General features: G+C 61.9%; 48 protein-coding genes and 2 pseudogenes (1 of these 50 running past the window's edge). 31 read left to right on the top strand and 19 right to left on the bottom strand.

Features of this window, described 5'->3' with window-relative positions; translation table 11 throughout:
• The 19 genes from HDG32_RS14795 to HDG32_RS14705 all read left to right on the top strand — a co-directional run.
• Nucleotides 1-203, top strand: partial view of a hypothetical protein gene (locus tag HDG32_RS14795; RefSeq protein WP_184068192.1) — the 3' portion only. Its footprint begins 94 nt before the window's first position; only the last 203 of its 297 coding nucleotides appear in the window; its start codon lies beyond the left edge, outside the window; it ends in the stop codon at nucleotides 201-203.
• Nucleotides 200-457, top strand: coding sequence for a hypothetical protein (locus HDG32_RS14790; RefSeq protein WP_184068189.1), 258 nt, complete (start codon nucleotides 200-202; stop codon nucleotides 455-457). Before HDG32_RS14795 ends, HDG32_RS14790 begins: the two co-directional genes overlap by 4 nt.
• Nucleotides 458-1,182: 725 nt before the next feature.
• The gene (locus HDG32_RS14785; RefSeq protein ID WP_184023628.1) at nucleotides 1,183-1,833 is read left to right on the top strand and encodes a response regulator transcription factor; all 651 of its coding nucleotides are present in this window, start codon (nucleotides 1,183-1,185) and stop codon (nucleotides 1,831-1,833) included.
• A gap of 254 nt (nucleotides 1,834-2,087) precedes the next feature.
• Nucleotides 2,088-2,636, top strand: a complete 549-nt coding sequence (locus tag HDG32_RS14780; protein WP_184068186.1) for a fimbrial protein — start codon at nucleotides 2,088-2,090, stop codon at nucleotides 2,634-2,636.
• 99 nt (nucleotides 2,637-2,735) lie between these two features.
• A complete protein-coding gene (locus HDG32_RS14775; protein WP_260330353.1) occupies nucleotides 2,736-3,500 on the top strand; it encodes a fimbria/pilus periplasmic chaperone in 765 nt (254 codons plus the stop codon).
• Nucleotides 3,501-3,698: 198 nt separating this feature from the next.
• Entirely contained in the window at nucleotides 3,699-6,350 is a 2,652-nt protein-coding gene (locus tag HDG32_RS14770; protein WP_260336471.1) for a fimbria/pilus outer membrane usher protein, read from the top strand.
• A gap of 40 nt (nucleotides 6,351-6,390) precedes the next feature.
• On the top strand, nucleotides 6,391-6,984 hold the full coding sequence (locus HDG32_RS14765) for a fimbrial protein (RefSeq protein WP_260336470.1): 594 nt from the start codon (nucleotides 6,391-6,393) through the stop codon (nucleotides 6,982-6,984).
• A complete protein-coding gene (locus tag HDG32_RS14760; protein ID WP_260336469.1) occupies nucleotides 6,965-7,720 on the top strand; it encodes a DotU family type IV/VI secretion system protein in 756 nt (251 codons plus the stop codon). The genes HDG32_RS14765 and HDG32_RS14760 overlap by 20 nt, the downstream gene beginning before the upstream one ends.
• Nucleotides 7,717-9,396, top strand: coding sequence for an OmpA family protein (locus HDG32_RS14755; RefSeq protein ID WP_184068180.1), 1,680 nt, complete (start codon nucleotides 7,717-7,719; stop codon nucleotides 9,394-9,396). Before HDG32_RS14760 ends, HDG32_RS14755 begins: the two co-directional genes overlap by 4 nt.
• Before the next feature lie 205 nt (nucleotides 9,397-9,601).
• A complete protein-coding gene (tssB, locus tag HDG32_RS14750) occupies nucleotides 9,602-10,135 on the top strand; it encodes a type VI secretion system contractile sheath small subunit (RefSeq protein ID WP_184068521.1) in 534 nt (177 codons plus the stop codon).
• Between the two features lie 46 nt (nucleotides 10,136-10,181).
• Nucleotides 10,182-11,684 (top strand): type VI secretion system contractile sheath large subunit, encoded by a 1,503-nt coding sequence (gene tssC / locus HDG32_RS14745; RefSeq protein ID WP_184068177.1) that lies wholly within the window; start codon nucleotides 10,182-10,184, stop codon nucleotides 11,682-11,684.
• A gap of 109 nt (nucleotides 11,685-11,793) precedes the next feature.
• Nucleotides 11,794-12,276, top strand: coding sequence for a type VI secretion system tube protein Hcp (locus HDG32_RS14740; RefSeq protein ID WP_184023663.1), 483 nt, complete (start codon nucleotides 11,794-11,796; stop codon nucleotides 12,274-12,276).
• A 140-nt stretch (nucleotides 12,277-12,416) separates the two neighbouring features.
• Complete coding sequence (gene tssJ, locus HDG32_RS14735) at nucleotides 12,417-12,962, top strand: type VI secretion system lipoprotein TssJ (RefSeq protein ID WP_184068174.1); 546 nt, start codon at nucleotides 12,417-12,419, stop codon at nucleotides 12,960-12,962.
• Nucleotides 12,963-12,967: 5 nt separating this feature from the next.
• Nucleotides 12,968-14,317 carry a type VI secretion system baseplate subunit TssK gene (gene tssK, locus HDG32_RS14730; RefSeq protein ID WP_184068171.1) on the top strand — a complete coding sequence of 450 codons (1,350 nt, stop codon included), beginning with the start codon at nucleotides 12,968-12,970 and terminating at the stop codon, nucleotides 14,315-14,317.
• Nucleotides 14,314-15,648, top strand: a complete 1,335-nt coding sequence (gene tssL, locus HDG32_RS14725; protein WP_184068168.1) for a type VI secretion system protein TssL, long form — start codon at nucleotides 14,314-14,316, stop codon at nucleotides 15,646-15,648. The genes tssK and tssL overlap by 4 nt, the downstream gene beginning before the upstream one ends.
• Before the next feature lie 13 nt (nucleotides 15,649-15,661).
• Nucleotides 15,662-19,627: a type VI secretion system membrane subunit TssM gene (gene tssM / locus HDG32_RS14720; RefSeq protein ID WP_184068165.1), complete on the top strand. Its 3,966-nt coding sequence runs from the start codon at nucleotides 15,662-15,664 to the stop codon at nucleotides 19,625-19,627.
• A gap of 33 nt (nucleotides 19,628-19,660) precedes the next feature.
• Nucleotides 19,661-22,012 (top strand): type VI secretion system Vgr family protein, encoded by a 2,352-nt coding sequence (locus HDG32_RS14715; protein ID WP_260336468.1) that lies wholly within the window; start codon nucleotides 19,661-19,663, stop codon nucleotides 22,010-22,012.
• Nucleotides 22,013-22,101: 89 nt separating this feature from the next.
• Nucleotides 22,102-22,368, top strand: a complete 267-nt coding sequence (locus tag HDG32_RS14710; RefSeq protein WP_090810707.1) for a PAAR domain-containing protein — start codon at nucleotides 22,102-22,104, stop codon at nucleotides 22,366-22,368.
• 16 nt (nucleotides 22,369-22,384) lie between these two features.
• The gene (locus HDG32_RS14705) at nucleotides 22,385-25,819 is read left to right on the top strand and encodes an RHS repeat-associated core domain-containing protein (RefSeq protein WP_184068161.1); all 3,435 of its coding nucleotides are present in this window, start codon (nucleotides 22,385-22,387) and stop codon (nucleotides 25,817-25,819) included.
• On the opposite strand, the gene HDG32_RS14700 is transcribed toward HDG32_RS14705, so the two are convergent.
• The 8 genes from HDG32_RS14700 to HDG32_RS14665 all read right to left on the bottom strand — a co-directional run bounded on the left by HDG32_RS14700 (nucleotide 25,724) and on the right by HDG32_RS14665 (nucleotide 34,196).
• Nucleotides 25,724-27,127, bottom strand: a complete 1,404-nt coding sequence (locus tag HDG32_RS14700; RefSeq protein ID WP_184068158.1) for a GlcNAc-transferase family protein — start codon at nucleotides 27,125-27,127, stop codon at nucleotides 25,724-25,726. The two genes, HDG32_RS14705 and HDG32_RS14700, sit on opposite strands and share 96 nt — an antisense overlap.
• A gap of 41 nt (nucleotides 27,128-27,168) precedes the next feature.
• The gene (locus HDG32_RS14695; protein WP_184068155.1) at nucleotides 27,169-28,185 is read right to left on the bottom strand and encodes a fimbrial protein; all 1,017 of its coding nucleotides are present in this window, start codon (nucleotides 28,183-28,185) and stop codon (nucleotides 27,169-27,171) included.
• A gap of 72 nt (nucleotides 28,186-28,257) precedes the next feature.
• On the bottom strand, nucleotides 28,258-29,331 hold the full coding sequence (locus HDG32_RS14690; protein ID WP_184068152.1) for an ImpA family type VI secretion system protein: 1,074 nt from the start codon (nucleotides 29,329-29,331) through the stop codon (nucleotides 28,258-28,260).
• The gene (tssG, locus tag HDG32_RS14685; RefSeq protein WP_090811834.1) at nucleotides 29,328-30,395 is read right to left on the bottom strand and encodes a type VI secretion system baseplate subunit TssG; all 1,068 of its coding nucleotides are present in this window, start codon (nucleotides 30,393-30,395) and stop codon (nucleotides 29,328-29,330) included. The genes HDG32_RS14690 and tssG overlap by 4 nt, the downstream gene beginning before the upstream one ends.
• Before the next feature lie 2 nt (nucleotides 30,396-30,397).
• The gene (gene tssF, locus HDG32_RS14680) at nucleotides 30,398-32,278 is read right to left on the bottom strand and encodes a type VI secretion system baseplate subunit TssF (protein ID WP_184068149.1); all 1,881 of its coding nucleotides are present in this window, start codon (nucleotides 32,276-32,278) and stop codon (nucleotides 30,398-30,400) included.
• Between the two features lies 1 nt (nucleotide 32,279).
• Complete coding sequence (gene tssE / locus HDG32_RS14675) at nucleotides 32,280-32,798, bottom strand: type VI secretion system baseplate subunit TssE (protein WP_184068146.1); 519 nt, start codon at nucleotides 32,796-32,798, stop codon at nucleotides 32,280-32,282.
• A complete protein-coding gene (locus tag HDG32_RS14670) occupies nucleotides 32,795-33,631 on the bottom strand; it encodes a type VI secretion system accessory protein TagJ (protein ID WP_184068143.1) in 837 nt (278 codons plus the stop codon). The genes tssE and HDG32_RS14670 overlap by 4 nt, the downstream gene beginning before the upstream one ends.
• Nucleotides 33,615-34,196 carry a TagK domain-containing protein gene (locus HDG32_RS14665; RefSeq protein WP_260336467.1) on the bottom strand — a complete coding sequence of 194 codons (582 nt, stop codon included), beginning with the start codon at nucleotides 34,194-34,196 and terminating at the stop codon, nucleotides 33,615-33,617. Before HDG32_RS14665 ends, HDG32_RS14670 begins: the two co-directional genes overlap by 17 nt.
• Before the next feature lie 650 nt (nucleotides 34,197-34,846).
• Between HDG32_RS14665 and tssH the strand changes: the two genes are divergently transcribed.
• The gene (gene tssH, locus HDG32_RS14660; protein ID WP_184068137.1) at nucleotides 34,847-37,540 is read left to right on the top strand and encodes a type VI secretion system ATPase TssH; all 2,694 of its coding nucleotides are present in this window, start codon (nucleotides 34,847-34,849) and stop codon (nucleotides 37,538-37,540) included.
• A gap of 82 nt (nucleotides 37,541-37,622) precedes the next feature.
• On the opposite strand, the gene HDG32_RS14655 is transcribed toward tssH, so the two are convergent.
• The gene (locus tag HDG32_RS14655; RefSeq protein WP_184068134.1) at nucleotides 37,623-37,838 is read right to left on the bottom strand and encodes a hypothetical protein; all 216 of its coding nucleotides are present in this window, start codon (nucleotides 37,836-37,838) and stop codon (nucleotides 37,623-37,625) included.
• A gap of 246 nt (nucleotides 37,839-38,084) precedes the next feature.
• Between HDG32_RS14655 and HDG32_RS14650 the strand changes: the two genes are divergently transcribed.
• Together HDG32_RS14650 and HDG32_RS14645 are read left to right on the top strand one after the other, a co-directional pair.
• The gene (locus HDG32_RS14650; RefSeq protein ID WP_090810728.1) at nucleotides 38,085-38,468 is read left to right on the top strand and encodes an SHOCT domain-containing protein; all 384 of its coding nucleotides are present in this window, start codon (nucleotides 38,085-38,087) and stop codon (nucleotides 38,466-38,468) included.
• A gap of 106 nt (nucleotides 38,469-38,574) precedes the next feature.
• Nucleotides 38,575-39,129 carry a hypothetical protein gene (locus HDG32_RS14645; RefSeq protein WP_409259948.1) on the top strand — a complete coding sequence of 185 codons (555 nt, stop codon included), beginning with the start codon at nucleotides 38,575-38,577 and terminating at the stop codon, nucleotides 39,127-39,129.
• Between the two features lie 8 nt (nucleotides 39,130-39,137).
• Here the strand turns inward: HDG32_RS14645 and HDG32_RS14640 are convergent, their stop codons facing one another.
• Nucleotides 39,138-40,724 (bottom strand): phospholipase D family protein, encoded by a 1,587-nt coding sequence (locus tag HDG32_RS14640; protein WP_184068131.1) that lies wholly within the window; start codon nucleotides 40,722-40,724, stop codon nucleotides 39,138-39,140.
• A 380-nt stretch (nucleotides 40,725-41,104) separates the two neighbouring features.
• Between HDG32_RS14640 and HDG32_RS14635 the strand changes: the two genes are divergently transcribed.
• On the top strand, nucleotides 41,105-41,893 hold the full coding sequence (locus tag HDG32_RS14635) for a hypothetical protein (protein ID WP_184068128.1): 789 nt from the start codon (nucleotides 41,105-41,107) through the stop codon (nucleotides 41,891-41,893).
• A 39-nt stretch (nucleotides 41,894-41,932) separates the two neighbouring features.
• Here the strand turns inward: HDG32_RS14635 and HDG32_RS14630 are convergent, their stop codons facing one another.
• Nucleotides 41,933-43,210: a hypothetical protein gene (locus HDG32_RS14630; RefSeq protein WP_184068125.1), complete on the bottom strand. Its 1,278-nt coding sequence runs from the start codon at nucleotides 43,208-43,210 to the stop codon at nucleotides 41,933-41,935.
• A 467-nt stretch (nucleotides 43,211-43,677) separates the two neighbouring features.
• Here HDG32_RS14630 and HDG32_RS14625 point away from each other — a divergent pair, with 467 nt between their 5' ends.
• Nucleotides 43,678-44,751 carry an AI-2E family transporter gene (locus HDG32_RS14625; protein ID WP_184061789.1) on the top strand — a complete coding sequence of 358 codons (1,074 nt, stop codon included), beginning with the start codon at nucleotides 43,678-43,680 and terminating at the stop codon, nucleotides 44,749-44,751.
• 148 nt (nucleotides 44,752-44,899) lie between these two features.
• Here the strand turns inward: HDG32_RS14625 and HDG32_RS36390 are convergent, their stop codons facing one another.
• Nucleotides 44,900-45,031, bottom strand: a complete 132-nt coding sequence (locus HDG32_RS36390; RefSeq protein WP_260336466.1) for a hypothetical protein — start codon at nucleotides 45,029-45,031, stop codon at nucleotides 44,900-44,902.
• 246 nt (nucleotides 45,032-45,277) lie between these two features.
• Here HDG32_RS36390 and HDG32_RS14620 point away from each other — a divergent pair, with 246 nt between their 5' ends.
• The 4 genes and pseudogenes from HDG32_RS14620 to HDG32_RS14605 all read left to right on the top strand — a co-directional run bounded on the left by HDG32_RS14620 (nucleotide 45,278) and on the right by HDG32_RS14605 (nucleotide 47,603).
• On the top strand, nucleotides 45,278-45,811 hold the full coding sequence (locus HDG32_RS14620; protein ID WP_184068123.1) for a helix-turn-helix transcriptional regulator: 534 nt from the start codon (nucleotides 45,278-45,280) through the stop codon (nucleotides 45,809-45,811).
• Between the two features lie 368 nt (nucleotides 45,812-46,179).
• Nucleotides 46,180-46,809: an MFS transporter gene (locus tag HDG32_RS14615; RefSeq protein WP_260336465.1), complete on the top strand. Its 630-nt coding sequence runs from the start codon at nucleotides 46,180-46,182 to the stop codon at nucleotides 46,807-46,809.
• A gap of 2 nt (nucleotides 46,810-46,811) precedes the next feature.
• Nucleotides 46,812-47,078 (top strand): annotated as a pseudogene (locus tag HDG32_RS14610) (amidohydrolase family protein); the annotation flags it as partial.
• Between the two features lie 111 nt (nucleotides 47,079-47,189).
• Nucleotides 47,190-47,603 (top strand): VOC family protein, encoded by a 414-nt coding sequence (locus HDG32_RS14605; RefSeq protein ID WP_184068518.1) that lies wholly within the window; start codon nucleotides 47,190-47,192, stop codon nucleotides 47,601-47,603.
• A 115-nt stretch (nucleotides 47,604-47,718) separates the two neighbouring features.
• On the opposite strand, the gene HDG32_RS14600 is transcribed toward HDG32_RS14605, so the two are convergent.
• Together HDG32_RS14600 and HDG32_RS14595 are read right to left on the bottom strand one after the other, a co-directional pair.
• The gene (locus HDG32_RS14600) at nucleotides 47,719-48,117 is read right to left on the bottom strand and encodes a 2-oxoglutarate dehydrogenase (RefSeq protein ID WP_184068121.1); all 399 of its coding nucleotides are present in this window, start codon (nucleotides 48,115-48,117) and stop codon (nucleotides 47,719-47,721) included.
• A gap of 51 nt (nucleotides 48,118-48,168) precedes the next feature.
• The gene (locus tag HDG32_RS14595) at nucleotides 48,169-50,004 is read right to left on the bottom strand and encodes a S10 family serine carboxypeptidase-like protein (RefSeq protein WP_184068118.1); all 1,836 of its coding nucleotides are present in this window, start codon (nucleotides 50,002-50,004) and stop codon (nucleotides 48,169-48,171) included.
• Between the two features lie 714 nt (nucleotides 50,005-50,718).
• On the opposite strand from HDG32_RS14595, the gene HDG32_RS14590 reads away from it, so the two are divergent.
• Nucleotides 50,719-51,156, top strand: coding sequence for a lipocalin-like domain-containing protein (locus HDG32_RS14590; RefSeq protein WP_184068115.1), 438 nt, complete (start codon nucleotides 50,719-50,721; stop codon nucleotides 51,154-51,156).
• A gap of 160 nt (nucleotides 51,157-51,316) precedes the next feature.
• Here the strand turns inward: HDG32_RS14590 and HDG32_RS14585 are convergent, their stop codons facing one another.
• From HDG32_RS14585 to HDG32_RS14570, 4 genes are all read right to left on the bottom strand, one after another.
• Entirely contained in the window at nucleotides 51,317-51,685 is a 369-nt protein-coding gene (locus HDG32_RS14585; protein ID WP_184068112.1) for a DUF2784 domain-containing protein, read from the bottom strand.
• Between the two features lie 206 nt (nucleotides 51,686-51,891).
• The gene (treA, locus tag HDG32_RS14580; RefSeq protein WP_184068109.1) at nucleotides 51,892-53,565 is read right to left on the bottom strand and encodes an alpha,alpha-trehalase TreA; all 1,674 of its coding nucleotides are present in this window, start codon (nucleotides 53,563-53,565) and stop codon (nucleotides 51,892-51,894) included.
• Between the two features lie 318 nt (nucleotides 53,566-53,883).
• The gene (locus HDG32_RS14575; protein ID WP_184068106.1) at nucleotides 53,884-54,684 is read right to left on the bottom strand and encodes a transporter substrate-binding domain-containing protein; all 801 of its coding nucleotides are present in this window, start codon (nucleotides 54,682-54,684) and stop codon (nucleotides 53,884-53,886) included.
• Nucleotides 54,685-55,082: 398 nt separating this feature from the next.
• A complete protein-coding gene (locus HDG32_RS14570) occupies nucleotides 55,083-55,838 on the bottom strand; it encodes a DeoR/GlpR family DNA-binding transcription regulator (RefSeq protein ID WP_184068102.1) in 756 nt (251 codons plus the stop codon).
• A gap of 79 nt (nucleotides 55,839-55,917) precedes the next feature.
• Here HDG32_RS14570 and HDG32_RS14565 point away from each other — a divergent pair, with 79 nt between their 5' ends.
• Nucleotides 55,918-56,517: an NUDIX domain-containing protein gene (locus tag HDG32_RS14565; RefSeq protein ID WP_184068098.1), complete on the top strand. Its 600-nt coding sequence runs from the start codon at nucleotides 55,918-55,920 to the stop codon at nucleotides 56,515-56,517.
• Here the strand turns inward: HDG32_RS14565 and HDG32_RS14560 are convergent.
• On the bottom strand, nucleotides 56,500-57,234 hold the full coding sequence (locus HDG32_RS14560) for a haloacid dehalogenase type II (RefSeq protein ID WP_184068095.1): 735 nt from the start codon (nucleotides 57,232-57,234) through the stop codon (nucleotides 56,500-56,502). The two genes, HDG32_RS14565 and HDG32_RS14560, sit on opposite strands and share 18 nt — an antisense overlap.
• Before the next feature lie 200 nt (nucleotides 57,235-57,434).
• Between HDG32_RS14560 and HDG32_RS14555 the strand changes: the two are divergent.
• A pseudogene (locus HDG32_RS14555) lies at nucleotides 57,435-57,671 on the top strand (IS110 family transposase); the annotation flags it as partial.

The following is a 57,671-nucleotide window of genomic DNA, read 5'->3' as shown; positions in this document are numbered from 1 at the left end:
TGACGTTGTTCGGCGGTTTCGCGCCGTTCGTCGTGACGTGGCTGATTGGCGTGACGGGCAGCGGCTATGCGCCGGCCTGGTACATGAGCGCGTGCAGACTCGTCAGTCTCGTCGCGCGACCGTATTCGACGAGCGCATTACCGATTAGTGACCGGAGTCACCGTCGTTTTCATCCGGCCATACACAACAGGAGAACGAAATGAACGCACAGAAATGGCTGAAGCTGGTTTGCGCGAGCGCGGTCGTGTTCGCTTGCCTGAATGCGCACGCGCAGCCGCAAGCGGGCGGATCGGGTCCCGCGGCACAAGCTGCGGCGAGTTCGGCGCCAACCGCGGGCGAGATCAAGGCTACCAACCGGCAACTCGTGCGGGACGTACGCCCCGCGCATTCAGAAACGCACGAAGCCAGGGACTACGGGCCAGCAACATTACAGTGCGCGCGGATAACGGCGTCGTGACGTTGACGGGCAGCGCGCCGACCACGGACCTGCTGTCGCGCGGTCCGCTAGAAGAAACACGGCGGTGACGCCGGCGGCGATGGGGCATTGCGACGGGCCGACTGGGCTGGATCTTGAAAGCACTTCTTGCACCTATGACGCATATAGGACTCTGCTGACTTTTTTCTTGTTAGCGCATCGTACAATCCGCCTCTGCGCAAGGCGAAGATGTTTTAATTCCTCGCCGACGAGTTGGGGTGCGTTGCGCTATCCCATCTTCATGATTGATCCATGCTAGGTTGTATGCCCAAAAATTGCTTTGTCTTTACCAAAGCACACCGGCTTTCTCACCTATTTTGCATCGTTTTAAAAAACAGTGGTTCGAAAACTTCTATTTGCGTGGTGCCAAAATGCTTTTGTGGAACGATCAAGACAATTTGATATGCGCTATTTGGACTGCACCGACTGGTGCGCTTAGATGATAGGCGTTCCCCACGCCGTTCGCTTCATTAGAAGCAGGAAGGTTGCGGCTCTCGATCTTGCTGCTGAGGTGTGCGGCTAGGCCCACGCAAACGCAGCGTCCCGTGGCGACACACAGGATCAGGGAAGTCGGCGAGTGGATGGGACGAGATGCCCTGCGCCTTTCTCATCATGTAACGGCGTGAAATGACATGGTACTTTGGCGACAAATCATGCAGGGTGTTTCGGCAAGGAAAAGGTATTCACCTGCGTGGTATGGAGTGTGAGTGAACAAAATAAGAGTGGGTATCGCCGACGATCATCCATTTATTCTCCTCGGCGTCGAGCATCTTCTTCAGCGTTGTCCTGACATCCAGGTCTGCTTCAAAAGCGAAAGTATTGGCCTGCTTCTCCAGCGGCTGGTTGAAGTGCCAGTCGATGTTCTTGTGTGCGACTACGAATTCGAAGGCGATCCGTATGCCGACGGTCTCAACCTTCTTGACCGGATCCGGCGTGTCGCCCCAGCCATACGAGTCGTTTTTCTGAGCACGCATTCTTCCACGCACATCATTTCAGCTGCGCTCAACGCGGGGGCGGCCGGCTTCGTCGGCAAGGGTCCCGAGGGCTTTGTCAGCCTTACCGCTGCCGTTCGCGTTGCCAAAAATAAAAGCGTGTTTCTGCCTGATTCCATTGCGGACAAGATGTTGCGCGCAACGGGGCGCGCAGCGCAAGGCGGATCTTCTCTCAATTTGCTATCTGAAAAAGAATCGACGGTCGTGCGGATGATCTGCGACGGGATGTCGATCGCAACAATTGCCGAGCGGCTCAATCGCAGTCCCAAGACCGTGAGCAATCAGAAGAACGCTGGCATGAAGAAGCTCGGTGCCAGAAACGACGTAGAACTCGTCACAATCGTGCGCGAGTGGTCCTGCTCGTAGCAATTGCCGCGATTCTCAGGCGGATTCTGTCGTTCTCGTGGCGCCTTCTCCCTATCGTATGGTGGTCCTGTCACCTGTTCAGTTCGAGGAATCGACACGTCGTTTCTCGACTGACCTATTTGGTCTTTCATTTTGGGTATTGGCCCATTAACACCGATCTTCTTCAATGAGATCATTCCTCTGCCTTGACGATCGCTGGACGTCCCGGCTTCACAAGGGTTTGTAGTTCTGAAATGGCAACAAAGAGGAATCTCATGAAAAAACAAGTAACGCAACTCATGATCGCGCTGATGGGCCTGTCCGTCGCGCCGATGGTTTTCGCTCAAGCTGTACCGGGCACAGGTCAGGTAACGTTCAATGGAGAACTGTATGACGACACCTGTGTGATCAACTCGGGTGACGAGGACCAAACGGTCACGCTGCCTCGGGTGTCTTCGCAGACGCTGCCTGCGGCTGGCGTAGTGGGCGGGTCCACGCCGTTCAACATTTCGGTGTCGCAGTGCCCGGCAACGCTGACCCATGTCGCGGCGCATTTCGAGACCACGAACATGGACCCGGTTACGCGTAATGCCATTAACCAGGCAACTACCTCGCCGGCCGCGAACGTCGAAGTGCAATTGCTTGACCACAATGTCACGAGTGGCGCGGCGCAGGTGCTTCCGCTGGGCAGCACGGGCGAGTTCGTTGCTGTTGGGAACGACGGTACGGCAACGATGTACTACGCCGGCCAGTACTATGCAACAGACAGAGCCACGGCCGGTAACGTGACGGCTGTTGTTCGCTACACGTTGGCATACCAGTAAGCGAATCTAAGCCGAATGGCATCGGGTTGCTCTTCTAGTTCGAAGGCAACCCGAAGTGGCATTCCGCTTATCTGTCGCGTGGAGGAGCGAGTGTCTTCAATGAAGTTTCCAATGTTGTTCGCCGCAGCTGTCGCCTTAAGTGTGACCTCGTTTGCTGCACAAGCTGCTATCACCATTACCGGTACCCGAGTTATTTATCCGGCGCAAAACCGTGAAGTCAATGTTCGTTTGAACAATGTTGACAGCCGTCCGGTCCTGGTCCAGGCGTGGTTGGACGACGGCGATGCGGCAGCTGCCCCGAATGAAATCAAGGTGCCGTTCACGTTACTGCCGGCGGTATTTCGGGTCGAGCCTCACAGAGGGCAGGCTTTGCGCATCATGTTCACAGGCGGCGACATGCCGAAGGACCGTGAGGCTGTCTATTGGCTGAACGTTCTCGAAATTCCGCCGAAGCCCAAGGACGCTGATGACCGGAACATGATTCAGCTCGCGTTCCGAACGCGTATCAAGATGTTCTACCGGCCGGTATCGTTGCTCGATGACCCAACGGCGGGGCGGGCCCAGCTGAAGTGGCATGTCGAGGCAAATGACAAAGGTCAGAGCATCGTTCGTCTGGACAACCCATCGCCCTACTACATTTCCGTCGGCACGGCAGAGGTAGAAACGGCAGGCAGGAAAGTCGCTCTTTTGCCCGATATGGCACCGCCGTTCGGGCACGTCGATCTCCGTCCACAAGATGGAAAGCTGGATATCAAAGCTCCTGCCACCGTTTCCTATACGGTTCTGAACGACTTCGGTACAGCGATCAAGGACTCGGCGGAAGTGACAGGTGCTCAAAGCGCGGAAGCGCAAAAGAATCAATAATTGAAATACGGGATGTCGGGCGTGCGGAATAGTAAGACGGCGGTTGAAAGAGTATTCAGTAATGTCCCTTTCCGGTTTCACCCACTGGCTTGGGCGGCAATCATAGCGTCGGGCTGGGTCTTTTGCTCAAATTCCGCGGTCGCCGCGTGCGCGCCGGACTCAGCGGCGACGCCATCCAGCGACTGCTCGGCGTCCGAGTTGCCGCAACAGGCAGCCGGTGTCGACGGAGAGGCTGCGCGTACGGATGCGTCATCTACCGCGGCGACATCAAATGCGCCCGCTGCGGAAGTTCCGCAAGAAGTCGAGTTCAATCCAGCATTCTTTACGGGCAACGTCGCCGATTTGTCACGCTATACGCGAGGCAATCCTGTTGCTCCCGGTGTTTATCCGCTCGAACTGCTCGTCAATGGTAAGAAGCGTGGACGCTTCGATGTCCTGTTTCAGGCAGTGCCGGGCTCGGATATCGCAACGCCCTGTTTCACGATGCCTGGCCTCGACCGCGCTGGCGTAGATACCGAGCGCGTGGCCCAGCGGTTGAAGGAAGCAGGAAAGGGCGACTTCGACGATACGGACGCGTCAGTGCAATGCGTCCCACTGGTTGAAGCCGTACCGGGATCGGTTGCATCGTTCAACACCGCCGATCTGCAACTCGATCTGTCGATTCCACAGATCGAATTGCGCAAGGAGGCTGCCGGTTACGTTGATCCGTCCCGTTGGGACAACGGGATCAACGCAGGCTTCGTGCAATACAGTCTCGCCGGCTATACGACTCACCAGAACAATGGTAGCGGAGACTTCAGCAGTGTCTACCTCGGTCTGCAAAGCGGATTCAACGTGAACGGCTGGCGTTTCCGCCAGTGGTCCACGGTAAGCTCGCAGAACCGGGGTTCCGGCACGCATTGGCAAAGTGTCGCGCTGTTTGCGCAACACGATGTCACGGCGCTTAAGAGCCAACTGACGATCGGCGACAGCTCGACGAGCGGTGACGTCTTCGACTCATTCAACGTGCGTGGCGTCCAGCTTTCGAGCGACGACCGCATGTTGCCGGATTCCATGCGCTCCTACGCGCCGGTTGTGCGTGGCGTGGCTGATACCAATGCACGCATCATCGTGCGTCAGAACAACATCATCGTGGCCGAGACCAGCGTGCCGCCGGGGCCGTTTGAACTGAACGACCTGCCGGCTACGGGTTATGGCGGCGACCTTCAGGTCACTATTACAGAATCCGACGGCCGTCAGCGGACTTTTCTGGTGCCGTTCGCGTCCGTCCCGCAGTTGCTGCGGCCTGGTGTTGCACGTTTCAATCTGACGACCGGTGTCTATCGCGATACCGTGCTGAATAACCATCCGTGGGTGGCGCAGGCGGTTTATCAGCGCGGCCTGACAAACCTGTTGACCGGCTACACCGGTGCACAGTTTGCGGAAGGTTACTGGGCTGGCCTGGTGGGTGTCGCGCTCAATACGCCGCTCGGCGCATTCGCGTTTGACGTAACGGCGGCGGGAACGAATATTCCCGGCGTGTCTGGTGGTCGTCCCGGCTACAGTACGCGGATCAGCTACAGCAAGCTCCTTCCAGGGCCCAACACGAATTTTTCGGTTGCGGCTTACCGATACTCGACCTCACGCTTCTATAGCCTGCATGACGCGATGTACGCGCGATATGGCTCCCGAGACACCACGGGTCAGTATGACTACCGTACGCGCAGCCGTCTGCAGCTGAATATCAACCAGCCAATCGGCGAGTCGAGTTCTTTTTATATCGCCGGCAGTTCGCAGAACTACTGGGGCGCGTCGAAGGGCTACGATCTGCAATATCAGGTTGGTTTCAACAGCGCGTACAAGCGGGTGTCTTACTCGCTATATGCGCAACGCACGCGCCTGCAAAACTCGAAGATCAGCACGCAGGTAGGTTTGAACCTGACGATTCCGCTCGGCAAGGTCGACTCGAACGAGCATCATATGTTCGACTATCTGACTACCAACGTTTCGCGCGGCTCGAACGGGGATAGCACAATTCAGGCCACTGCGTCGGGCAACACGAGCGGAGCCACGCCGATCACCTACGGTGTCAACGCGTCACGGGTCGTCGCCGGCGACAATCGGACCGTTTCCGCGGGTGGTTATGCGATGTATCGCGCGCCGTTCGGTACCTACAACGTCAATGCATCGATCAGCAATCAGACCCGTCAAGCCGCGTTCAATGCCGACGGCGCGGTCGTCGTTCACAGTGGCGGCATGACGCTGAGCCCGCCGCTTGGGCAGGCGTTCGCGCTCGTCGAAGCGAAAGGCGCAGAAGGTGGCCGGATCATCAATGGCCAGGGTGCAAGGATTGACGCTAACGGCTATGCGGTGGTGTCTTCGCTGATGCCATACCGGGTCAACACGGTCGCGCTGGATCCGAGCGACGTGTCGCTCGACGTTGAACTGGGCAACACGAGTGAGGAAGTCGTGCCGCGCGCGAGTTCGCTCGTCAAGGTGAAGATTGCGACCACGCAGGGCACGCCGATTTTCGCCGAGGTTTTGGATCGGGAAGGCAAAGCCATGCCGATGGGCACCGAGTTATTCGACGAGTCCGAGAAATCGGTGGGCATCGTCGGTCAGGGTGGCCTCTCGTACCTGCGCGGCCTCGAGCACGAAGGCAAGCTGCTGGTGCGCTGGGGCAATCGCGCAGCGGAGCAGTGCGTGATGCCCTACACGATGCCGGACGACGACAAGGCGGACAGCGGTCAGCGCGCGGGGATCGTTGCGCGCATCAAGCTGAGCTGTGATCCAGCGCTAATCTGGTCTCCGCCGGCAAAGCCCGTAGCGCGACGTTCAGCGGGCGCGGCGCTTGTCAGTTCGCTTCGCTGAAGTGCGAAGGTCGATACCCGGTCAGCTCCAGCGCTGCGGCTTGGATGATTCCGCCGACAGTAGAGGTCAGAAAATGAAAAATATTTGTAGATACTTTCGGATTGCCGGACTAGTTTCCGGATTGATCGCAGGTGCGCTGTTGGGGTCGGTTTGCGTACATGCGCAAGGCTCGCCTTCGGTCACGCTCAATTTTAGTGGCACCTATAACGCGACGACGTGTGCGCTGGTGAGTTCGCCCGACATGACGGTCACGTTGCCAACGCTTTCGACGCGATCGCTGCCGACGGCCGGAGTTATAGATGGCTCAAAGTTCTTTACCATCACGATCCAATGTCCAAGCGGTGTAACGGGGGCGCGCGTGTATTTCGAGAGCGGTTCGTCGACCGATCCCAACACCGGGAATCTGGACCTGCAGAATGCGAGCGGGGCGGCGTCGGCAACGAATGTACAGGTCATGCTGGCCAATGCGGACGGATCGCGGATCAAGGTCGGCGACCGGTCTACGATGAGAGTCGTTCCGATCACGTCCACGGATCCGACGCCGGTGGATTTCATTGCCAGCTACTACGCAACCGGTCGAGCCACGGCTGGCACCGTCAATACATTCGTCACCTATGTCGTCGAAATGCCCTGAGGGTGCCGGCGCGAATACGTTTCTTATTATGTTTGACTCAACAGTCGCGCTCATGCGAGCGACTGCGTTGCATGCAGCACTGCTGTCCGACGGCGCGGAGCTGCCGGCTATTCCTTTTTGGCGCGCGCGTTGCAGTACGTTGGTCGAGACGCTACAGCAGCAAATGCTGGATCGAACTTTTCCGGCAACGGATATCCGGGAAGTCAGCCTCGCACAATGCGTTCTGCTAGATGAACTGACGTTGCATGCATTGCCGTCCAGGCAGCGCGAGGAATGGTTGCGTGAGCCGCTGCAGATGCGTTTTCATGGCGTGCGCGACGGCGCCGCATGGGTATGGCACCGGATCGAGGCGGTGGTGGACGGCGGCGATCCGGACCCCGCCGGACTTGAGTTCTACACCATGTTGCTGGGGCTGGGCTTCGACGGCGGACGCGAAAACGCCAACGCATACCTGGAGCGTGCGAAATCGGCGTTGAACGGGCATCTGCGTAATAAGGCGGCGTTCTCCATACCCGACGCACCGGATAACAGCATGCCACTGACCAATTCGCTTCGGCCGTCGGACGTGTCACGGATCTCACATTCACGCAGAACCGCCGGCGGGGTGATTGCTGGCGCGGTTGCCATCGCGTCACTATGGACGGCGATGGACCTTAGTCTGGACGTTGCGACACGCGGTCTACCTCAAACGTCGTCGCCGCAGAGTAGTCCTATGCAGACGGAGCGTTCGCAATGATTTCCGGAAACAGCTGCCGGGCGGCGCTGATCTGGATCGCTGTCTCCGTAGTTGGACTGATATGGCTATGTTTGCCGCTTGCTCTCCAACCATCGTGGCCCGTTGTGCTCAGTCTTGTTCTGTTGACGGGGGTGGGCGCCGCCGTTTTGCCAGCTTACGGGCGATCGCATCCGACCCACGAGCATCAGGATTTTCAGCTCGGGAATGTGCGTCAGTTATCGATCGTTCTCGTCGTCGGGCCGCATGCCGGCGCGTTGTTTGCACACGATGGCCAGACATCCACACTGCGACGTAACGGTGATGCGCTGTGGTTGCGTGTCCGGTCCCCGCAGCAGTTGTCCAGCGTGTTGGCCACGGTGATGGAGTCGCATCAACGTCCGCCGGATGCCGTGCTGATGCCCATTGTTCCCGACGGTGAGTGCGACGATGCTGTGATTCGCCGCGAATTTTCCCGCTGGAAGCATCAAATCGACGCTTGCATCGGTCCCCGGGCGTTCGTATTACCCTGCTATATCGCGATCTACGCGTACCTCGGCTCGAATGGCGACCACGCAGTGGAACCGGTCTGGTTCGGCGATGCCATGAATATCTCGACGATGCAACCCGCGACCGCAACCGCGCGGCAACATGTGCAGGCGCTCAGGCAACAGCTGGATCAGGCTTGGCTCGCTGTCGCCCACCCGGAACGTGCGTCGCGTGCCGGTCTGGGGCATGCAGTGTTCGACTGGCTAGAAGATGAGGCGCTGCTATCGATACTTTCATCGCTCGCGAACACCGCGCCGTTCTCGCTGCGCGGCTTGCTGTTGGTCGACATCGGACACCCACCGATGCGTCCAGGCGCATGGACGCGATGGCTCACCGGCAAGACCGCGCTGCGGCCGCTGCTGACGAGGCCGAGGGCTCAACCGAAGCCGCTGTCTCTGCCTTTACTTACGACCATCGCGCGGAACGACAGATTCCGGGTTTCGAAGAGCGAGTGGGCCCGGTCGTATTCCGGAAGCTTGCACGCGTTGGCTGCGTCGGCGGTCGTCCTGATGGTGTCGATTGGTGGCTCCGCATGGTCGAACAGCAGGTTGGTCACGCGAGTCGCCGACGATCTCGAGGCTTACACGCATATACCCACAGCCCGCGCGGATGCGAAGCGTGAGCGATTCGAATCGTTGCGCAGACAATCCGCCGAGCTGGCTCGCTATGCGAGCAACGGTGTGCCGACCGGGCTCGGCTGGGGACTGTATCGGGGCAAGCAGTTGCAAGTCGCGCTTGAACGCGTGACCGCGACATCGCATTCCCCCACGATCGCCGCGCATTCCCCGCCCCTTGCTGTGACGATCGACAGCCTCTTGTTATTCGACAGCGGCAAGACGACGCTCAAGTCAGGTGCAGAGCCACGGCTCCACGCGGTTCTCGATCTGATTCGCGCGAATCCCGACAAGCGAATTCTCATCGCGGGTCATACTGACAACGTGGGTGCCAGCGTCGCGAATCAAAAGCTCTCCGAGGCACGCGCGCGGGCCATCCGCGATTGGTTCGTCAACACGGCTACGTTGCCCGTCACACGTTTCGCAATTCAGGGGTATGGCGATACCCGGCCGATCGCCGGCAACGAAACTAGTCAGGGGCGCGAGATGAATCGTCGTGTCGAAATCACCGTTGTTCCCGATTCAGGCACGCACTGAAAGTACTCGTCGCGGGTAGCCCTCTGGGAGCCTGCGTTCGCACACGCCAACCCGGCCTCGCTTTTGCGAACGGGACAGACTTTTGGGCAACCGCCCATATCGCCGCGCTGCTCCGAGACATAACATCTTCAGCTTGCGGACTTCATACGAAAGCGAGCGGTGTCGCCGCTCCTTCTTTTACTTGAGCGAACAACCTCAGAGCACTATGTCGGCTTCTACCAGTTCTCAAAAATTCATCGCACGTAATCGTGCCCCCCGCGTCCAGATTGAATACGACGTCGAAATTTACGGTTCGGAAAAGAGAGTCGAACTCCCGTTCGTGATGGGCGTCCTCGCCGACTTGTCGGGCAAGCCGCTCGAACCGTTGCCCGCCGTCGGCGATCGTAAGTTCTTCGATATCGACATCGAGAACTTCGATGAGCGAATGAAGGCCATGAAGCCGCGTGTCGCGTTCGCGGTGCCCAACACACTGACGAACGAAGGTCATCTGATGGTCGATATCACGTTCGAAAGCATGGACGACTTCTCGCCCGCAGCCGTCGCGAAGAAGGTCGACGCGCTTGCGCAGCTACTTGAGGCGCGTACGCAACTCGCCAATCTTCAAACGTATATGGATGGCAAAAGTGGCGCGGAAAACCTGGTCAGCAAGGTGTTGAGAGACCCAGCGTTACTCGAAGCGCTCGCAAAGGCGCCAAAGCCGGAAGCGGCATCCGCCGGCGAACCGGTGACCAACGAATGATTTTTGCTTTCCGCACGAAAGCACAGCCTGAAACAATGGGGAAATGATGGCCGAACTTCAAGCGAACACGCGCGCCAAGGCAACGGCGAGCGTGACCAATCAGTCCGATTTCAATGCACTCCTATCGCGCGAGTTCAAGCCCAAAACGGAGCGCGCGCGCGAGGCTGTCGAGGGGGCTGTCCGGACGCTCGCTCAACAAGCACTGCTTACATCGGCAACGGTGTCCGACGACGCGTACAAAAACATAGAGTCAATTATTGGGGAGATCGATCGCAAATTATCCGAACAGATCAACCTGATTCTCCACCATGAAGATTTTCAGAGTCTTGAAAGCGCATGGCGTGGGCTTCATCACCTCGTCGCGAACACGGAAACGGATGAGAAGCTGAAGATCCGCTTTATGGATGTGTCGAAGGACGACCTGCGTCGCACGATGAAGCGCTATAAAGGGATTGCGTGGGACCAGAGTCCGTTCTTCAAGCAAATTTACGAGGAAGAATACGGGCAGTTGGGTGGCGAGCCGTACGGCTGTCTCGTCGCCGACTACTACTTCGATCACACGCCCGCCGACGTCGACCTGCTAGGCTCGATTGCAAAGGTGGCGGCAGCTTCGCATGCGCCGTTCATTACGGGCGCGGCACCGTCCGTGCTGCAGATGGACTCGTGGCAGGAACTCGCCAACCCGCGCGATCTGACGAAGATTTTTACGCAAAACCTCGAGTACGCACCTTGGAACTCGCTGCGTAGTTCGGAAGACGCGCGCTACATCGGCCTTGCAATGCCGCGTTTCCTTGCACGTCTGCCGTATGGCGTCAAGACGAATCCGGTCGACGAATTCAATTTCGAAGAGGCGACCGCCGGCGCGGATCATCAACGCTATGTATGGTCGAACGCGGCCTACGCAATGGCGGTGAACATCAACCGTTCGTTCAAGAACTACGGTTGGTGCACGCTGATTCGCGGCGTGGAAAGCGGTGGGGTAGTTGAAAACCTGCCGTGTCACACGTTCCCGACGGATGACGGTGGCATCGACATGAAGTGCCCGACGGAAATTGCGATCTCCGACCGCCGCGAAGCGGAATTGTCGAAGAGTGGTTTCATACCGCTCATTCACCGCAAGAACACTGACTACGCGGCGTTCATCGGCGCGCAATCGTTGCAGAAGCCGGTCGAGTACCACGATCCCGACGCAACTGCGAACGCGAATCTATCGGCACGTCTTCCGTATCTGTTCGCGTGCTCGCGCTTTGCGCATTACCTGAAGTGCATCGTGCGCGACAAGATCGGCGCATTCAAGGAGCGGGACGAAATGCAGCAATGGCTCAACGAATGGGTCATGAACTACGTTGACGCCGATCCCGCGAATTCGTCGCAGGAAACCAAGGCACGTCGACCGCTGGCCGCGGCCGAAGTGGTCGTCGAGGACGTCGAGGGAAATCCGGGATATTACCAGGCGAAGTTCTTCCTGCGTCCGCATTTCCAACTTGAAGGTCTGACGGTTTCTTTGCGTCTCGTCGCGAAGCTGCCGCTCGTGAAGGATGCAGCCTGATCTGACGTCTACCGTTCATTCGGTGAATGAGCGACGGACAGGCGCTCACTAAATATGCCTGACTTTCATTGAGCATCTTTAAAACTAATCGGTACCAAGGAGTATTTTTATGGCGCAAGACATCTTTCTCAAGATTAACGGGATTGATGGTGAGTCGGCAGACGCTAACCACAAGGACGAAATCGATGTTCTGAGCTGGGCGTGGGGCGTTACGCAGCAATCGAATATGCACGTTGGTTCCGGTGGTGGCGCTGGCCGAGCCACGGTCGACGACTTCACGTTTGAGCATTTCATCGATCGTGCAACGCCCAACCTGACGCAATACTGCCTGACCGGTAAGCACATCGACGAAGCCAAACTCGTCGTGCGCAAGGCTGGCGGTAATCCGCTCGAATACATCAAATTCACGATGAACGACGTGCTGGTTACCTCGGTGCATCCGTCCGGCGTCAGCGACAGTGAATCGCGTCCGTGCGAAACGGTGCGTCTGTCCTTTGCTCGCCTGAAGCAGGAATATGTGGTGCAGAACGCGCAAGGCGGTAGCGGCGGTGCGATCACGGCGACCTTCGATATCAAGAAGAACACGGCCTAAATCGCACATTTTCCTGAATCTTGGCACGACGACCCTTTTGTCCGGGACGCCGTGTCAAGGTTGTTAACCGGGATGCCCGGCTGGATGCAGGCATCCTGGTTCATTCAGGGCGATGTGCGAGATCACCTTGATACCGTCAGATGGTTTCGATCTTTTTTTCCCGCTTCACGATATGGCTGCGTATCGGGGGCTGGCTAGCCCTAAGCGGGGCGAGCGCATGGCTGTCCGGGTGCGCTACCGCGTCGGCTCCCGTTGTCAAGGAGCGAACGACCCTCCGGCTTCAGATCGCGGCAAACGAGAACGTCAATCCGAACGAGTGGGGAACGGCGGCGCCGATCCTCGTGCGGATCTACGAACTGAAGTCGCCGACGGCGTTTCAAACCGGCGACTTTTTCACGCTGCAAAGCGACGACAAAAAAGTCCTTGGCGACGATGTGCTGGTCGTTGACGAATTTATTCTGCGTCCCGGCGATACACGCGAGATCGTCCGGAAGTCGAACCCCGCCACTACCGCAATTGGCGTGCTGGCCGGCTACCGGGATCTCGGGAAATCGGTCTGGCGCGCGGTTTACCGGTTGCCAATCGCGCCCGACGCCGCATGGTACAGGATGGCTCTTCCAGACAAGGAACAGAAGCTGACGATCCAGCTCGATCAGCGCACTGTTTCGATTTCAAAGTCAGACTAATTTCGATGAGTTGGTATAGCAAAGTTGTTTGGAGCGAAGGACTCTTCCTGCGTCCGCAATTGTTTCAGCAGCAGGAGCGGTATTTCGAGTCGTTCGCGCATCGCCGGAGCGCGCCGCTGAGCCCGTTTTTCTGGGGCTTCAGCCGTTATGAAATCGATCAGGAATCGCTCGCGTTCGGCAAGCTGGTGTTCAAGAGCGGGCTCGGCGTATTTCCAGACGGCACACCGTTCGAGGTGCCTGGCCTGACGCTGCCCCCGCCCCCACTGACGATCGGACCGGAACATCAGGAGCAGGTGATTTACCTGGCGGTCCCGCTTCGCTTGCCTAACACCGAGGAAACCGCCTTCACCGAGCAGAGCGGATCGCTGGCCCGTTACCATGCGTACGACGCCGAACTGCGCGACAGCAACGCGATCGGCCAAGGTCCGAAGCCCGTCCAACTCTCGAATCTGCGCTTGCGGCTGTTGCCCGAGAAAGAGCTGACGCAGTCGTGGATCGGGCTTGCGCTGACGCGCGTGAAGGCGCTGCACGCCGACGGCGCCGTGTCGCTGCACAGCGCCGACCACATTCCGCCCGTGACCGGTTACGGCGCGAATCCACTGCTGCGGGAATGGGCGATGCAGCTGCACGGCCTCGCGCGACTACGCGCCGACGCGCTCGCCGCCCGTCTGTCAGGTGCTGATGGCCGTACGGGCGCGGCGGCCGAAGTGGCCGACTATCTGCTGCTCCAGGTGCTCAATCGCTATGAGCCGCTGCTCGAGCATTTTTGCCAACTCGAGGAGACCGCGCCGGTGACCCTGTATCGCGAGCTCGCGCTTTTCGCGGGCGAGCTTTCGACCTTCGTGCGTCCGCAAACGCGGCGTCCGCGGGCGGCGCCGGGCTATGACCATGCGCAGCTCTACCGCAGTATCAGGCCCCTCGTCGAGGAGGTTCACTATCTGTTGAACCAGGTGTTGATTCGTGGTGCGCAGCCCATTCCGCTTACGGAGCAGGCGCATGGCATCCGTACGGCCGCCATGCTGCCGAACGAATTGGCCGGCTATTCGAGCCTCGTGCTCGCCGTGGGCGCGCAGATGCCTTCCGAATTGCTGCAGCAGCAGTTTCTTGCCCAAACGAAGATCAGTCATCCGCAGCGCTTGCCGGAATTGATCCGTTCGCACCTGCCGGGTCTGGCAGTAGCGGCGCTGCCGGTTCCTCCGCGCCAGATTCCGTTCAACTCGGGCTTTATCTATTTCGAACTGTCGCGTACCGGACCGTTCTGGGAACAGATTGCGCGGCACGGAGGGCTTGCCATGCATGTCGCCGGGCACTTCCCGGAACTCAAGCTTGAGCTGTGGGGCGTGCGTCAAAAATGAGTACCGGTGCATACGGGGACGACGCGTTCGAGTTTCTGTTGAACCCCGACAACTCTGCTTCTGGCCGGAGCCAGCCGTCTGCCGTTCCCGCTGGACGTCCCACAACCGCGGGCGTTGCCAATCAGGAACCGGTGGTCGATGCGGCCGCGTTCGATCCGCCGGAACAAGTGCAGACGCGTCTGGAGCGCATGAAGGCTGCGCGCAATCCGTTGTGTGAAGCCGCGCAGCCTTTGTTGCGCATGCTGGCGGACATGCCGGCTTCGCTCGATTCGTTGGCTGCGGTCGCGAGCTTGCGCTCGCTGCTGGTGCGCGAGGTCGCCGCATTCCAGAAGGTCTGCGACAAAGCGAGTTTGCCGTGGAAGCACGTAGCGGCTGTCCGCTACGCGCTGTGCACCGCGCTCGACGAAGCCGCCAATCGCACGCGTTGGGGGAGCGGCGGAATTTGGGCCGCGGGGGGGCTGCTGCTCAAGTTCGAAGGAGAAGTGGACGGCGGCGAGAAGTTCTTCCTGCTGATCGGCCGCATGGCAACGGATCCCCAGGAGTACCTCGACGTCCTCGAGGTGTTGTATCGCATTCTCAGCCTTGGATTCGAAGGACGCTACAGCGTTGCCGCGGACGGTCCACGTCATCTGGAGCAGATCCGGCAGCGGATGCTGACGCTTATCAGCGGCACGCGGGACACGATGCGGCTCGAACTGTCGCCGCACTGGCGCGGCGAGGAGCCGGGCAGGATGCGGCTGCTGAAAAGCGTGCCGGTCTGGGCGACGGCGGGCGTCGCTGCGCTATGTGTGTTCTCGCTGTTCGCCTGGTACAAGTATCGGCTTCTGGCGCAAAGCAATGCGCTGGAAGCGAAGATTCTCGCGATCGGAGAGCCGATCAAGGTCGCGGCTCCGGTCGTTCACGAGCGCTTGCGCCTGTCGATTTTGCTGAAAGACGAGATCGCTCGCGGCCAGGTCTCCGTCGAAGAGAACGCGAGCAGCAGCCGGGTCGTGTTCCGTGGCGACTACGTGTTCCTGCCGGGGCAAAGCCGCATTCGACCGGAACTGGATCCGGTGTTGACCAAGGTCGCGCAGGAGGTCGTCCGGGTCGGCGGCAATGTCACGGTGACCGGGCACACCGACAACCAGCCGATTCATACGGCGGAGTTTCCTGACAACCTGGTGCTATCGGAAAAGCGCGCCGCGTTCGTCGCCGACGTATTGAAGGCGCACGGCATGCCCGGCAATCGCATCGAGGCTGTCGGCAAGGGCGATACACAACCTGTCGCGGACAACAGTACAGCGGAAGGTCGTTCCCGCAATCGACGCGTGGAAGTCTTCGTCACGCATTAACGGGAAAGCCTTGATGTCTTATTTGAACCGCTTATCGAAACTTGTGCTCACGCGCCAGACGCTGGTGCTCGCCGCGATCCTCGTGACGGCTGTGGCCGTCTGGTTCGTGGGACCTCTGATTGCATTTGGCGACTACCGCCCACTCGAGAGCGTGCTCTCGCGCACGCTGTCGATCGTCGTGCTGTTATTGCTGCTGCTGTTCTGGCTGCTCGGCTGGTCGCCTGGCGTCATCGGCGTCGCGTTGCTGTGTCTCGCGCTCTGGTATTTCGGACCGATACTCGCGTTCGGCCAAACGCATCCACTCGGCACCACATGGTCCCGCGTGCTGCTGATCTCGGTGCTGCTTGCCTGCTACGCGATCTATGGGCTGTATCGTCTGTGGCGGGCAGTGCGCAGCGATGACGTGCTGCTGCAGCGCGTTCTGAACCCGTTCACGAAGAAGTCGGCCGCGACCCCTGTCGCACGAGACGAAATCCGCGCGCTTCACGCGGTCGTCGCGAAGGCCATCGACAAGCTCAAACGCATGCGCGGCGGACCGGCAGGGCTGCGTCGTCTGCTCGAAAGCCAGCGCTACCTGTACGAACTCCCGTGGTACATGGTGGTGGGCTCGCCAGGCGCCGGCAAGACGACGTTGGTCCTGAACTCGGGTCTGGATTTTCCGGAGGCGGATCAGATGGTCGCGGCGTCGCTGAGAAGCCGCGTCGAAACGGCGAACTGCGACTGGTGGTTCGCGAACGAAGCGGTGCTGATCGACACCGCTGGCCGCTATACGGTTCAGGACGCAACGTCGCAAGACGCCGCGAAGGTTGACGTCAATCCGGAAGACCTGAAGAGCGAGAACGAGGCCGAGTGGCGCGGCCTTCTGGGGCTGCTTCGCAAGCGGCGCCCGCGCGCGCCGATCAACGGTGCGTTGCTGGTCGTTTCGGTCGAAGAGTTGTTGACGCGCCCAGCGCCCGAACGAAAGGCGCTCGCCGCGTCCATGCGCGCTCGGCTCGGCGAGTTGCGCCAGCAGTTGGGGATTCGATTCCCCGTCTACGTGCTCGTCACGAAGCTCGATCTGCTGCCCGGCTTCGGGGAGTATTTCCAGTCGTTGACGGCGGAAAGCCGCGCGCAGATTTTCGGCTTCACACTGCCTTATCAGGAAGCGGCGGAACAACACGGCCGCGACACACTGCGCCTGAACTGCGCGGCCGAAATGCGTGAGCTGGAGCAGGGACTCGAAGACGGCGTCAACACGAGGCTGCAAGAGGTGTACGAGGTCGATCTGCGCAAGAAACTTTATGCGCTGCCGTCAGAATTTCGTAGCCTGTGCGCGGAACTCAATGAATTGCTCGCGCTGGTGTTTCTCGATTCGAAATACGACGACACGCAGTTGAACAGCACACTGCGCGGCGTCTATTTCACGAGCGCGGCGCAAACTCACGAGGCCGTGTCCGCCGACAGCTCCACGCTCTTGCAGCGGCTGCGTCGCGGGCTCGCGGGTTGGTTCGGTGCCGCGCCGAAAACGGTCTCGCCGTCGTCCGGCGACGCGATGCCTACCGGCTATCGCGGCTATTTCTTGCGCAATCTGTTTCAGCGCGTGATCCTGGCCGAAGCGCATCTGGTGCGGCCGAACCTGTACTGGGAAGTCCGCTTCCGCGCGTTGCGTCTTATCGGACATCTGCTCGCGATCGTCGTGGCGGTGTGGCTGATTGCTGCGCTCGTCGTGAGCTTCGGCAACAACCGCGAGTATCTCGCCGCGATCGATGGCAAGGCCAATGCGCTCGTCGCGCGGTTCCTGTCGCAACGGAAGGCGCCGCAGCCCGGGACGATGGGGACGCTTCTGTCGGCGTCGCGTGAGCTGCCTCAGTTCGACGGCATGGACCTCGACAGTCCCGGTGTCGCATGGCACTACGGGCTCTACACGGTGCCCGCCATCCGCGCCGCCGCCGGCGAGACTTACAACAATCTGCTGAAACAGATGCTGCTGCCGCAAGTCGTCGGCCGGCTCGAAACGGTGCTCGATACGCAAATCGGCGTACAGGACGCGGACGGCGTTTATCGCACGCTGATGGTCTACCTGATGCTGTTCGATGGCTCGCACTACGACGCGAAAGCGATCAAGGCATGGGTGCTCGGCGACTGGGAACACGCCAACAGCGTCGCATCGCTCGGCGAGCGCAACGTGATGGCGCGTCACCTCGATGCGCTGATCGTGGACGGGGTGCCCGCGGTGCCGGCAAGACCGGTGAATGCACAGCTCGTGCGCCGCGCGCGCGAGTTCCTTGGCCGCAATCCGGCGTCCGGACGGCTCTACGAACGTGCGATGAACGCCATGGCTCCCGAGGCGCCCGAGAACGTCACGCTGCTGAGCGCTGCGGGTCCGCAGGCTACTACCGTGTTCATGCTGGCCGACGGTTCGACGCTCGCGCGAGGTATCCCCGGTCTCTATACCTACGACGGCTATCACGCCGTTTTTAACAAGCGCCTCCCTGATTTTCTCGAGCAGGCGCGAAAACAGGACGCTTGGGTGATGGGCGAGGCCGATACATCGGCGCGGCGGCGGCGGATGGCAAACGGCAACGCACCGCACAAGGACAGGCTCGCCGACGATATCCGTCGCCAATACCTGACCGACTATGGCAATTACTGGAACCAGTTTCTCGACGACGTGAGACCGGTGTCCGGCAGCGAAGGCACCCTGGCGCCCGATCTGCAGACGCTGCGTACGCTGGCTGCGCCGGATTCGCCGCTGGCGAGACTCGCGCGAACGGCCGCGCGCGAGACGTCGCTGTCGATCGTTGATGGCGCGGACGAGCCGTCGGCCGCCGGTAGTGCCATCAACGTGATCATGCGTCGCTCGCAGGCGGCGCGCGCAGCGAGCGCCGTGGCCGCAACCGCCACGATCGGTCAGCTCGCGCAACAGAAGATGGAACGTGAACTGGTCGACAGACGCTTTGCCGCGCTGCGCGAAGTCGTGACCGGCCAGGCCGATAGCGGGAGCGCGCTGCCTGGCGGCAGCGGCGTGCTGCAGCTGGGCGGCGTCATCGGGCTGATCAACGAGCAGTACACGCGATTGATGACGGCCGGCGACGTGCTCGCCACCAACAGCATGCCGCCCACGGATGACCTCGGCTCCACGATGCAGCTCGAGGCGCAGAAGCTTCCGCCGCCGTTTCGGGCCGTGCTCGTGGGCCTCGCGTCGCAGTCGATGCGCAAGGTGGACCGCAATGTCGGCTCCCTGCTCACGATGCAGGTCGAATCGAGCGTTGGCGCGCAATGCCGCCGTGCTGTCGAAGGCAAATATCCGTTTGCCGCGAGCGCCCAGGAAGTCGACATCGACGATTTCAATCGCGTGTTCGCGGCCGGCGGCCTGCTCGACGACTTCTTCCACAAGACGCTCGCCAGCCGCGTCGATACGAGCATGCGGCCATGGCGCTATAAGCCGGTCAGCCCGGGCATGCCGCCCATGCAGGGACCGGGCCTCGAACCGTTCGAGCGCGCCGCGGCGATCCGTCAGACATTTTTCCGCGATCCCGGCGCGACCCGGATGTCGTGGAACGCGGGCCTCAAGGTCGTGTCGCTGGACCCCGAGATTACCGATCTGCTCATCGACGTCGACGGGCAAAACCTGCGCTATGCGCATGGTCCGGTCACGACGTCCCCGATCACCTGGCCGGGGCCGCGCGGCGGTTCGATGGCCGGCCTCACCGCGAATCCGCGCGTGCGTCCGGACACGTCGACCGTCATGACCGAAGGTCCGTGGGCGCTGTTCCGTCTGATCGACCGGGGCCGCGTGACGTCGACGTTGTCGTCGAGCCGCTCGGCGGTGGACTTCAATTTCGACGACCGGCACGCGGTCATCGAACTGACATCGGGCGGACAGTCAGGACCGCAACTCACGGCGTTGCTGCACGATTTTCGTTGTCCCGGTAGCGGAAACGCGATGGGAAGGCGAGCGGACGCGTCGTCAGGCTCCGCATTCGCCGACGAACAGTAGCGTCTTTTCGATATAGAGAATTTAGAGGAGTGCATGTCAAGTAATCCCTTGAACGCGATAAGTGTGCAAAGCCGCTCAGTGACCGTATCCAGCGCGGCGATACCGCGGTGGCCGGGGCAGACCGCGGACGGACAGACGCAGCCGGCGCTGGAGTTCATGTCACTGAACGGCGACGAGCATCTCGGCAAGCTGTTTGAGTACGAACTGCTGTTGCGCACGCCTGACGATTACACGGTACCGCTTGCCGTCAGTGCCAACCTCGACCTGAAGGCGCTGCTAGGCAAGGAAATGACCGTCGCGATCGACCTCCAGCCGAGCGCCGACACCGAAGCATGTCAGCGCGAAATCACCGGACTCGTCGTCGCCGCGCAATACCTGCGTCGGGAAGGCCGCTACAACGTCTATCGTGTCGTGCTGAAGCCGTGGCTGTGGCTGGCGACCCTGACGACCGACTACAAGATTTTCCAGAACAGGACGGTCATCGAGATCATCGACGAGGTGCTGAAGGACTATCCGTACCCGGTCGAAAAGCGCCTCGACGTGAGCCGCTATGCGCTCGAGGGTGAGAGTCCGACCAACGAACCGCGCGCGTTCCAGGTCCAGTACGGCGAGACCGATTACGACTTCATTCATCGCCTGATGGAAGAGTGGGGCATCTACTGGTTTTTCGAGCATGCCGACGGCAAGCACCGGCTCGTGCTGTGCGATCACATTGGCGCGCACCGCCACTCGCCGAACCCGTCATACCGGACACTGGCGTTCCAACCGCAGGGCGGCAAGACCGACACCGAATACATCAGCGCGTTTTCGACGGCCGAAGTCTTGTGCACCGGTCACTACGTGACGAGCGACTTCGACTTCACGCGTTCGCGCGCCGACATGCGGGCGATCAATCAGCAACCGCGCGACACCAGCTGGAACCTGCTCGAGCGCTACGACTGGCCGGGCGACTACACCGACAGCAGCCACGGTGAACTGCTGGCGCGTACGCGCATGGAAGCACTGCGCGCGCCGGGTACGCGAGCGAAGGGCGAAGGTAACGTGCGGGGACTCGCGTGCGGGCAGACGTTCGTGTTGACCAACTACGACTATACGGCCGCGAACTGCGAATACCTCGTCATCGGTACAAAGCTCGACCTGACCGGTACGCCGGACGAATCGGGTAGCGGCTACGAATACACCTGCAGCAACAAGTTCGACGTGCAACCGACAAGCGAAGTGTTCAGACTGCCGCGGGAGACCTCGAAGCCGGTCGTCAACGGGCCGCAGTCGGCTGTCGTCGTGGGTCCCGAGGGCAAGGAACTGTGGACCGACGAATTCGGCCGCGTGAAGGTCCGCTTCGTCTGGGACCGTTACGGCCAAAACGTCGAAACCGACTCCTGCTGGGTCCGTGTGAGCCAGGCGTGGGCCGGTCAGGGTTTCGGTGGTATCTACATTCCGCGCATCGGCCAGGAAGTCATCGTCGACTTCTGGAACGGCGACCCGGATCGTCCGCTGATCACCGGGAGCCTGTACAACGCGGCGACGCGTCCGCCCTATGACTTGCCAGGCAACGCGACGCAGAGCGGTTTCATGAGCCGGTCGATGGAAGGGGGCCTGCAGAACTACAACAGCATCCGCTTCGAGGACAAGGCGGGTGCCGAGGAATTCACGTTGCAGGCGGAACGGGACATGAACCGCCTGACGAAGCTGAATGAGTCACACGTCGTCGGTGCCGACTACACGATCGGCGTGGCCGCGGCGCACAGCATGACCGTCGGGGCGACGTCCAGCACGATCGTCGGCGGCAAGTACTCGGTAAGGGTGAAGGGTGTTTCCTTCTATTCCGTGAGTCTTGCACACTTTGTCTCGATTGGCGGGGCGGAGGAAACCGCGGTTGGGGGTGCCTCCCTTCTGACGGTGGGCGGTGCACGTACGGTCACGGTTGGTGGCGCGTCGACGCACGCGGTAGGCGGAGCCTATTCGCTGTCGGCCGGGGGGGCGCTGTCTATCGTGTGCGGCAAGTCGTCGCTGACCATGAACAAGCATGGCGAGATCAAGCTCATTGGTAAGTCGATCCGCATCCAGGGTGACACCCGTGTCGTGGTGCAAGGCACGCCGCTGGACCTTAACCCCGGTGACAAGGTATGCGGCAGCGCAGTGACGGTGCCAGTTCCTGTAGTGGTGCTCGATGCGCTGGACGTTCCAGTTATTCCGCCACCTCCATCGGACGAGCCGCTTCCGACGATAGATCCGCTGCCGACGGAAGAACCACGGCCGTCGGAAGAGCCGCCGCCATCGGAAGAGCCGCCGCCATCGGAAGAGCCGGCGCCATCGGAAGAGCCGGCACCGTCGGAGGAGCCGCCGCCGTCCGAAGAGCCGCCGAAAACCGGCATTGACATATAACAGCGTATTTCGCAATACCGTGCAGACGGCGAATGCCTTCGCACATCGCCCTGCACGGACGTTCAGTTTCCATGAGGAGAAAATCGATCATGTTTCCAGCGGCTCGCAAAGGCGATGCGATCGGACATGGCGGTTCGATCGTCTCGGGTTCCCCGACGGTCTTCATCAATCGATTGCCTGCGGCGCTCGTCGGTATGAGCTCTGCCGTTTGCGCGCTGCACCCGTGCTCGCAAGCTGTGGTCGCGGGTTCGGGTACGGTGTTGATCAACAACGTGCCGGCGGCATTGGTTGGCGGCAAGGTTTCGTGTGGCGCGCCGTGTTCCGCTGGCTCGCCAGACGTGCGCATCGGTTCATGATGACGATGGGGGCCATGTGACGACGGGAGTCGCGGGAATCGGCGGCGAGCTGGTCGGCTTGCCCGGCGTCGTATTGCCCCTCGCCAGTGTCGGACCGTTGCTCGATCGCTGTGAGCGGCTCGGCGACGTCGTCGACCGCTTTCGGACGCGTCGTGCGCTGTCGGGCATTCTGTGCGGCTCGGTCGAGGTAATCAGCGGCAGCAAAATCTGCCTACCTACCGACGAAACCGACTTCAGGCTGCGAGGCCGTCTTCCGCTCGTATGGTCGCGTTGTTATTCGAGCGAGCAGCACGCGCTCGGGCTGCTCGGCGTCGGTTGGCGCACGAGTTGGGAAGTCACGCTGCACAAGCGGGACGATCGACTGCTCTACACCGACGAATACGGCAGCACGCTCAGCGTGCCGTTTCCCGAGCGCGGGTCGCAGGTGATTGCGTCGGCTGCGCAGTTGCACATCGCGCATCTGAGCGACGGACGCCTCGTCGTCGCGGATCTGACGCCGCATTACCGCGTGTTCGGCGACTTTGACGCGAACGGAATCGCACGGCTCAAATACGTCGAGGATCTTCGTCAGCAGCGGATCGGCCTGATCTGGGACGCCGGTGGGCGCTTGCTGCGCATGCGTGGAACCTGCGGCCACGAGCTGCGCATGCACTACGAAGCGCGGATGGGCGCGCGTCTGAGCGCTGTCGAGTGTGTCGACGGCGGTCCCACCGGCGCGCTGGTCCAGTACGGCTACAGCCAGCGCGGCGAACTCACCGAGGTACGCAACCGGGTCGGCGAAATCGTGCGTCGCTTTGCATACCGCGATGGGCGGATCGTCGAAGAAGCAGACGCGCTCGGAATGGCGACACGCTATGTGTGGCAGACGATCGGCGGCGCCGCACGGGTGATTCGACGAGTCACGTCAGAAGGCGCGCGTGAGCGCTTCGCCTACGACTTCGATAGCCGGACCAGTGAGGTCAGCGACGTCTTCGGCAACACGGCGCATTGGCAATACGACGAGCAGGGCCGCGTGCTGTCGCACACAGACTTCGACGACCGGCGCTACCGGTTCGACTACGGCGACGCCGTCGCGCCGCTCACCATGCAACTGCCCGGCGAGCGGGTGGTTCACGTCGAATACGACGGGCTCGGACGCGTCGCGTGTGAGACGGATCTCCAGGGCGCAACCCGCTCGACGCAGTATGCGTTTGCGTCACGCGAGCCCGTGTCAGTCGCGTTGAGCGATGGCCGTGTGTGGATGTGGGCACGCAACGATCGCTTGCAGCCGTTGCACTATCAAACCCCGTCTGGAGAATTCACGCGTTTCGAATATGGTGACGATGGCGATGTCGTGTGCTCGACGGATGCGCAGGGGGTCGCCACGACCTTCGCGCATAACGCGTGGGGGCAGGTGACACGTCGCACCGGAGTTGGCGGAAGCACGACGGATTACGAGTATGACGTCAATGGTTACGTAGTCAGTGTGACCGACGCGCTCGGCGCGGTCACGCGAATCGAGCGCGATGGGCTCGGCCGACCGTTGACCATCACGCGTCCGGACGGACAGGCCGAGCGTCATGTGTGGAATGCGGCTGGCCAGCGGACGTCGTTCGTCGGCCCGAGTGACCGAAGCCGGCACTGGTATCGAGACCGGCGCGGCAATGTCGTACGCGCGGTTGACGAAGAGGGGCACGTGATCGTGCGTCGATACGATGCGCATGGGCGTCCGGTTCGAATCGAAAGCGCGAACGGCGCGGTGCAGTTGCTTCGGTGGAATGCGAGCAGTTGCCTGTCGATCACGGATGCCGATGGCGTGGAACGCAACTTCGACTATGCGAATACCGGGCAGGTCCGTTGTCTCACGTGGCAGGCGGGCGGGCAACAGCGTCGCGAAACGTTCGACTACGACCGCGCGGGCCGTCTGATCCGGCGTGAGACCGCGCACAACCGCTATATGTATCGCTACGGGCCGCGCGGATTGCTCGACTGCGTGAGCCGCGAGCCAACACGAGAAGGCGAGCTACTCGGAATCGGAGCGGATGAGATCCGCTTCGAACACGACGCCGGTGACCGTCTGATCGCCGAGCACGGCGCAAACGGCATACTGCGCTACACGTACGACGTCGTTGGCCGCCTTGTCGCGATTCAGCTGCCACAGGGGCAGGAGTTGCGTATGCGTCGCTTCGAAACTGGCGCTGTCGCGTTCGTCGAACTGGACGATCGACAGATTGCGCGCTTCTGGTATGACGCGATGAGGCGTCCGGTTGCGCGCACGCAAGGCCGTTTGCGCACGCATACGGGCTATTCGCCGCTCGGCTTGCCGGTGTGGTGGCGTTCGGTGACGGGGCGCGACGTGGATACGCCGGGCTGCGCGACAGAACCTGTCGCCGGATTGTGGCGCGAAGCCGATTACAGTCTCGCTGACGTGATCGTCAGAACGGGCGCCGAGGTCGACGGTCAGACGTGGTACGACTACGACCGGCGTGGCTGTCTGTTGCGCTCGGTGTCGGAGAAGGGGGACATCGAGTATTTCACGTGGGACGCCGCTGGCAATCTGCTCGATACGCCTGGCGGCAGCTGGTTCCCGGCCGCGTATCCCGACCACCGGTTACGGGAATGCCGCGGACATCGTTATGACTATGATGTGTGGGGGCAATTGGTGCGTAGGCGTGGCCGCAACCATACGCTAACGCTCGATTGGGATGCGGAGGGGCACGTCATCGCCGCGCATCGCAAGGGCTATACCGTGCGCTATCAGTATGACGCGATCGGTCGGCGTATCGGCAGGCGTGTCGAACCCGCTTCGTCACGGCGCGCGCAGCAGTCATCGACGCCGGAACAGGACGAGGTCACGCGCTATTTGTGGCAAGGACGCAGACTGATCCAGCAGCAGCGCGCGATGGAACTGCGCACGTACCTGTATCAACCCGAGCCCGACCGCTCAACCGGCTTCGCGCCGCTCGCTTGCGTGGACCAGACCCTCACCGATGATGGCGCGATCAAGAACACGCAGGTCTATCACTATCACACTGACGTCGCCGGTACGGCCGTCGCGCTCACGGATGAGACCGGCCAGGTGGCATGGCGCGGGCGTTACCGGGCGTGGGGCAGTCTCGTGACGCCGGAGTGGCCAAGCAGCGACGCGTTTGCGCAGCCGCTTCGTTACGCCGGCCAATACGCGGACGATGAAACCACGCTGTACTACAACGGTGCGCGTTTTTATGATCCTCACGCGGGCCGCTACATCAGCCCCGATCGCAACGGCGAAGGCGGAGCCAGTCCGTATCGCTACGCGCCGAATCCGCTGACGTGGTGCAGTCCTGTCGGCCGCGCGACGCCGGAGGCGTTTCCGTGCGTCGTCCTCGCGGATGCGTCATGCATCGATGGCGCACCGGACCCGGCTCAATATCTTGCCGGCGTCGTCGAACAACTCCACGACGTAGCAGGCTGGGAGCTGGCCAAGCTCTGATTCGAAAATCACATGGAAGTCGAGCCAGCCGTTTTTCCGGTATCGGGAAAGACCGCTGCCGTCGACGGTCTCGCGGCGCAGTACCGTCTCGTCGTTGCCGTAAATCACGACGGTGACTGACGTCGCGGCCCGCAGCGCGTGCTCGACGCCGGGCGTGACCAGATGCCTGTCGAATCCATTCTGATGTACGCACACACGGACGTCGTTTGCGCGTAGCAGAGAAGCTTTCCATGTCGCTTCGTCGGGACGTTGCGTGCCCGCGACTGGTGGAACATCATTCAATACCGACTGCTGGACACCGCGCCACTTGAAGCCGATGCCCGCGTAGGCTTCGTAATCGGCGAGCGTGCGTTCCGCTCCGAGTCCATACCTGCCGAACTCAACGTCAGCCAACGTTTCTCCGTCGATACCGAGCAGAGCACGATTGCGCTGCAACGAGCGCTCGTTGCGCGCGTGCCAGGGCTCGTCGATTTCACCCCGTTCCTTGGCCTCGTGATTGTGGTCGTTCCACATCTTGACGCGGTATGAGCGCAGATATTCGTGCCAACCGATCAGCCTGTGCGGACTGTACAGGTCATAGCCGTGGGTGAACGCACGGACGGCAAGCGAAATCTCCTCGCCGTGAAAGAAATAGTCAGGATCGTGCTGGACCGCCTGGGCAAAGTGACCGTCGGCAAATGCGAAGTGCGCGCTGAAGAAGCGCGAACGGACCGGGCGAATGCGCGTTCTCCAGTCGGAGAGTGTCTTCAAGCGAAACAGGACCACCCCTTCCCTGGAAAACCTTGCATAGGCCAATATCCCCGGCTCGTCGCTGGATCGAGCGTCGTCGTTCTCGGGGTCGTACATCGGAAGGTAGGCGGTCAGCACGGGTTTCGGACTTGCATCGCGTAAAGACTCCAGCATCTCGATTGCGAGCGTGTCCCATGCGTCGACGAAGCGGTGGTGCGAATCGAGTTGCAGCGTGTAGCGCTCGCCGCCGTATCGCTGTTGGACCAGATTGCGAGCCCAGCATGCGCCCTGCGTCATCATGTGGGGCACGTCGATCAATTCGATTTTCGCTTCACGATGACTGAGATGTTGGATGGTCCAGCTGTCGGTCTGCTCGGTTCGCCAATTGCCAAAGCCTTGCTGCCAGAATTGGATCATCGTCTCGTCGTGCGCATGCTGCCAGCAGACGATGATCCGTAGTAGATCAGGTTTTCTAGCTTTCTGGATCAAATCCAGCAGGGTGGGGATCAACTGCGGGTCGCGATAACTCGCGATTTGCACGAAGATCGAGTGCGGCGGTGTGACGGATAACTGGGTCATGCGCGTTGATTCTGGTGGACCTTCGTCGTTGAATAGTCGATTCAAAGAATGGTCATCGTGACTGTTGCGGTTGCCTGGATCCTGCCTGCGCTCGGCGTTGCTGTTCCGACGCGCAGCACCGTCGCCTCGAGTGCAAACGGCGATTGCATCGCGCCCTGCGGTGTGTGGACGAGGGTGCTCGTCGGATCGTTGGGCCTGAAGATTGTGTTGGTTGAAACATCCCGCAAACGAATCGCGAGATGCGTCGCGCCGATGTTCTTCAACAGGCTGCTATCTTCTGTATCGGGGGTTCCGGAAAGTACGGCAGTAATCGAAGCCGGTGGCGTGGGCCCGGTGCAGAGCACCGTAAAGTCGACTGGCTGGGTTGGCCCGCTTGTGGTCGACACATCGCTTGGGCCGAACGTGCCGAAATCGATGTTCAGTGTGCTGGTATTGACCGAGCAACTTGGAAGAACCTTGACGTTGATGCTGCCGCCCGTGATGGTCACGACCCGAGTGCCGTCACCCTCGGCGAAGCCGGCTCCCACGGTGTTGAGTATCACGTTGACGTTGCTTGCGATGTCGCCCGTTTTGACCAGTTCGATCTCGAATTGCGAGCCAATGCCGAAGCGCGCATAGATAACCTGATTGGGGTCGCCCGCGGGATAGGACGACGTAAACGGAAGTGGCGAGTTCACGCCGGTTGCACGAAGATAGGTCAAACGAAAGCCGATGCCTGGGACGTTCGTGTTATAGACGGTAGCCCCCAATACAACGGACGGCGTTGCGTTGGAATACTGCATTGATATCGTGCCCCCGTCGGTGCAGGCCGCGAAGTTCGCATAGGTCGCGTACGCCGGCGACAAGCCCGTGGCGATCACTGAGCCGACCGGTAACGCCGGATCGATCGATACCGAGCTTTCCCGGAACGGTATGTTGACCGCTAATGGTTGTCCCGCGATGTAGCCTTGAGACAGCAGTTCGGAAATTTGCGAAGACGTCAATTGGATGCAGGTGGCGAACGCGAAATGGGGTATCGCGAAGCAAACCAGGATAAGAAAATGAATGAGTCTTTTCATTGGAAGTTGTTGGTTGACCGGCGGACTGAATGGGCTGACAGCGGGGAAAGTCGCACATGCGCGCACGTCGCCTCAACTGTCGGCTACGTCCCATTTAGCGAGTAAATCGGCGGGAATGATATGGGCGAGTTCTGAAAACCGTTTGCCCACCATTCGTTCCGATTGGCGCAGCAAAACAATGACAGGACTGCTCGGTTCGTTTTGCTCGAACCACATGCGTGTTTCCTGAATGGCTGCGAGCGCGCTCCAGCGATCCATTGGAGAAGGCGCAGTGATTGGCAGATCGGCGGGCGCGTCGGACTGCGGTAGCGTCGCCGTAGCCACGATCGCCGACGCCGATCCACGCACGCTGTCGTTGTCCTGCTTGTTGTCCTGCTCGTTGACGGCTCGGGCGGGCGCTGGCGCGGACCCGCCGCCGCCCACCCGATGCTGCGCGAATGGCTCCAGCGCTCGGGACAACGCGCCGAGATCGGGCGCGTCGGCGTCGAGCATCTCATCGCACCATGCGGCAATGCGCTGCGTCAGACACTGCGCTTCGACTAGTGCGGCCATTGCCGCGTCGCGTCGGCCCCACAATTCCTTGAGCAACCGGGCGACGGATTCAGGGGCGAGCGCGTCCTTCTGGCGCGGCGTCGCGAATGATTTTTCGATATCGCGCAAATGCAGTTGAAGCCCCGCGGCCCTCGGCATCGGGATGTCGCGCGCATCGGCCAGCGGGCCATCCGGTTCGACGAGTCCACCGATCGCGTTGGCGAACATCGCCGGGTCTCGCTCGCCTTCGAACACGGGCAGCGGGTGGAGCGCTTCGCCATAGCATTCGAGCATCGCCATCAGCAATGCCAGTCCGTCGCGCAGGCCAGCCGCGCCGTCGAGCCGGGTTCGGCAACGCAGCAGGATCACCGCGAGGCGGATGTCTTTTGTCCGCAGCAGCAGCGCGCGGCAGTCGCGTTCAATGTCGGCCCAATTGGCCGTTGGCGGCACGTCGACGAAGTCGCCGTACTGCGCTTCGGCGCGTGGGGCCGCGGCCGCCTGCAGCATCACGAAGGCCGGATCGTATTCGAGATCGGGACCGCAAGGCGCGCGTGCGGAGACCGGTTCGAGCAGATCGGCGTAGCGCAGCACGACGGCGGGAGTGTTGGCGTTCATGCGAGGGAACTCCGGGGTCGGTCGTTGTACTGTTCAGGTTCGAAAACCATGCCGACGACCGGCAGGTCGTCGAGGGAATCACCGAGCCACGTCGAGTAGCCGAGTCTCTGCGACGTGCCGATGCAGGCGGGTGGCGCCGCGCGGGGGTTGACGAGCAGCTTGACCTCCCACGCGTATTCGTGGCCGACGAAGGCTCGCACCCATTCGACGAACGTCGGCAAGTCCTCGCCGTGCGGCGTGAGGCGCAAATACTGATCGAGGTCGAGCGGACCCACGACGAGCCGGAACTTGTGTTGCCGGTCGGGAATTGCCTCGCCCAGCTGTGCGCATTCACCGATGATCGCCGCGGGCCCCGGCACCCCGAGCCTCGTGTGTTCCGATGCGCACAGATGGATCCAGTGCGGCACGAATTCTTCGATCGTCATCGGAACACCGAAGTAATGCGAGAGCGTCGCCGCGATGCCATGCGGAGTCCGCGCCTCGCGCACGAGGTGCGCCGCCGCGCTGTAGCGCGAGTGCGTGGGCAGACAGGACTGCTCCGCCTCGGCCGGATCGACGCCGATCAGACTGGCGACGTAGAACGAAAACGTTTCGTCGCCGGCACGGTCGAGCGACGCGGTGGCTTGCCCCGATGCCCACGCGCGATAAAACTGCGACAGCGCGCGGTGATGGAACAGATCGACCAGCCCGACGAGCGCGTGATCCTGGTGGCTTTCCACACGACTGTGAGCCAGCTCCGTCATATGCAGCGGCAGCGGCCCCTGCGGCCCCCACAGGCCGAGCCCGAACAGCCGCACGTCGAGGCGACCGTCTCGCATGCCGAGCGACGCGATTTCGCGTGGCGCAAACGCCAGAGTGGGTTGCTGACCGATCCGGAACGGCTCTTCTTGCGGCAGACTCGCGGTGCCCGGCAACGGCATCAGCGGGTCGCGCGCGGCGATAGCCCGCAGCAGGCTCAGGAAGCCGGACTGCCACGGCGTGTCCGGATCGAACCACGCGTCGAGCGATTGCGGATCGAGCGATGATCGCGTTGGCGCGACGGCGCTCGCCATTGCCCCATCCATGCTCATACCGCTCCGCGTCCGCCCATGCGTGGCCGCCATTGGGTGATCAGGCCACGTTGCATCGAACGAAGTTCGGTTTCGGTGAACACGTTGATCGAGACGTGGCGCGCGAGGTAATGCTCGAGCACGAGGCCGAGCAGATACGGGCTGATGCCTGAGAAGCCGGTTTCGTCGACCGTCAGTTCGCAGCGCACGCCACGCCCATACACGAGTAGTCCGTCGCCCGGCAGACGCCGGACCACCGGTTCAGTGCGTGCGCCGACGAGTGCCTCGATCTGCCGTGCCTGTTCGCGCTCGCCTGGGGCGATGAAGAGGCCGAGCATGTTGCGCAGCGCCTGGCCGCCGTCGCCGTGGTCGAGTTCGGCGAGCGGCATGTAGTTGAAGCTCAGCTGCCTGATCAGACGCCACGCCGTTTCACCGCTCGCGTACGGCGCGCGCGGCGCGCTCGGTGCATGCACGAGGCGCACGCCCTCGATCGGCACGGAGTCCGACATCGTGAGGTCGGTTTTGCCGTTACGCGGAATCAGGCGCGGCAGGTCACGGTTCGTGACCCACGCTTCGACCGACAGGTAGCGGATGTCGTCAGCGTACGGCGCCTCCGCCTGATCGACGAGCGACACGTAGACCTCGGTCCCGATATACGGCGTACGGGTGCCGTACTTGCGTGCATTGGCCGACAGCGCGCGCTGCTCACGGCGCACCGAAAAATAGCGGCCGTGGTTGCCCACGTCGCTATGCAGCGTCTGATAAAGCGGATTGAACTCGACTTCGAGCGATGTTTGCGCGCGCTGACCGAATACGCGCGATACCGAAAAAATCTCGTAGTCGAGCGGCCGGGTGCGGTCGGCGAGCAGATGAAAATCGGTTTGCGCGCGATTGATTTCGACGCGGTCGGTGCGCTTGCGAAACAGGTTGATGACCGGCGTACAGAACAGCAGGAAACGCGCTGCGTCGACGTGCGCGGCCAGCTCTTCCGGCAGGCGGTCGAGCAGCAGCACGATCTCGGCCTCCTTGCTGTCCACGCGCGCGAGACCCGCCGCGAGCTGCGTCAGCGCAAAGAAATAGAAGCGCTGGCGGCATGCGAAGTATTCCTGAAGCAGGTTGTGGCCGTGAAACGTGTTCCACGTGAGCGGCAGCAGACCCTGTTGCGCTTGCAGACCTTCAAATTCGACCGGTGTTTTCGCGACCACGTGCCCTTCGTCTCTCGACGCGCCGTACGCGCGCACGACGGAGGCGACGCTACCGGCGTGGATCAGCTCGAACAGATGCGAAGCGATACGTTCGTCGCCACCGATGTAAATGGGCAGCCGGTCGAAGTCTGTCATCTGGTTGAACTTCACTTCGCCTGTTGTGCGCAGGCGCAGCCGTAACGCGCCGCGCAATTGCAGGTGCGGCAACAGATGGCGATCGGTGTCGGGGATATCCGGCGGCACGGCGCTGAGCCGGGCTTCAGCGATCTCGATAGGCCATAGCGTGACGTCCTGGCTGCTGCGGAATTCGCACGCGGTTTGCTCGCCGGGCGGGATCGCCGAGCGCAGCATGCTTTGCCGGGGCACCTTCAGCCCTCTCGTGAAATCGCCTTCGCGCAGGCTCGGACGCAATTGCGCGACGGCGATCGACGGCGTCGGCGCGACATAGTTCGGATAGACCACTTCGAGCAGGCGCTGCGTAAAGCGCGGAAATTCGGCGTCGAGTTTGATCTGCGTGCGCGCCGACATGAAGCAAAACGCCTCGATGAGCCGCTCAACGTAGGGGTCGGCAACGTCGATGCCCTCCATGCCAAGGCGGCGCGCGATTTTCGGGTGCTGGGCGGCGAACTCGCCGGCCATTTCCCGCATGTAGGTCAGTTCGCGGCTGTAGTAGTCGAGAAATCGTGGGTCCATGTCAACTTCCCTTGCCGGAGCCCAGCTCGAACGTGACGTGATTCATTTCGATGTCGAATGCACTCTGGATGCGAAATTCCAGTGGATAGGGCGACCAGCGCATGAGGCCATGAATCTCGAACTCGAGCTGGTTGTAGCGTACCGGGTTCTTGCTATTGAGCGGCCGGATGCGCAGCGACTCCGGAATCAGCCGCGGCTCGAAGCGAACGATCGCGTTGCGGACCATCTTCTCGACGGTTTCCCAGTTGCGACTGGTGAGGTAGCTACCGGACAACGCGGGAATGCCGTAATTGACGACCGACGCGGCTAGCATGGGGTAGCGCGCGATGTCCATTTCGTCGTCCAGGTTCGTCGTGTTGAGCAGCAGGCCGAGATCACGCCGGATGATGCGGCGCATGCCTTCGCTGTTGGGCGCATAGGCCTCCGGCCGCTCGCTGTGCCGCGCGGGCGCATCGTCGAGCAGGCGGTCGATCAGCGACGGCATGTAGGCTTGCCGGTGTCGCGCGTCGGACGTGGTCATACGTGCTCGTCGTGATTGAACCGGCATTCGCCGATGTCGAGCAGGCCGACGTCGCCCTTGTCGGTGCTCCAGGTTTTCTGGCCGAGCGCGATCACGCCGGTTTCCCCTACGTCTTTCCAGGTTGTTTCGCGCGAGAGCCGGGTGGCGGCGGGACCACTTTCCGAGCCGGGATAGCGCACCGGCAGGTAGCCGCGCAGGATAGTCGCGTCGCGTAGGCCCACGACGGCCGAGCGCCAGACGAGGTCGGTCAGCGCGGTGACCGGACCGAGTGTCAGCGATTTCATCGAGTCGAACGGCACCCAGCGATACCCGCCCGCTACGGTCAGCTCACACACGGGGCCCAGCCGGCTATCGCTATCGGTCAGCCACTCGAATGCGCCGATCTGCGTGCTGTCGCCGCGCGTGGCCGGCGCGGCGTTCAACGCGGCGCCGCGCAGTTCGTCGGCGGCGGCGAGGTTGCCCTCGCCCAGCTTGACGTTGGCTTGCAGCAGCGATTTCACCCACTCGGGCAGCGGATTGATCTCGCCCGGCGCGCGCTGACCCGCGAATACCTCGGCGCGGAACATCTCGCTGCGAATCAGCCCGCGATACATCTGGGCGCGCGATGTGCCATCCGGCTCTAGCGTGGCCCAGGTTTGCAGCTGTTGTAACGCGCGTTTCCATTCACCGTCGAGGCACAACAGCTCGAACAACAGCCAGCGTTCGCGCACGTTCGACGGATGCTTGCGCACGTTGTCGATGGTTTGCTCCTTGAGTTCGCAGTAAGTCTGCGCGTCGAGCAGGCTGCGAAGTGTTGGCGTGTCCGACTTGGGCAGGTCAGCGGTTATTTTCATCTGAAAATTCAGGCTCTTCGTATTCGATCGATTCAGGCATGGCGATGTGGCTGTCCATACTGATCATGTGATGTTCTTCGCGCGCAAGCTGCGCGGTTCTGCTCGCACGGTGCGCGGGAATTCCGCGCGGCGCGAGCAGCGCGAGGATCTCGTGCGTTTCGTCCGCCTCGAAAATCTGCTCGGCACTGAACGAGTCAAGGCTATCGAGCAGGGTGTCGATGTTCTTCCCCTTCGTCAGCAGGTCGAACACCGACGCTTCAGCACGCGACGGATCGACAAGCTCGGCGAACGGATCGTGAGGTGAGCCGATGATCGACCCGCCGTGATCTTCGGCCGACGCCTTGGGCTCGTGCGCGTTGCCGCTCTTCTGGCTCAACAGCGCGTGACGATATTCCAGCGTGAGCGCGGCGAGCGGGTCCGCTGCGTCGATGTCGGCTGTCAGAAGCTTTGCCATGCCGTCGTGTGCGCCGGGTTCCGCTGGATTCGGTTCGCGCCGCAACTGCAGCGGATCGTTATCGTCCTCGTCGGCTAGTGCGATCAGGTCGCTGAAGTCGTCCGGCTGCATGAGCACGGGCTCGATCCGGTCCGCGGCAGAATTCACGCTCGACGGTGGTGCCTGGACAAAGTCTCCAGACGTATTCGCTATTTCGAGAGGCGGGTTCCGTAATAAATCGGGCATAGGCTGAAGGTCGGTATGCGCGCTCGGCCCAGCGCGAGGCGAACCCTCCACGCCGGCGTGACGGTCCTCGCGTGCGACGGCCCACTGGCTTGCCTCACTCATTTCCGACAGATCGATTCGCGAAACGGTTGGAGCGAGCCGGAAAGACTGGATCGTTCGTGCGAAGGTCCTGAGCGCGCTTGCTTCGAAGGGCGAATGGTCCCAGCGTGCGTGATATCCAGTCATGGCCTGACCGGTATGAAACGGCGAATGAGATTTGCCTGGAAAGCGCGCATTTGTAAAAACTCTCTCGCCGCAGAAATAAAAAAATCACCAACTGAAAATGTGGGTTGGCGCGTGGAAGATATGAATGCTACTTCGCGCTCCTTGAGCGGAATATGGGCGACGGCCCAAATACACGCAGCGATCGACCGGCTATCCTTTGTCGCTCGATCAGTCTGGCCGGCGCGCTTTTTCGGATACCTGCCCGCGGAGCGCGGGATGCCGACGCGAGGCCACGCCTTTCCGCTACAAACATCTTTACCTGCAACGTCATCATGTCCATTTCACGCCACGCGTTGTTCGGCAAGCTCGGCGCAACGCTCTTCAGGAGCATCGAATCCGCAACGGCGTTTTCCAAGCTGCGCGGCAACCCGTATATCGAGCTCGCGCACTGGCTGCACCAGTTGCTCGCGCAGTCCGATAGCGACCTGCACCGCATCGTCAGACACTGCGGCATCAGCCGCGAACTGCTCGAGCGGGACCTGCAGACCGCGCTTGCCGCGCTGCCGTCAGGCGCGAGCGCGCTCACGGATTTTTCGCATCACGTCGAGACGGCAATCGAGCGCGCGTGGGTGGTCGCGACGCTGGCATTCGGCGACGGTCGGATCCGCGGCGCATGGCTGATGGCGGCGCTTGTCGAGACGCCTGAGTTGCGGCGCTTGCTGCTGGCCATTTCGCCGGAATTCGGCAAGATTGCCGTCGACGGCCTTCACGATGCGTTGCCGGCGTGGATTGCCGGCTCCCCCGAAGCGGAGGACGCCCCGTACGACCAGAGTGACTTTTCGTCGGCGGTGCCGGGCGAGGCGTCCGGTGCGCTCGCTGCATCGGTGAAGGGCGCGGCACTCGCGCAGTTTTGCGCGGATCTGACCGCACGCGCGCGCGCCGGTGAAATCGACCCGGTGGTTGGGCGCGAAGTCGAGATCCGCACGATGATCGACGTGCTGTTGCGCCGGCGTCAGAACAATCCGTTGCTGACCGGCGACGCCGGGGTTGGCAAGACGGCGGTGGTCGAAGGCCTCGCGCGCGCGATCGCGGCCGGCGAAGTCCCGCCGAAACTTGCCGACGTGCGGCTGTTGAGCCTCGACGTCGGTGCGCTGCTTGCCGGCGCGAGCATGAAGGGCGAGTTCGAGGCCCGGCTGAAGTCGGTACTCGAGGAGGCGGCGAAGTCGTCGGCGCCGGTCGTGCTGTTCGTCGATGAGATTCACACGCTGGTCGGCGCCGGCGGCCAGGCCGGCACCGGCGACGCGGCGAACCTGCTGAAACCGGCGCTCGCCCGCGGCACGTTGCGCACGATCGGCGCGACGACGTGGGCCGAGTACAAGCGGCACATCGAGAAGGACCCGGCGCTCACGCGGCGCTTTCAGGTGCTGCAGATCGCCGAGCCCGAGGAGCCGTCCGCGATCGATATGGTCCGCGGACTCGCGCGCACGCTCGCGAGCCATCATGGCGTCGTGGTTCTCGACGAAGCGATTCGCGCAGCCGTGACACTGTCGCATCGCTACATCCCGTCGCGTCAGTTGCCGGACAAGGCGATCAGCCTGCTCGACACCGCTTGCGCGCGCGTCGCGCTATCGCAGCATGCGCCGCCGCGCGAATTGCAGCGGATACGCGAGCGCTTGCAAGCCGCGCGCGTCGAAGCCGAGCTGCTCGGTAACGAGGTGCGCATCGGGCTCGGCAGCGAGGCTGCGCTGGCCGACGTCAAGGCGACCATCGCGACGCTCGAGCTCGAGGAACGTGTTGTCGAAGCCGCCTGGCAGGCCCAGTCCGATGTGGCGAAGGCGCTGGCGCACGCGCGCGAGGTCGAAAGCGAGCGCGCCGCCGCAGCCGGACCCGAGGCCGAAGGGCGCGATCGCGCGGCGACCGCGCTGGAGACGTTGCGCGAGCTGGAGCGGACGTTATCGAACCTGCAGGCGGATACGCCATTCGTGTTCCCGGAAGTCGGCGAAGCGATCGTCGCCGACATCGTCTCTGACTGGACCGGTATTCCAGTCGGACGCATGATCACCGATGAGGTCAGCGCCGTTCAGGTGCTGCCCGCCACGCTGGCAGCGCGCGTGATCGGCCAGCCCGACGCGTTGCAGCAGATCGGCGAGCGCGTGCAGACGGCGCGCGCCGGGCTCGCGGACCCGCGCAAGCCACTCGGCGTCTTCCTGCTCGCGGGGCCGTCCGGCGTCGGCAAGACGGAAACCGCGCTCGCATTGGCGGAGGCGCTCTATGGCGGCGAGCAGAACCTCATCACGATCAACATGAGCGAGTACCAGGAGGCGCATACGGTCTCGGGACTCAAGGGCGCGCCGCCTGGCTACGTCGGGTACGGCGATGGCGGCGTGCTGACCGAAGCGGTGCGCCGACGTCCGTACTCGGTCGTGTTGCTCGACGAGATTGAAAAGGCGCACGGCGACGTGCACGAAATGTTCTACCAGGTGCTGGACAAGGGCTACATGGAAGACGGCGATGGTCGCTATATCGATTTCCGCAATACGACCATCCTGATGACCAGCAATGTCGGCTCCGATCTGACCGCGAGCCTATGCGCGGACGAAATGCTTGCGCCGGACTTTGACGGTCTGCGTTCCGCGCTTTCGACGGAATTGCTGAAGGCGTTTCCGGCCGCCTTCCTCGGACGCGTGACGCTGGTGCCATATCGTCCGCTGGGCTCGGATTCGCTCGCGCGGATCGTGCGTTTGCATCTCGATCGAGTCGTTCGGCGGATGGCGGACAACAACCGCATCGCGCTGAGTTATGCGGCGGAGGTGGTCGACTACATCGTCGGGCGCTGCCTCGTGCAGGAGACCGGTGCGCGTCTTTTGATCGGCTTTATCGAACAGCACGTGTTGCCGCGCCTCGCCCGGCAGTGGCTCGATGCGTTTGCAGCGAAAAGCGCGCTCACGCATATGACGATCGAGGTGACCGATCCAGCCGCGGCACCTGTTGAAGCGCTCGTGGTTCGGTCGTCCTGCCATGTGTAGTCGGCTTCGCACTCGGTGACCTGCATCGCGAATGACGAGTCGTTGATCGTGCAGCGGCGTGACGAGGCGCATAGCCGGCCGGTCAGGGGCTGCACGGATGCTTCGCAAACGTCTCTTTTGGCATTTTTTTGCGGGCCAAAGCGCTGGTTTTTGACATCATTTTCACATATGCATGTTCAATGCCACGCGGCATGATCGCCACACCACCAGAAATCGTCAATCGAACGCAATCCTTAAAAATTGCTCGCGTTACACGATCGGGATAAGCTATAAAGACAAAAAGATCCGCATCATGCATTTGCGGCGCCCGAAGTGAGGAGCACAAATGAAAGACGTGACGATCAGCGGGTTTGCGGCTTTAAACGAGCCATTGAAACTCATGCATGTCTTTCATACAGTATGAATGCGCGTGCGCAATCGACATGCGGTCATGGTAGGTTTTCGGCGCTGCCGTGCTGATCGTATGCGTCATCCATAGCGGGGCAACCATAGGTCGAAATCCGTTAAGCCTTTCAATTGCAACCGGAATGACTGGAGAACAACAATGCTTTTCTTTAATGATGGTTTCACATTCCCGAATTTTCTGGCCGACGTTTTCTCCATCTTCATCTTTATCCTGTGGTTCTGGCTGTTGATCACGGTGTCGAGCGACCTGTTCCGCCGCCATGACGTGTCCGGATGGGGCAAGGTTCTGTGGGTGATTTTTCTCATCATCCTGCCGTATATCGGCATCTTCGCGTATCTGCTCACGCAGCATCGCGGCATGGCGGAACGCGATCAGGCGCGGGTCAAGCAGGTGCGCGAAGATCTGCGCAATGTGGTGGGCTTCAGTGTCGCCGACGAAATCGAGAAGCTCGACAAGCTGAAAGCGTCCGGTTCAATTTCCGAGGAAGAGCACTCGCGTCTGCGCGCGAAGCTCGTGCAGTAAGCGTCGGTTACCTGACTGCAGCCATGTGCGAGCGGGCGCGCAGCCCGTGTCGCCTCGGCTTTTGCGCGGTGAGGGATCGTGCGATCGAACGTAACGGGAGGAACCCTTGCTTACCCGCCTCGCCCACGTTCGGAACGCTGCCGCGCGAACCGCGCGCGCGCCGCTGGCATTGCGCCGCGCCGCGCTCACGTGTGCAACGGCGTTGATGCTCGCGGCTTGCGCGCAACCGTGGCAGCAATTCCAGGCGGGTCAGGATCAAGCGGCGATCGTCGCCCGCATGGGTCCGCCGCGCGAAGTCTATGACCTGCCGGGGGGTGGCCGCCGACTGATGTGGCCGACCCAGCCGATGGGCTCGACCACCGTCGCCGCCGATATCGACGCTTCAGGCAAGATCGTGAACGTGCGTCAGGTCTTGCAGTTGAGCGAATTCAATCGCGCGGAAATCGGCAAATGGACGCGCGACGATGTGCTGATCAATTTCGGCCGCCCCGTGCAAACGCAGTTCTTCCGGCTCTCGCAACGCGAAGTCTGGTCATACCGTTATATCGAAAGCAACATCCACCACATGCTGTTCAATTTCGCGTTCGACACCAACGGCGTGTTGCGCGAGACGCAGCGCACGCCCGATCCACTGCGAGATCGCGATTTGCGACGATTCTGAACTGTGAGCTATAGCAGCGACTCAATTGGCATAATCGACAGCATCCAAACACCGAGCCGTGCGTACCACGTCGTATTCGGTTCGGTGTCGTGGCGGGTTTCGACGTCGCCGTTGGTTTCGATCCAGTACAGCTTGCCGTTTTTGTCGAGATGCACCGCGTACGCGACGCTCGGCAGCAGCGCGAGAAACTTGCGATCGACCCGCGTCGCGAGCTCGGTGCTGTCGATGACGAGTCCAAGCTCGGTATTCAGATGCGCGGAGCGCGGATCGAAGTTGAACGAGCCGACGAAGACCCGCTGGGAGTCCACGATGAAAGTCTTCGCATGCAAGCTCGACCCGGAGCTGCCGAACGGCCCCGGCGACTGTTCTTTCTTGTAGGTGGCGCCCGCCACGCGCCGCAATTCATACAGGTGCACGCCGTTTTGCAGCAACTCGACGCGCCGCCTCATATAGCCCGAGTGCACGGCGACGACATCGGTCGCTTCGAGCGCGTTCGTCAACACCCGCACGTCGACGCCCTGGGCGGCGAGCCCGCTCAGATACCGCGTGCCCGTGTTTGCCGGTACGAAGTACGGGGAGACGAGGTCGAGCGACTTCGTCGGCTGGCCCATCACTTCGCGGAGCTGGTGGGAAATCAGCGCTTCCGGCGGCGCGTCGTTCAGGCCTTTCGCGGGGTCGTCGCTGATCATCTTCGTTTTGGCCCAGTCGAGCGGCAGCTTGTCGTCGAGCAGGTTCTGCACGACGCGCGGGCCGCGCAGCGCTTGCTTATACTCAGCGGCGGCAGGATCCTGCTCGATCGCCTGCGCATTACGCTCCAGCGTGGCCAGCTCATCGACGCTCTCGTGAGGCAGGATCTTCCCGACCGGATACGCCGACGCGCTTGCCCAGTAGCGGTCGAAATCGCGCGAGACGTCGGTCGCGGCCGGTCCGACCGCGAGTACGTCGAGGTCGGCGAAGACGACGCCGTCCGTGGCATCGAAATACTCGTCGCCGATGTTGCGGCCGCCGAGGATCGTCGCGGTGGCGTCGGCGGTCAGGGACTTGTTGTGCATGCGCCGATTGGCGCGCGAAAAGTCGGTCACGAAGCCGAGGATTTTCGGGCTGCGCACGACGAACGGGTTGAACAGGCGCACCTCGATGTTCGGATGCGCGTCGAGCGCCGCCAGTGTCGGGTCGAGCGCGGAGGCGATGCCGAGATCGTCGAGCAGCAGGCGCACCCGCACACCCCGGTCCGCCGCTTCGTGGATCTGTTCTAGCAGCAGCGTGCCGGTCAGATCGTCGCGCCAGATGTAGTACTGGATGTCGAGCGTGCGTTGCGCGGAACGGATCAGGTCCATGCGCGCGGCAAACGCGACATGCGCATCCGCCAGCGGATAAATGCCCGCCAGCCCCGCGTGCGCGGCCAGCTCGGGCGCGACCGCGCGACCGAGATCCGTGGTGGCCGCCACCGCGGGCGACAACGCATGCGACTCCTGGCGACCCTCGAGCGACGGTAACGGCGCGCAGCCGGCCAGCAGGCTTGCGCACAGCAGCGCGCACAGCGCGCTTCTCCATCGGCGATGCGGGAACGACGGGTGGTGTATCTGCGCTTGCATGGAGTCCAGGTCTTCCTTTGGGTCGCGCGAGCCGGCCGGTTCCAGAATCGGAACATCGCGTGGCGTTGCTCGACAAAGCTTCGCTCGACCGCCTGTCCTGACGGTGTCGCGCGCATGCTTGCACGCAACTTGCATTGGTTGAGAAGAATACTATGAGCGCATGCCCATCGGTGCGCCGCCCGACGCTCTTGTTGCGCAGAGCGCTTTGTCCGATGATACGAGCAGGCTGCGCGAATTCGAACGGGGGCCAACCCGGCTGCGCATCGACCGCATGGTTTCCATGCAATCGAGCATGATCCGCTCCGTGTCAGCGTAAAGGGTCATATAGGGTCCGGTTCACGGCGCCTTCGAGCGTTTCGCCCACTGTGGAGTCGAGCAACGTGAAGATCTCCCGCTTGCTGCTTGCTAGCGTGCTGCTTTTCGTGGTGGGCACCGCGCTGCAGATGATATGGCCGCTCGCGCAGCCGGCCTCGTATCACCACTTCGCCGATCAACGCTCGCTGGGGCCGCTGCACCATGCGGCGGACGTGCTGTCGAACGTCGTCATTCTGATCGCCGGTGTGCTCTGTCTGCATTGGGTCCGGCGCCATGCGTCCGACCAGCCGGCGCAATTTCCCGGCATGGTCGTCGCCGCGCTCGGGCTGCTCTTCACCGCGTTCGGCTCGGCTTACTACCACATGGCGCCGAACGATGCGACGCTCGTCTGGGACCGCCTGCCGATGACCATCGTGTTCGCCGGCATCCTCGCCATGCTATGGACGTCGTGGAGCGGACAGCGCGTCGGCTGGGCGCAGATGCTGATCATGGTGGTCGTGTCGCCCGCCACCGTCGGCTACTGGCTCGTGTTCAACAGCCTGTGGCCTTACGCGATTCTTCAGTTCGGCGGGCTCATGCTGATCGTCGGCCTGACGCTCATGCGCAAGGTGGACGGCGTGATCGCGTGGACGCTCGTGATCGTCTTCTACGGGGTCGCGAAGATTTTCGAAAGCCTCGATTGGCAGATATGGGAGCTGACGCATCACGTGATCGCCGGCCATGCGTTGAAGCACGTGGCGAGCGGTCTCGCCGGCGCGGCGATGATTCTGGTCGCGAACGCGGCGCCGCGCTCCGTCGCGGGCATCGTGCCGCGCGGGCCGGGCGGTATCGGGCATTCGGGTACGTCGCGTTGAAGCCGCGCCATGGCGAAGTGACGCGGCCTCCGGCCGACGTCACTGCGGTTCGTACCACGAATACGTCGCCAACGTGCTTACCGGCGGCGTACCGATCTGCAGCGTGATGTCGCGCAACGACGTCAGCTCGATACTGCGCAAGTCGCCCATATAGCGGCGCGAATCGCCGTTGTCGTTGATATACGCGACCACGTCGCCCATGATGCCCGCGACGTTCGTGTTCGTCAGCGGCTCGCCCCAGATATCGAAGAAGTCGCCGAGCGTATAGGTCTTGAGGTTCGGCGCTTCGATATGGATGATGCCGGTGTTGTCGTGCGTATGCATCTCATACGTGCATTGCGACAGGATGCCGACGTTCATCGGCAACGCGAGCCACTGCCCGTCCTTGATGATCGCGAGGTGCGCGTGCACGTGGTACAGCACGCTCATGTCCGGCGCGCAGGTCAGGCCGTCGACCGGCGTGCCGGTGCCGCCCGTCGAGGTCGTGCCGTTCGGCCAGAACGACGAGCCGACCACGCCTCCGAAGACGAGCGTGATCGGGTTCGGGTCGAACGGCGGCGGATCGGTCCAGGTGTAGGTGGGCACTTGGGTGACAGGCGTGCCGACCATGACCGTGATTTCGGTGTGCGGCTTCAGCACGAGGCTCGCGGGGTCGCCCGTATATTGCGTGAGCGTGCCGCCGTCGTTCACGTAGATCGCGATTGGCGAGGCGGTCAATCCCGCCACGTTCGACGCACTCAGCGTCTCGCCCCAGATCGAGAAGAACTGGCCGAGCGTATAGGTCGCGCCGGTCGTCGCGTCCATATGGATCTTGCCGCTCGAATCGACCGTGTGCACCGGATACGCGCAGCCAGTCGGCGTGGTCAGGGTCGGCTCGACCATGCCGATGTTGGGTGGCAGCGTCAGGAGTTGCCCGTTCTGGTAGATCGACAGATGCGCGTACGTGTACGCGGTACTGCGCAACCCGCAGTTCAGTCCGCTGACGGGCTGACCGGTTCCGCCCGAAGCCGTGACGCCCGCGGGCCAGATGGCGGCGCCGAGTGTCGTGCCGTCGATGATCGGCGTCGCGGCGGCGAGCTTCGGTGTCGTGGCGCTCGCGTCGGATGCGCTCGACGGGCTCGACGCGGGGGCCGGGCTAGATGCCGGTGTCGGACTCGACGCGGGCGCGGGACTCGATGCTGGCGTGGTCGCGCCAGCCGCGCCGTTCGAGCCGGTGCTGGCCGGGTCGGCGCCGCTGCCGTCCCCACCACCGCCACAGGCGGACAATGTCCACATCAGACCCACTGCGACGAATCGCGACCCCAGCCGTTGCAGCATCTCGTACTCCCATGTCGTGAGGTGAGAGGATGCGTGCAATCGGACATCACGCACAGATATAGCGCGGACATCGCACGGGCACGCGCGGCGCGGCTTCACTGCATGGATTCGGCCGTGCGCTGCCACCGCGTGACGCAGGCGCTCGCTTCGGATCACGTCAGGTGATTGAAACCGATTAGGGCAGCGTAGCAGATGGGTTTCACGAGCGAATCCGGCGCATCGCAACGTTTCGCGACATTCTGCTGGCGCATTTCGAGGTGTCGGCCCGGAGTTTGCCGGCGGAGCGATCTGGCGCGCTTTTTATGTGAGCTGTCATCGTTCTGTGCGAAGATCAGTGCTGTCCATCGCGCGACCGGCTGGTAAGGGGATCGCACGGCGGGCGCGTGCCCGGCCATCGCCTTCGTCCTCGGGTGACCCTGGGGTGACTCTCTGGCGCACCTGTTTGCGGATTCATGGAGCACTGACCAATGACCGACAGATTGCAAGCGTCCGTATATGTAGTGGTGCTGCTGCTGATTGTGGGCTGGGTGCTGTATATCGGGCGCGCGGTTTTCGTGCCGATCGTGTTCGGCGCGATCGCGGTATACGTGGTGGTCGACTTCACGCGGCTGCTGCAACGCATTCCGGTGATCGGCCCGCGGCTACCGGTCCAGTTGCGCTACGGACTCTCGATGTTTCTGATCGGCGCCGCGATCTTCTTCGCGGTCGACATGCTCGTCGAGAACTACGACGCGCTCGTCGCGCTCGCGCCGCGCTACCAGGACTCGGTCCTGCTGATGATCCACAAGATTTCGACGCTGCTGCACCTCGAAAGCGAGCCGACGTGGGAATCGCTGCGGCGGAACATGCTCACACAGTTGAATATTCAGGCGATGGTGACCGGCATGCTGGCGTCGCTTTCGTCGGTGATCATCGACCTGTTCGTGATCGTGCTGTATGCGAGTTTTCTGCTGGTCGAGCGCCGGACGTTCGGCGACAAGCTGACGAACATGACCGCCAATTCGACCAACGCGGCGCGTATCCGGGGCGTGGTCACCGACATCAACCGGCGCATTGGCGCGTATCTCGCGCTGAAGACGTTCCTCGGCGTGCTGCTAGGCGGGATCTGCTGGCTCGCGATGCGCAGCGTCGGCCTCGAGTTCGCCGGGCTGTGGGCGATACTGACCGCGCTGCTGAACTACGTGCCCTATATCGGCTCGGTGCTCGCGATCGTGTTCCCGGTGCTGATGTCGGTGCTGCAGTTCGGCGACCTGAATTCGATCCTTGTCGTGCTGGTGTCGCTGACCGCGATTCACTTCGTGATCGGCAATATTCTCGATCCGTATCTGACGGGCAACTCCCTGAACCTGAGCCCGTTCGCGATTCTCGCGAGCATGGCCGTGTGGTCGGCTTTGTGGGGCGTGCCGGGCGCCTTTCTCGCGGTGCCGATCACCGCCAGCATGACGATCATTTTCTCCGAGTTCGAAATGACGCGGCCGGTTGCGGTGCTGCTGTCGAAAAACGGCCGGCTCACTTACGGCAAGACCGAACAGACCGCGTGAAGCGCCCACCATGGCGGACATATGATCGTCGACCAGGCGCATGAAATGAAAACGGCCCGTGCGGAATAGTCCGCGCGGGCCGTCGAATGAAACACGTCTATCTCGACGCGTGCGGCTTGCCGCCGCCGCACGCTGTTGCCATCAGCGTTTAACGCTTGCTGCTTACTGCGAAGAACCCGACCACGTCTGGCCGGTCGTCGCCGGTGCTGATGTTGTAGGCGAACACGACGTTCTTCAGGTAGCCGTCGAACGCGTCGGTGTTCTTCGCGGTATCGTCCACAGCACCGTTGCCATCTCTTTAAATAAATCGAGAAATTTTCGATCGGCCTTTGACGCGAGGTTCACGCGAAGCCGTGCAACAATGGCCTCGGGTTGCGGTCAGGGCCAGGGGCCGCAGCTTGTGCGTCGTTCCATCAACACGAGGCCTGCCGCTCGATGACAAAGCCTGCCTGGACGCTCCTCATGGCCGCGATCGTTCCTGGCGCGGCGGCGGCCGCGCATCGGCTATCGGTTCTAACGCGAACATATGCCCGGCTCACACGACCCTGCAGTCCAACCGACCCCCGTCTCGGGCGGCGCCGAAGCACTCGAAGACCCGGCGCTGCTGCGTCGCCTGCTGCGTGCGAAAGACCGCATCGATGCCGCTTCGCACGAAACCTGGCCGGTGCGGCGGCTGGCCGAAGTCAGCGGCGTGTCGGCGGCGCACTTCGCGCGTTCGTTCAAGCGGGCCTTCGGCGTGCCGCCACACCGCTATCTGTTGACGCGGCGTATCGAACAGGCCACCACGCTTCTGCGTGACACCAACCTCGGCATGACGGACATTGCGTTCGCGACCGGCTGGGAAAGCCTCGGCACGTTCGGCCGCGTCTTTCGCGACATTACCGGCCTGAGCCCGAGCGAGATGCGCGTGCAGGCACGCGCCAATCCCGCTGAACTCGATCGCGTGCCCGCCTGCGTGCTGAAGGCCGCACAACGCCCCGATCTGACGACCGCAGTTCTGGAAAAGCGCCGCCGCGTGGTCGGCGACACCGTCGAGCCTCCTACCAGCGAGACGTCGTGAATGAGGGTATCGATGTGGACGGCGCGCACGTCGACGATCAGAAGGGACGCAGCGCTCGCGTTCGACGCGCGAGCGCCGCGATACCGATGCCCCGCTGCCTTTGCGAAGCGCTTTAGCATCTCGCGGCACGCCGCGCCCTGATGCCGGAATCCGCATGTTCGATGCGGTTTCCAACCAAGACCCGCTCATTCCGACTTCCTATACTCGTTCGACCATGCCCGGCGCCACGGCGCTGTCCTTTCCGCGGCAGAACCGCCGAAGCCGCGGTGATCGTCGAACGGATGGAAGCAGTGGTACACGCCGCCGGCTTGCCACTCCTGCCGGAGCAAGCGGTCGGGGCGAGCGCCCCAGCCCCCGTCGCGTCCGGCATGCCACTGGCGAAACTCAAGGCGCTCTGGTCGCGACAACTGGCCGGCATCACCGCGATGGCCTGGTTGATGTGGCTGTCGATCACGTTCAGTTACTACGCGTTCTTTACGTGGATTCCCGGTCTGCTGGTGCAAAGCGGCATGACGATCACGCGTAGTTTTTCGTATTCACTGGTTATGTACCTCGCGCAGATTCCCGGCTACTTCTCGGGCGCGTGGCTCAATGAAAAGATCGGCCGCCGCGCGACCATCGTCACGTACATGGCGCGCGGCGGGTTCTCCGCGTTAGGGCTCGCGCTCACGCACAGCGATGCCGAAATTCTGACATCGGGCTTTTTGCTGTCGTTCTTCATGAACGGGACTTATGCCGGCGTCTACGCCTACGCGCCCGAGGTGTTCCCTACCGAAGTGAGCACGACCGGCATGGGTGTCGCTTCGGCGATCGGACGCCTCGGCGCGATCGCCGCGCCGATCCTGGTCGGCTTTCTGTATCCGCGTCTGGGCTTCGGCGGGGTTTTCGGCGGCACGACGCTGGTGCTGATCATCGGTGCGCTCGCGGTTCTGATCATGGGCGTGTCCACCCGCGGCCGGTCACTCGAAGAAATCGCCGCGATGCGCCTGAACCGCTGAACCGCTCCGGCGGCCATGGCGAAGGTCGCGCGCGCACGGACTTCATGCCTGGCGACGCGCCTTGCAACTGCTGCGCACGCGTCGGTGCATTGGGCCGGGTCGTCGATGGCGTCGACGCGTTGCGCCGCGCCGTGCGCGAAGAACTGCAGATGGGCGCCGACCAGATCAAGATCATGGCCTCCGGCGGCGTCGCGTCGCCGACCGATCCGATCGGCGCGCTCGGTTACTCGGAGGACGAGATTCGCGCGGTCGTCGCCGAAGCCGGCGCGCCAACGTGCCGAAGGCCGGGCAAACGCCCGAACCTGCCGATCGCAGTTTTGGAGAAGCGCCGCCGCGTGGCCAGCGATACAGTCGAACCCTCAACCAGCGAGGGAGGAGTTATGAATCAGGGTATCAATGTGGTCGGTTTGTACGTCGACGATCAGGATGCGGCGCTTTCGTTCTACGTCGACAAACTCGGCTTTCGCGTCCACACCGACGTGCGCAACGGTGCTTACCGCTGGCTCACGGTCCAGCACCCGGACCAGCCGTCTTTCCAGTTGGGACTGTTCGCGCCGGGGCCGCCGGTCCACGATGAAGCGACCGCGCAAACGCTGCGCGCGATGGTCGCGAAGGGGGCGATGCCGCCATTGGTGCTGTCCGTTGCCGACTGTCGCGCGAGCTACGAGCAGTTGAAGGCGCGCGGCGTGGAATTCACGCAGGAGCCGGTGGATCGTTTCGGCAGCGTCGATGCGGGCTTTCGCGATCCGGCGGGCAATGGATGGAAGATGATCCAGGCGGCAACGGGCAAGTGAGCGTGAGCGATCCGCCGCGCGCGGGCGCGGCGCGCAGCCGCATACGGCCGGCGGTGCGTCGCACGATCGCGAAGCACCGCCAACCGTCATCCCGGACCACTGGACTAGCTGACTCTCACTGCTGATGCTGCTGCAGATACTGCTGAACGTCGTTCAACGTCACGCGGCCCGAATGCGCGGTATCGATCTCGTCAAAATGCCTGGCGATATAGCCGAGCCCATCGCTTTGCGCCTGGGCCTTGGTGATCGACGAGCCGTTGCTGAGCACCGATTTCGCGCCCAGTCTGCTCTCCACGCGCTGCTGAGCCTGCTGCTGCAGCGTCGAGCCGGTGGTCGGCGCGACCGCGTTGGCACGGTTATGAGGAAAGAACGGACCGTCCACGCCGTGTCCGCCGTTGGGCAGCGTCACGGGCGCCACCGGCTGGGGCGGCAACGCATGCGCACTGCCGACGATCACACCGAGGACGATCAACGCCAGAGTACGTCGCAAGATATCGATTGAAGACATGATCATTCGCCATAAAAAGTAGTCAGAGGGTTTCGCGCGAAGCGAAACCACCATCGATCAGGGCGCGGCCGCGGCGAGCGCCTCGCTCGTCGGCGTAGCGGCTGACGCTTCGTCGGCCCACGGCTGAGGCAGCGTCGCGAGCGTCAGCGCGCCCGCTATCGGCGTGCCGCCATAGAAGGCCGCGAGATCCGCCTTCATCTGCGGGCGCGCCACGTCATCCAGATAAATCATATGTCCGCCCTGGAAGAAGTTGACCTGCAGATTCGGGTTGAGACCCTGGACCGTCTTGAGCCGCGCGAGCTGCTTCTCGGTATTGAAGAACGGCGTGGCGAGATCGTGGAAGCCGTTTTCCGCCAGCACCTTCAGTTGCGGATTCAGCTTTAGCGCGCCGAGCAGATCGGGGATCGTGTCGGGCAGAGGCTGGCCGCCGTGCGAGAAATCCCACACCTCGATGATCGCGTCGTTCAGCGGCATGTACGCCGCGTTCGGCGCCGTGTAGCCGAGGTAATCCGGCATCTGTGTCGCCAATGCATTGGTGAATGGCAGCGAGATCAGGATGTCCGACGGGTCGCCGTCGCTCTGCAGACGCGAGTCCGAGTTGGGCAACGACACGCGACCATCGTAGCGGCCTATCGTCGAGCCTGGCACCAGCGTGAGGTTGAACGGATTGATGTTGAAGTAGCCCTGCATCGCCTGCAACGTGAGACCGGATTCGGCGTCCCAGACCTTCTCCAGCCACGTCGGCGGGAAGTTCGGCGGTCCCGCGTAGGTGGGCGCGCCGAGCTGGCTCAAGGTCCAGTACAGCGAATAATTCTTGAACAGGTTGTAGTTGGCGGTCACGAACGCCTCGCTGCGAAGCGCGTAGGTCGCCTGACTCACTGGCGCTGGCGATACCTGGTTGTAGTACGCCGCGACCTCGGCGTAGCCCGGCATGTAGCCGCTCAATGTATCGGTTTCGAGCGCGAGCTGGTCGGGCGAACCCGTGATTGCCACCGCCTCGATCGCATCCGCGAAGTAGTTCAGGATCGAAGACTGCAGCGTGATCCCCGTCAGTTGCACGCCGGCCGATTCGAGCGCGAGCGCGAGGATGTCGGTGCGAGGCGTGCCGTACGATTCGCCGTACAGATAGATCGGCGAGCTGCTGCGTGAATTGACCGTCAGGTAGCGGATGATGAAGTCGCGCATGATGTTCGCGTCGGCATCGGTGCTCCAGTAGGTCTGGTTCGTGTTCGGCAGGATCGCTTCGGAGAGGCCCGTGCCAGGCGGATCGATGAACACGAGATCGGTCGTGTCGATCAGGCTCTCGGTGTTGTTCACAAGCGGATAGTTCGGCCAGCTGGTGCCGTTCAGCAGCGGATCGGTGGTCGCGACGCGCGTCGGCGCGAACGATCCGAGACGCAGCCAGATCGACGAAGAACCCGGCCCGCCGTTATAGACGAACGTAACGGGGCGCGGTTTGCCATTCGTGCTCGGCGCCGTGTAGGCCACGTAGGACATCGTCGCTTCGGGTGCGCCGCTCGTCAGATCCATTGCGGTCAGGTGGCCGGTGGTCGTCGTGTAATTGACGGTGGTGCTGCCGGACGTCCATTGGTAATGCATGATCGCCGCTTTCTCCGCGACCAGCGACGCGGCTATCCCGGACGTCGCACTCGTCGAATAGGTGGTGAGATCGGTGTAGGGCTGATTGGCGGATGGCGTCTGCGGCGCCGACGCCGCTTGCGCCTGATTGGCGACCTGCGCCATGCCGCTTGGTACCGCCGACGCCGACGAACCTCCGTCGCTGCCGCCGCATCCGGCGAGCATAACGATTCCGAGTGTCAGCGCGCTTAGCGCGGCGAGCCGGCCATGACGACGGAGGCGACCATCGTCGGTGTTCCTTCTGTCTGGTTTCATCTCGTTCCCTGGTGAGTGATACCGCTACACAAAGGCCGCTTTTCGCCGGTCGCGCGCATGGGAGATCGAATAACCCGCACCGCACTCGATGGCACGCAGCGGTTGCATGGACAGTTTTTCGCAATGCATTAATTCAAAATGCTTGCATCAATATTTCGATTTGCTTTCTGCAATTGCTAATTGAACGGATAAAGGAATTCCCTGTCGATTTATCTCGACATTTCAAGAGAAATTTAAAATTGAATCTTTCCGATGCTTACAGCAAGAGTGAAAATAGGATGTGAAATGCGGTCTTGTCAAGGATCAAGCGGCAATTATGTGATGCAGAATAAAGTCGGCTCGTTGTCGAGGAATAGGGCGCTGTGATGGAGCATCGGTGCGGTTGCGGCGGCATGGGGCGGAAAAATGCCGGCGGCGTTTATCCGAATCGCATTGAATAGCGACGATGAACTGCGGATTTTCGTGGGATACGTTGTCGGAATTAATTGCGCTTGTAAAATCTAATTAAATGGTAAATTTAACCGGTGAAAATGTGTTCTCAATAGAATTAAAAGGTAAGTTGCGGAAATTCCGTTCGGGTGGCGGTGATTGCGTGGGCGAGCGGTTGCGCGTAGTGTCGTGGGAATCCAACGATCGCGATGTTGAAGCGAGTTGCGTACTTCGTTTCCGGAAAAGGAGGCGGCGGTGGCACGAGATCGGCGTAACGGCAACACTATGCTGCTGGGAACCTGGAAGCTGCGGTCTTTCACGACCGAAGACCTCGCCAATGGCGAAAAGACCGATCTGTTCGGCGCACACCCGGACGGTTATCTGAGCTATAGCGTCGACGGCCGCATGCACGCGATTGTGCTCAAGGAAGGACGAAAGGCACCTGCGGGTGTCGTACCGACCGACGCCGAGCGCATCGAACTCTATAGCGGACTCAGCGCCTACGCGGGAACGTATAACACCGACGGCGACCTCGTCAGTCATCATGTCGACGCGTCGTGGAACGAGTCGTGGACCGGCACGGTGCAGGTGCGTCGATTCAGAATCGACGGCGAGCATCTGTACATCACGACGCTGCCGGACAAGAACCCGGTAACGGGAAAGCAAAGTACTTCAGTGCTGGTATGGACCAAGGTCAAATCCGTCGACAAGGCGGCCAAATAAAAAATCGCTTGCGATAAGCCGGCGCTTCCTGGCGTGAACCAACGGGCGAAGCGAAGCCGCTCGCCGTCCAGTAGACCTCGGAAGAGCAATCGTCCGGCATCGAGCAGGTCAGCTGCGCAATTGCGCAAGCGGATCAGGTGCTCGGGCGGCCATGTCCCAGTTACGATCGTGGCGGAATTCGGCGCCACGTAAGAAGCACCGCCAGCAAGAACGCGACATATGCGAGCACGAACACCCAGCCCGGAAAGTCGTAATAGAGCAAGGCACTAACCCAGCGCTGTATGAAGCCTTGCGGACCGGACGCGCCCGTGCGCAGATAGTCCTCCAGAACGGTCAACGGGCACGGCACATCGAGCACTGCAAGGGTCGCCACGATACCGATGGCGAGAACATGTGTCGTCCGGAATGCGCGATTGCGCGCCCACCGGAGTTGCAAACCGTGGGCGATCCAGATCGCGAATAGTCCGCCGACGATAAACAGCACGATCAGCGCGTGCAGCACGAGAACAATATTGGCGAGCCAGATCATGCTGCTTCCACCGGAGATGGTCTTACTGACGACGTCGATCAGATTTGGACTGCCCGCAGAGCGATTCGTGCGGCGAATCCGGGTCGGTGTATCGAGTGGCCGAGGCGTGAAATTCTGGCTACGAGGTTTTCACGACCTCGTAGGCATCATGTGTCTGCAATCGTAAGACCTACCTCACGGCACTCGCCTGAAAATGCCGCGGGGACTCACTGCCCATTGCCATACAGATCGAGCAGCATCAACGTTACGCCATTGGTCCACCCGAAGCCGTCCTGCAGCGGATACTCGCCACCCCCGCCGCCGCCTTCGCCCGCGCCTTCCACGACGTACTTCTCGACGAGCTTGTGCTGCGTGTTGTAGACGTTCTCGACGTCCGCGAGAAAGCGCGTGCCGATCGGCTGCGCGAGGTCGGCGCGTCCGTAGCGCTTGAGGCCCTGAATCGCGATCCAGTGCAACGGCGCCCAGCCGTTCGGCGCGTCCCATTGCTGTGTGGTGTTATAGGTCGACGTCGTGAGGCCGCCCTGCTTGAGCAGCGCATTCTGCACGGTCTGGGCGGTCTTCCACGCGCGATCGGGCCACGCCACGCCGGCCATCAGCGGATACAGCATCGCCGGTGTCTGGTTGTCGCGCGACTTGCCGAGTTGCCAGTCGTAGTCGCCGTAGTAGCCGTTGCGATTCCACAGATAGCGGTTGATGCCTTCCGCGCGCCGCGCCGCGTAGCCGATGAACTGCGCGACGCAACGGAAGTCGCGTGTCTCCGAGCAGCCGCGCGCGATCGTCGTCTCCAGATGGAACAACAGGCTGTTCAGATCGACCGGGATGATCGATGTCGTGCGCACCGTTGCGAGCGTCTGGTTGTCGCCGAACCAGCGTGAGCTGAAATCCCAGCCGCTTTCGGCGGTCGCGCGCAGATCGCGGTAGACCTGGTTGGCCGGCCGGTCGCTCGCCTGCGCGGTCTGCACGTCCTCGAGGTACGACTCGTCGCGCGGCGTGTCCAGATCGTCCCAGTAGCGGTTCAGCACGGTGCCATCGTTGAGCACGACCACATTGCGCGTAGCGCCGCCGGGCGGCGTGCTGGACGAGCCTTGCATCCAGTACGCGTACTCCTTGCGCAGCACAGGCAGGTACTTCTGATAAACCTTGTTGCCTTCCTTTTGCGCCGCGAGCTCCACCATATACGAGTAGAACGGCGGCTGCGAGCGGCTCAGATAGTACGTGCGATTGCCGTTCGGTATGTGGCCGAACGTGTCGATCATGTACGCGAAGTTGTCGAGCATATCGTCGACGAGATCTTCACGCCCGGACTCCTGCAGCCCCAGCATCGTGAAATAGGTATCCCAGTAGTAGCCTTCGCGAAAGCGGCCGCCCGGCACGACGTATGGTTTGGGCAGCGGGATCAGCGAGCTGTAGTCGGGCGCGCTCGTCGTCGTGCGCGTGAGGCCGTTCCAGAGCCAGTCGATGTGCTCGCGCAGACTCTGGTTCGGCGGCGGCGTGATGCTCTGATCGGGCGGCGGCGTGAAGTACTGGCTGACGAATTTCTGCAGCGAAAAGCCGGGCTGATTCTTCTGCGTTTCGTATAGCTGGACGATCGCGGCGGGATTGCCATTCGGCGTTGCGTCGACGAACGTCTTCTGGTCGGCGAAGATCTGCGCGGTCTGCACGGCGACGAACAGATCGCCGTACAGAATGTCGGGCGCCGGCGGCAGCGTGGCGCCCACCTGGGTATCGGCCAGACAGCTCGCGGATGCGAAGACGAGCGAGGCGATGCAGGCGACGCCGAGCGTGATCGGCGAACGCCGCGGCACGAAATACTTACTTGAGCTGGAGAAGAGATGGGCGGTTGATGCGGTGCTGCTGCGAGACAGTGATTGAATGCTCATGATGCCTCCAAGGTTGTGGGCATTTCACTGGTCTCATCGCGTGCCATTCGAGGTCGTCTCCCGGCGACATGCGAGTCCGACACGAGGTGGCCGGATCAATGGCTCCGAAAGCATCGCACGCTTTCGAAGCATCAGGCAACTGCGGCGCAGCAGAGCGTGCATGCATTCAGCATGCGTATCCGCGCTTGCTTCGTGATTCGAAGCAATGGAAGCGTTGATCGCGAGCGATTCCGCGGCAAAAACCGCTTAGCGAGCAAGCGGCGTACCCGCGTCGACCATTCGGCAGGTCGGCGCGGGTACGCGAGACCAACGAGAAAATTACTGCGCGACAGGCTGAGTCACGTCCGTGCCGAACCAGTGCATCGAGATTTTCTTGAGCGTGCCGTCCTGCTTCATTTGGGTCAGCGCGTCGTCGAGTGCTTTCGCGAACTTCGGATTGTCCTTGCGGAACGGGATGCCCATTTCCTGCTCGGCGCCTTTCAGCACCGCGCCCGTACGCAACGGCAACTGCGAGTTCTTGATGATGTACGGCAGCATCAGCCGGTCGTCGATCGTCGCGTCGATACGCCTGGCGGCGAGATCGCGCAGTTTCTCGGGCGCACCCGGATAAGTTTGCACGTTGATGCCGGGTACCGCGCGCGCCATCTGGTCGTAGTTGGTGCCGAGCGTCACGCCGATCTTCTTGTCGCCCTTGAATTCGTCGAGCGATTTGAACTCACGCTTGTCGTCCGCCCGTTGGATCAGCTGCGCGGCCGAGTACGTGTACGGCTGGCTGAAATCAAGAACCTGTTTGCGTTGCGGGGTAATGGTGACCTGATTGACGATCACGTCGAATTTGCCGCTCTGCAGCGCCGCGATAATGCCGCTCCACTCGGTCGGAATGAATACCGGCTTTACGCCGAGTTTCGCCGCCACGGCTTTCGCGACATCGACGTCGAAGCCTTCGAGCTCGCCGTCCTTGTTGCGCGAGTCGAACGGCGGATAGGTGCCTTCGAGACCGATCTTCAGGACTCCGGCCTGTTTGACCGAGTCGAGCAGATCTTCGGCATGAGCCGCGACCGCGGTAAAGCTGAGAGCCGAGAGCGCCAACGCGTTTATAAGCAGCTTCGAAAGTTTCATTGAGTGTCTCCTCTGTACTTGAGTATCAGGCTGCGTAACGCAACGATTTCACCATCGTGTCGGCAACCCGGCAGTGTCGCTTCGTGGAACAAGCCGGGTTGCGCGCGTCATCCTAGCACTCCAGAAGTCGCCTGTTTTATCTTTGTTCGGAAGCGGCCGCGCGCGGATGAAACTCCGGCTTCGAAAAATCGCGGCGGCGCGATCTCGTGGTGGATAGACTGAATGCGATCGATGGACGCTATTGTCCTCGTCCGACCGGCGCCTTCTATGTCTATCCGTCATGCGCGGGTGTGATCGGGCGGCGTACGCCCGACGCACGCGTGATCGCCAACGACAGCGATTTCGTCATGTACCTGCTCGAAAGCCAGGACGTCGGCGTGATCCAGGGCGCGCCACCTCTACGCTCTCACCACAGTCACCCCAGCCGCTTCGATCGGCTTCGTCAATTCCGCGCGGGTCTTCTTCTCGACCACGATGGTCTGCGCGAGTTTGATCTCGCCGATCACGAACCGCGATGCGGCGTTCAGTTTCGACGATGACGCGAGCACGACCGTTTCCGCCGCCCGCGCGGCGAGCGCGCGCTTGATCGCGGCTTCCTCGAAGTCACCGGTGCTCAGCCCAGCGCTGGGATGCACGCCGGTCACCCCCATGAAGTACAGGTCGGCATGGATGCGCGAAATGCCTTCCATCGCCGCGGCGCCGACGGCCACGATCGAATGTTTGTAAAGCCGGCCGCCAATCAGGATCACCTCGACACAAGGATGCGCGGCAAGCGCCGTGGCGACGCTCGGACTATGCGTGACGATGGTCGCGTGCAAATCGGACGGCAGCGCCTGGACCAATAGCGCCGACGTGGTGCCGCCGTCGACGATCACGGTTTGCCCTGGCGCGATCAGTTCGACCGCTCGCCGAGCGATGCGCCGCTTGGCGAGCGTCTCGATGTCCTGACGCTGCTCGAATGACGCGAGCGCCGCCGACGCGGGCAACGCGCCGCCGTGGACGCGCTGCAAGCGCCCCTGCGCGGCCAGTTCGCGTAGATCGCGGCGGATCGTGTCTTCCGACACGCCAAACGCCGCGCTCAGCTCGCCTGCCAGGACCTGCCCGTTGCGCGCGAGTTCGTCGAGGATCGCTTTCTTGCGTTGGGCCGTCAACATTGCATTGCACGAAATATCTTGAAATTGCACGAAGTTGCACGATACCATGAATCATTGTCCATGGTCGACAGGAGGCGCCATGACCGCAACGAAAGACCGGGTTCGCATCGTCGGAACGACCTTGCTATCCGACGACTGGTACACGCTGAAGAAGGTGACGTTCGACTTCCTGCGTCGCGATGGCACATGGCAGCGGCAGAACCGCGAGACCTACGATCGCGGCAACGGCGCGACGATCCTGCTGCACAGTCCGCGCACCGGCAACGTGATACTCACGCGACAATTCCACATGCCCGCGTTCGTGAACGGTCACGACGGCATGATGATCGAAGCGCCGGGCGGGTTGCTCGACAACGCTTCGCCGGAAGAACGCATCCGGCTCGAAGTCGAGGAGGAAACGGGGTATCGCGTGGGTCAGGTCCACAAGATTTTCGAGGCCTACATGAGCCCGGGATCCGTAACCGAAAAGCTCTACTTCTATGTCGGCGAGTACGACGCGTCGATGCGGGTCAACGACGGCGGCGGCGTCGAGGATGAAGGGGAAGATCTCGAGGTGATCGAAATGCCGTTGCAAGCCGCGTTGCGAGCGGTCGACGCAGGGGAAATCGTCGACGGCAAGACGATCATGCTGTTGCAGTACGTCGCCTTGCGTGGGTTTGCGTCAGCGCGCGCAGCCTAGTTGCGTCGCGAGTTCGTGCAGATCGTCGACGATGAAGTCCCACGCCTCGTGCGCCTTCAGATCGCTCGTCTGTTGAGGGCCATGCTCGGTGGGCCGCACGACGAACGCGGTGCTCAAGCCGACGCGCCGGGCAGCGGCGAGATCGTTGTTATGCGCGGCCACGAGGCATAATTCGCGTGGCGCAATGCCGAGAATTTCCGCCGTTTCGCTATAGACCAGCGGCGAGGGTTTATAAGCGCGGACGACTTCGGCACCGAGAATGGCATCCCAAGGCAGACCGGCACGCTTTGCCACGTCCACCATCAGGCGAATGTTGCCGTTGGATAGCGGTGCGATGATGAAGCGCGCCTTCAGGCGCCGCAATGCGTCGACGGCATCGGGCCAGGGGTCCAGCCGATGCCAGGCCAGGTTCAACTCATCGATCTCCGGTTCGGGAACGTTGGCGATGCCGAAACGCGCCAGCACTTTGACGAGGTTTTCCCGGTGCAGCACGTCGAGACGCACATACGGTCTGCGTCCGCTACGCACTTCTTCCATCGCGGGCGAATACTCGCGTCGCCATGCGTCCGCAAAGTCGGATGCGTCGAGATTCGGCGCGTGCCGCCGTAGAAACGGTTGCGCTTCGCGCGCGACGCCGCTTCGCCAGTCAACCACGGTTCCGAAGACATCGAACACGAAAGCTTTGATGGCAGTTTGATGTGTCGAGTCGATGCCCATGACCTTCCTTTGTGGCTCTGACGGGAACCACCCATCTTAGATGCGTGTCAGGAACCTCGCGCCAGACCTGGTAGGCAGTATGACTTCCTGCGGGACAGAGGCTGGCCTGCCGCAACGGAATCAAACGCGGGTTAGCATTGCTGTCAGAGCCGCACGGTGCGGACGTGCCGCACCCGGCGATTTCCGACGCGGAGGCCAGCATGGAGCACGATAGCACTCTTTACGTGGGTCTTGATGTTCATAAGGATTCGATCACGGTCGCCTATGCCATTGGTTCGGGCGAGGTTGAACTGCTCGGCAAGATCGGTACTACGCAGGCCGACGTGGAACGGTTGTGCAAGAGACTGCAATCTAAAGCGCGATGCGTCAGCATCGTCTACGAAGCCGGTCCGTGCGGATATGGGCTTTACCGGCAGCTTGTCCAGAAAGAATTCCAG

The sequence above is a fragment of the Paraburkholderia sp. CI2 genome (assembly GCF_014201055.1).
In the GTDB taxonomy this organism is placed as follows: Bacteria; Pseudomonadota; Gammaproteobacteria; order Burkholderiales; family Burkholderiaceae; genus Paraburkholderia; species Paraburkholderia tuberum.
This window is presented reverse-complemented; position numbering and strand designations above follow the sequence as displayed.

Coding starts and splice junctions, on each gene's coding strand:
- HDG32_RS14790 (WP_184068189.1), top strand. CDS start 200: ATGAACGCACAGAAATGGCTGAAGCTGGTTTGCGCGAGCGCGGTCGTG.
- HDG32_RS14780 (WP_184068186.1), top strand. CDS start 2,088: ATGAAAAAACAAGTAACGCAACTCATGATCGCGCTGATGGGCCTGTCC.
- HDG32_RS14775 (WP_260330353.1), top strand. CDS start 2,736: ATGAAGTTTCCAATGTTGTTCGCCGCAGCTGTCGCCTTAAGTGTGACC.
- HDG32_RS14760 (WP_260336469.1), top strand. CDS start 6,965: ATGTCGTCGAAATGCCCTGAGGGTGCCGGCGCGAATACGTTTCTTATT.
- HDG32_RS14755 (WP_184068180.1), top strand. CDS start 7,717: ATGATTTCCGGAAACAGCTGCCGGGCGGCGCTGATCTGGATCGCTGTC.
- tssB (WP_184068521.1), top strand. CDS start 9,602: ATGTCGGCTTCTACCAGTTCTCAAAAATTCATCGCACGTAATCGTGCC.
- tssC (WP_184068177.1), top strand. CDS start 10,182: ATGGCCGAACTTCAAGCGAACACGCGCGCCAAGGCAACGGCGAGCGTG.
- HDG32_RS14740 (WP_184023663.1), top strand. CDS start 11,794: ATGGCGCAAGACATCTTTCTCAAGATTAACGGGATTGATGGTGAGTCG.
- tssJ (WP_184068174.1), top strand. CDS start 12,417: ATGGTTTCGATCTTTTTTTCCCGCTTCACGATATGGCTGCGTATCGGG.
- tssK (WP_184068171.1), top strand. CDS start 12,968: ATGAGTTGGTATAGCAAAGTTGTTTGGAGCGAAGGACTCTTCCTGCGT.
- tssL (WP_184068168.1), top strand. CDS start 14,314: ATGAGTACCGGTGCATACGGGGACGACGCGTTCGAGTTTCTGTTGAAC.
- tssM (WP_184068165.1), top strand. CDS start 15,662: ATGTCTTATTTGAACCGCTTATCGAAACTTGTGCTCACGCGCCAGACG.
- HDG32_RS14715 (WP_260336468.1), top strand. CDS start 19,661: ATGTCAAGTAATCCCTTGAACGCGATAAGTGTGCAAAGCCGCTCAGTG.
- HDG32_RS14710 (WP_090810707.1), top strand. CDS start 22,102: ATGTTTCCAGCGGCTCGCAAAGGCGATGCGATCGGACATGGCGGTTCG.
- HDG32_RS14700 (WP_184068158.1), bottom strand. CDS start 27,127: ATGACCCAGTTATCCGTCACACCGCCGCACTCGATCTTCGTGCAAATC.
- HDG32_RS14695 (WP_184068155.1), bottom strand. CDS start 28,185: ATGAAAAGACTCATTCATTTTCTTATCCTGGTTTGCTTCGCGATACCC.
- HDG32_RS14690 (WP_184068152.1), bottom strand. CDS start 29,331: ATGAACGCCAACACTCCCGCCGTCGTGCTGCGCTACGCCGATCTGCTC.
- tssG (WP_090811834.1), bottom strand. CDS start 30,395: ATGGATGGGGCAATGGCGAGCGCCGTCGCGCCAACGCGATCATCGCTC.
- tssF (WP_184068149.1), bottom strand. CDS start 32,278: ATGGACCCACGATTTCTCGACTACTACAGCCGCGAACTGACCTACATG.
- tssE (WP_184068146.1), bottom strand. CDS start 32,798: ATGACCACGTCCGACGCGCGACACCGGCAAGCCTACATGCCGTCGCTG.
- HDG32_RS14670 (WP_184068143.1), bottom strand. CDS start 33,631: ATGAAAATAACCGCTGACCTGCCCAAGTCGGACACGCCAACACTTCGC.
- HDG32_RS14665 (WP_260336467.1), bottom strand. CDS start 34,196: ATGCAGCCGGACGACTTCAGCGACCTGATCGCACTAGCCGACGAGGAC.
- tssH (WP_184068137.1), top strand. CDS start 34,847: ATGTCCATTTCACGCCACGCGTTGTTCGGCAAGCTCGGCGCAACGCTC.
- HDG32_RS14655 (WP_184068134.1), bottom strand. CDS start 37,838: ATGCATGATGCGGATCTTTTTGTCTTTATAGCTTATCCCGATCGTGTA.
- HDG32_RS14650 (WP_090810728.1), top strand. CDS start 38,085: ATGCTTTTCTTTAATGATGGTTTCACATTCCCGAATTTTCTGGCCGAC.
- HDG32_RS14640 (WP_184068131.1), bottom strand. CDS start 40,724: ATGCAAGCGCAGATACACCACCCGTCGTTCCCGCATCGCCGATGGAGA.
- HDG32_RS14630 (WP_184068125.1), bottom strand. CDS start 43,210: ATGCTGCAACGGCTGGGGTCGCGATTCGTCGCAGTGGGTCTGATGTGG.
- HDG32_RS14625 (WP_184061789.1), top strand. CDS start 43,678: ATGACCGACAGATTGCAAGCGTCCGTATATGTAGTGGTGCTGCTGCTG.
- HDG32_RS14620 (WP_184068123.1), top strand. CDS start 45,278: ATGCCCGGCTCACACGACCCTGCAGTCCAACCGACCCCCGTCTCGGGC.
- HDG32_RS14615 (WP_260336465.1), top strand. CDS start 46,180: ATGCCACTGGCGAAACTCAAGGCGCTCTGGTCGCGACAACTGGCCGGC.
- HDG32_RS14605 (WP_184068518.1), top strand. CDS start 47,190: ATGAATCAGGGTATCAATGTGGTCGGTTTGTACGTCGACGATCAGGAT.
- HDG32_RS14600 (WP_184068121.1), bottom strand. CDS start 48,117: ATGATCATGTCTTCAATCGATATCTTGCGACGTACTCTGGCGTTGATC.
- HDG32_RS14595 (WP_184068118.1), bottom strand. CDS start 50,004: ATGAAACCAGACAGAAGGAACACCGACGATGGTCGCCTCCGTCGTCAT.
- HDG32_RS14590 (WP_184068115.1), top strand. CDS start 50,719: ATGCTGCTGGGAACCTGGAAGCTGCGGTCTTTCACGACCGAAGACCTC.
- HDG32_RS14585 (WP_184068112.1), bottom strand. CDS start 51,685: ATGATCTGGCTCGCCAATATTGTTCTCGTGCTGCACGCGCTGATCGTG.
- treA (WP_184068109.1), bottom strand. CDS start 53,565: ATGAGCATTCAATCACTGTCTCGCAGCAGCACCGCATCAACCGCCCAT.
- HDG32_RS14575 (WP_184068106.1), bottom strand. CDS start 54,684: ATGAAACTTTCGAAGCTGCTTATAAACGCGTTGGCGCTCTCGGCTCTC.
- HDG32_RS14570 (WP_184068102.1), bottom strand. CDS start 55,838: ATGTTGACGGCCCAACGCAAGAAAGCGATCCTCGACGAACTCGCGCGC.
- HDG32_RS14565 (WP_184068098.1), top strand. CDS start 55,918: ATGACCGCAACGAAAGACCGGGTTCGCATCGTCGGAACGACCTTGCTA.
- HDG32_RS14560 (WP_184068095.1), bottom strand. CDS start 57,234: ATGGGCATCGACTCGACACATCAAACTGCCATCAAAGCTTTCGTGTTC.